A 57,671-nucleotide genomic window follows, 5' to 3' on the forward strand; every position below is an offset into this window, starting at 1 on the left:
ATAGGAAACATACAAGATAACTTTAAAAATATTTAGGTGCCTATATCGGTGGTGTCCACCTCTTCCCATTCCGAACAGAGAAGTTAAGCCCACCAGAGCCGATGGTACTGCGGTAACACGTGGGAGAGTAGGTCGGTGCCAAATCTTAATCAAAACCCTGTAGCTAAACGCTGCAGGGTTTTTGTGTTTATATACATTTCTGGAAACTTTCTGATGAAAATACAATGTTAAAAAATGCTAAATCTTCATCAGAGATACAATAAAACCGTATAATTGTATTTTACGTTAATCTTATAAAAAGCACTTTTGATGAAATTAAGATATATATTGCTTTTTGCATTTAGCTTTATCTTGAGCAACTCTGCATTTTCGCAAAGTAAAGATGTGAAGCTTCCTTCTAATTGGTACAATCTGGATTTAGTTGCTGATGGGTACTTTGGTATAAGTACCGAAAAAGCATATAAGGAATTATTGAGCAATAAAAAGCCTAAACAAAATGTGATTGTTGCCGTAATTGATGGAGGCGTTGATATTAATCATGAGGATTTAAAGGACGTACTGTGGACTAATAAAAAAGAGATTCCAGGTAACGGAATTGATGATGATGGTAATGGATATGTAGATGATATACATGGCTGGAATTTTATAGGATCAAAAAAAGGTAATCTAGCATATGATAATCTGGAGTTGGTGCGGATACTTAGAGTGTATGGCCCTAAGTATGTATCAACCATTCGATCTACAGTATTAGATAGTGTTCAAAAAGAAGAATATGCCCTATATCTTAAAGCTAATGCAGAATTTGGAAAGAAGTATAACGATGCTCACTATACATTTGGGATTGTAAGTATCATTAATAAGGTTCTGGATTCAGTGGCAGCTATTAACAATAAGAAGATTCCATCATTGGAAGATATTGATAAATACGTGGCTGATAATGAAGATGAGGAGCAAGTAAAAAAGATTATAAGAGGCGGATCTAAGGACAGTGGAGGAATTGATAAATTCTACAAGGAAATGAAAGATGCCTATAAGCAATATGATGTAATGCTTAAATATAATCTGAATGTGAAGTATGATCAGCGGCAGGAGCTAGTTGGCGACGATTATACAAACGCAAAAGAACGTTTATATGGGAACAATGATGTTGCCGGACCTAATGCAGAACATGGTTCACATGTTTCGGGCATAATAGGGGCAAACAGATCCAATTCAATTGGAATTAATGGAATAGCCAATAGTGTTAGTATAATGGCAATTAGAGTTGTACCAGAAGGGGATGAGAGAGATAAAGATGTTGCCAATGGAATTAGATATGCAGTAGATAACGGTGCTAAGGTAATTAATATGAGCTTTGGCAAAGGTTATAAATGGAATAAAGAAGTTGTTGACGAAGCGGTAAAATATGCTGAACAGAAAGGCGTATTGTTAGTTCATGCGGCCGGAAATGATAACGAAGATGTAGATGTTAAAGAGAATTATCCAAATAAATACTTTGATGGACCAGAGGCTGCTGCTTATAAGAAATCGATCAAAAAAGATGCACTTTCAGCATTGCCATTTAAGATCGAGCAAAATCAAGCGCAAAATCAGGGTATGAGAAGGGGGCCTAATTCTGTCGTTATTAAAAAAGCAGTTATAGATACGGCTAAATTTAAACTGCCACATGCGAGTAATTGGATAGAAGTTGGAGCAAGTGCATATGCTAATGATGCAAATTTAAAAGCATCTTTTTCAAATTATGGAAAGTATAATGTAGACGTATTTGCGCCTGGTTTTATGATTAATTCAACAGTTCCAGGCTCAAAATATGAAGAATTTGATGGAACTAGTATGGCAGCTCCTGTTGTATCTGGTCTTTCAGCCCTGATTTTGAGCTATTATCCGGACCTTAAGCCTAACCAGGTCAGAGAGATCATAATGAAATCCGTGTCTAAGGTTTTACAGAAAGTTAAATACAAAAATGAAAGAGGTGAGACTGTCCGAGTACCCTTCTCCGATCTTTGTGTTAGCGGAGGAATAGTAAATGCTTATGAGGCCTTAAAGCTTGCAGAGCGTTATCAATCAAAATAAATAGCCGTCTTCTATTTCTGAATTATTMCTTTCAAACTTAAGTAGCCACTTTTTCTTGTCTATTCCGGCAGCATAGCCGGTCATATTTCCATCGCTGCCTATTACGCGGTGGCAAGGTACTATAATTGCTAAGCGGTTTCGCCCATTTGTTGAGGCAATTGCGCGAATCGCTTTCGGATTGTTCATCATTTCTGCCTGTTCTTTGTAAGAACATGTTTTTCCATAAGGAATTTCCTGAAGTGTTTTCCAGACTGCTTGCGAAAAATCATTGCCAGGAGTGTGTAATGGAACTGAAAAGGTTTTTCGTTTTCCTTCGAAGTATTCAGTTAACTCATTTTCCAATTGATCTAGATACGAATTTCTTCCTGCTACCATCACTGCATTAAGTAGCTTTTGTAACTCAGCGAATTCTTTTTCTAATCTGATCCTGTTGGTAAATTCGAGCAGACAGACACCTTTTGATGTAGCGCCTGCCAGCATAGGACCTAAGGGAGTAGAAATCTCCGTCATGTTTATTATGGCATCCTTATCAGAGGATATTGAGGATTTTTCAAATATCCACGGATACCGATCAGCAAAACCTGTAATGTCAGTGAGAGATGTATTATTCATGTTTATTGTCGAATTTAATTTTTAACAGGCCAGCTTTTATTTTAGTAAATACTTCAGCGTTTGCATGATCTAATATTTCCTAAAAATAAGGAATCAATCAATAAGATGGTACCCGATTCTTGCTTTCCTCTGTTGTCCTTAACGCTAATCGCATTTAATCATTACATGTTACGAATAAATCGCAATGATTCAGTAGGTAATCCCAATTGATCTCAGGATTGATTTAGAAGCACTATTGGTGTCAAAATTAAAATAGTAGTAAGAGTAGTAAATAGAAAAGCCTTGTCAAATAATTGACAAGGCTTTTTTCAGTAGCGGGGAGCAGGATCGAACTGCCGACCTCAGGGTTATGAATCCTGCGCTCTAACCATCTGAGCTACCCCGCCGGGCGTCTTTTTTCTAAAGAGTTGCAAATATAGAATAAATTACTTTTCTTTAGAAACAAATATTAAAAAAATAGTCTAATAATTCAGAATATAAGTGTTTAACGATGTCGGAAAAGAAAAAATTTACGTTAGAATATGAATTGAGGTCGTCTCCACGTATTTTATTTAGTTTTATTAGTGAGCCAAATGGACTGTCTCAATGGTTTGCAGATGATGTGATTTTCAGAGATCAGGTATATACTTTCACATGGGACGATGAAATACAGAAAGCAAAGTTGCTTAGCATAAAAGAAAATAAATCTGTAAAATTTAAATGGGTGGAAGATGAACCACACTGTTACTTTGAAATGGAAATTGTACAGGACGAATTAACAAATGACGTAGCCCTTTCAATAACCGATTTTGCTACTGATGACACATTAGCTGAGCGTACACTTATTTGGGATAATCAGATTAACTACCTGCACAGTGTAATTGGTGCCTAGTTTTTCAATAGCTTTGTCTACATTTGTATATTGAAAAAGATTCATTTACTTCTACTCAAAGCATTTATAAGGCCTTTCTTCGTCACATTTTTTATTGTGATGTTTATTTTGCTAATGCTTTTTCTATTTAAATATGTTGATGATTTAATAGGAAAAGGATTTGAATGGTATATTATACTTGAGTTAATGTATTATGCCTCTGCGGCAAATGTGTCTATGGCGCTCCCATTGTCCATTTTATTATCATCGATAATGACTTTTGGGACGCTGGGGGAGAACTACGAATTGGTAGCTATTAAATCAGCAGGGTTGTCGTTGCAAAAGGCAATGAGACCTCTTTTTGTACTCATAATATTTATTGCAATAAGCTCCTTCATATTTTCAGATTATATGCTGCCTAAAGCCAATTTGAAGTATGGATCGCTTTTATGGGATATAACAAACAAAAAATTATCCTTTTTAATTAAGGAGGGGGTTTTTAATAATAGTATTCCAGGTTATTCCATTAGAGTTAATAAAAAAGGGGATGATGGTGTTTCATTGTATGATGTAATGATTTATGATCATACAAATACAAACGGAATGGCAAAGATCATCATTGCTAAAGAAGGTAAAATGTATAGCAATGATAAGTTCCTTTTTCTAAAGCTAAAAAATGGCGTTAGATATGAAGAATCGAGTGGCCGTAATACCTATAACAATCCGAGACAGGAGTTAACTAGGATGAGGTTTACTGAGACTGATCAGAAGTTTGATATTTCCAGTTTTAAAATGAATAGAACTGATGAGCAGGATTTTAGGAATAACACTCAAATGCTGAATTTAAAGGGCTTAACAAGGAAAAGAGATTCCTTAACCAAAGAGTTGGATAGTGTAAATAAGTTCTCCTCAACCACTATAAATAGCTATTACAGGCAAAACAACTACTCTAAGGGATATACCGCTGTTAAAACCCCTGCAAAAGTAATAAAGGGAGACATTTTGAAAATGCTTCCTGAGAAACAGAGACTGGCAATTATTCAGAGTGCATTGGACCTGGCAACTTCAGTAAAACAAACTACATCTGGACGGGTTACGGATTATGAGGATAGAACCAGAAGTATAATAAAAGTACAATTGGAATATCAGAGAAAGTTTACACTTGCAGTGTCCTGTCTCTTATTGTTCTTTATTGGTGCACCGCTAGGCGCTATTATAAGAAAAGGTGGACTTGGTTTGCCTGTGGTAATGGCTATTGTGTTTTTCCTTTTGTACCACATCATTGCTACTGTTTCTGAAAAATCTGCAACAACAGGATCTTTAAGGCCTTTCTTCGGAATGTGGCTTGCAATATTTATTTTATCTCCCCTGGGTGCATTCTTAACTTATAAAGCAACAGTGGATTCTGCTTTATTTGATGTAGGTTATTTTAAACAAATATTTATAAATCTCTTCAAAAAGAAAAAATCAAATATTAACAGTTAATAATATTTGTATCCTTTAATAGGGGTAAACACCTAATATTCATTACTTATTTATGATAGTTTATAACGTAATATTGGTTTTGAAGATTGTAACTTTGCACCGTAAATCTTACTAATTAATCAGGTTACTTATTTGTTACTTGATTATTGATATATTCAGAAAAATGGAAATCAAACTAGATACAATAGAAGAAGCTATTGCAGAAATAAAAGCGGGTAAAGCTATTATTGTTGTAGATGACGAAGATAGGGAGAATGAAGGTGATTTTATTACTGCCGCAGCCAACGCTACTCCTGAAATGATAAATTTTATGGCCACTTATGGCCGAGGCTTAATTTGTGCGCCTTTAACCGAAGAAAGATGTGATGAATTAGGTTTAGATCTAATGGTGGGAAAAAATACCGCCGCTTACGAAACTAACTTTACTGTTTCCGTTGATTTAAGAGGTCATGGCTGTACAACTGGCATTTCTGCGTCCGACAGATCAAAAACCATTAAGGCCTTAATCGATCCTAATATTGATCCTGCTGAGTTGGGTAGGCCAGGTCACATTTTTCCATTAAGATCTAAAGATGGGGGAGTATTAAGACGTTCGGGACACACCGAAGCATCTGTAGATTTAGCTAAACTTGCAGGCATGGAACCTGCCGGTGTATTGGTTGAGATTATGAAGGATGACGGAGAGATGGCCAGATTGCCTGACCTGATTAAGATTGCAGCACAACATCAGCTTAAAATAATTAGTATAAAAGATCTTATTGCATATAGATTAAGCAAAGAAAGTTTAATAGAGCAGGAGGTAACGGTAAATCTACCCACTCAATGGGGTGATTTTAAGATGACTGCCTATACCCAAATAGATACAGGAGCCACACATTTGGCAATTAGTAAAGGCGAATGGACTATTGATGAGCCTGTATTAACAAGAGTACATAGTTCCTGTGTTACCGGTGATATTTTTGGATCGTGCAGATGCGATTGTGGGCCTCAATTGCACAAAGCAATGGAGATGATCGATAAGGAAGGCAAAGGAGTAATCGTTTATATGAATCAGGAGGGAAGAGGTATTGGTCTTGTTAATAAATTGCGTTCATATAATCTACAAGATGCTGGCCTGGATACTGTTGAAGCAAATATAAAATTGGGTTTCAAAGGCGACGAAAGAGATTACGGAGTTGGAGCTCAAATACTAAGAGCACAGGGCATCACTAAAATGAGACTGATGTCTAATAACCCTACTAAACGCGCTGGTTTAATTGGCTATGGTTTAGAGATTGTAGAAAATATTCCAATTGAGATAGAAAGTAATGTTCATAATGAGCAATATCTTAAAACAAAACGTGATAAGATGGGGCATCAAATAATGAAAGGCTAAAAAAAAGTAGGTTATTTATAACCTACTTTTTTTTGTTCTTTTTTTCTGGAGGAACAGCCTCTTTGTTAACTGGCTGTTTACTAACGGGAGGTGTCTTTTTCTCTTCCTCAGCCTTCTTCTTCAAGTTTCTGTTGTATTTACCTGATATTCTTTGAACAAACTCTCTAAAGCTGTCAAATTGCTGTGTATAGATCAGACCTAAGGATGTTACATTGTTATTTTGGCTTACCCCAGTGTTAAAGAAGGTGTTTTGCTGTGTAGGAGGTTTATTGGCAAGCTTACCTACTAAAGTTCCATCTTTTCTAATTAAGGCTAAAACTTCAACTTCACCGCCTACATTATTTCTGGTAAAGCCAATTGGCGACAAATCGTTTGTACTACGTTTATCTACTATCCCGGCATTTAATACTATGCGGTCATTAAAAAATCTAAAAGAGGCATTCGCTTCACTCAAAGAGCGGATATTAATGTCCACAAAATCGAGGTTGAGTGAAGATAAGACATTATTAAACTGATTAAACAAAAGCTCTGTAGCAGTACTCGCTACTCCTGATGTTAATTGCTTGCCAAGGGCTTCTTTTCCTGTTCCTGGAGCAAAACTACGTCTTATAATCAAACTAAGCGCCTGGAGGTTCCTGTTGTTGTCGTCATTAAAATAAGATTGCATCTCTTCTTTAATAGCAGGGTTTGAAGGGAAGAAGATATCAAGTTTAATATCCGGTTTTAATAGTGAACCGGTTAAGCCCATTTCTACTTCAGTAAGAACGCGCTCGTTGGCATTATTGCCGCCATCTCTATTAGCTGCAGTATAGAGGTCGCTCAGACCAGCACGAAGGGAATAAATTGCCTTTAAATTTATCTGCGCAGTTGTGGGGTTTCCTGTCCATCGGATAGTACCACCTTGTCTGATGTTGAATTTCTTATTTATAATTTCCTGAGCAGTAAAATCAAAACTCCCTGATTCAATGATATAATCACCCGACATCTCAAAATCACCAAGACTATTAATGTTAAGCGCTAAATTTTTAGAATAGCCTTTCCCACTTAGATTTCCTAAAGTGGTATAAATATTTGCAGTGCTATTTGCATCAACCTCAAGTTTCAGGTTCATTGTAAGTCCGTCAAAACTGGTTTGTTTTTTTACAACCTTAGTCGTGTCCTTATTTACAAATGTTATAAAATCTTTATTTGATACGGTCTCAGAGCTGTTAAGTGGAAGATTAAATACCGTCCCTTTCTCTGTCTTGGCATTAATGTCTATAAATAATTTGTTTGTTGGACCTTTAAATCTGAAGGTACCTGTTCCATAAGCCTTTCCAAAATATATAGAGTTGTCTTTTTCCGTAGTATTCAAGGCCATGAAATCTTTAGCATTAATATCAATATCTAGCGTTGGTGTATTGATGTTATTGAGGTCAACCGTACCATTTGCGATGGCCTGGTTATCATCAACGTCAAGCAATTTCAAGTCATTAATTTTGATAATGCTGTTTTCAACTTCTACCTGGTCGTTTAGTGTATATCTTGTTTTAAGATAATTAACTGTCACTTCAGCTTTGTCAAAAGATACCTGCCCGTTAATTTCCGGTTTTTCAAATGGACCTGTAACCGTTAATGATGATGAAACATGACCTTTAAGATCTGATACAAGTTCATTAACAAATGGTTCCAGTACAGCTAGTTCACTATTATCAAGCTTTACGCTTATATCCATCTCTTTCTTTTCCAGATCAAGAACGCCCAAAGCCCGAAGTGTTTCTCTGTCGGAAGAAACAATATTAGTGAAAATGTTGGCTACATTATTTGCACGATCATAAGAAGAAGTATCGGTCAAATTACCAATATGAGTATTGTTAAAGGTTAAAGAATCTATTTTTAGATTATCAGATATCCTAGGCGATTTTAAGATATTATAGAGTTTTGTTTCACCATTAACGTTACCTGCTAACTGCACGCCAAATGCCTTAACAAACGGATTTATTGTTTTTAAGCTAAATTCTTTAAATCCGACAAGAAGTAAATCTTTGGGGTCGTCAGACAGAATACCATCAATAGTTAAGAGTTGATTGCCATTGCTTAAATCAAAATTGGTAATCTCGGTTTTTCCTTCATGAAAACTAATTCTCACTTTTTCCTGAATCTTCCAGTCCTCATTATTTACTTTAAGCTGAGATGGGAGTATGCTAACCCTTGCTGTGGTGTCGTTTGCAAACTCGACCAATCCGTTTAAATCCAGTTGGTTAGCGTCATCTGAATTGGCAAGTTTTAAGTTAAGAGAAAGACTGTCATTTCTCAATATGTTGGATATGTTGACATTCTTAATGTACAAACTATCATTTAAGTCAACTCTATCCGATGTTATGATAGCTTGTAATTGATTTACGGAAGTATTCTCATCGATAATAATATTGTTGGCTATAATGCCTTTGTATTTTAGCTTTTTCACAAAGCCATTTAATGTGGCTATGTTGTTTGGAGAATCAAAATTACCAATAAAGACCGCTTGATCATCGATCTCTAAGCCTGGAGCAAGAAGTTCTGCAATGGGCTCAAATCTTTTTATTTTTAAATTGAACTGAAAGATCTGGTCTCCATATGGAAGAATGGTAGTTTTGAGGGATGGTATGTATTTTTTCGCTAATGCTTTATAGTATGAAGGAATGGTGTTTAAGTTGTATTGCCCCTTTAAGCTGGCATCCAGAATATCTGAATGAATGGTAAGGTCTCTGTCTTTTCCTATACCTGCAGCCTTTAGTTCTACAGAATCAATGTTGTAAATGCCTTTAACATTGTCTAACCTAATTTGTTGAATTAGAAGTTTACCCTGTATGTTATTTAGGTTGGTGCCGGAGAAATTGGTGCTAAAAGTAGCATCAATTTTTAAAGAGTCCTTATATAGTTTTAAGGCCTTTAGCTTTGCATTGTTTATTTGGGCTTTAAAATTAAATACCGGCAACTTAGGGTTCAGATTTACCCCGCCATCAAAAACAAGCTGAACATTTTTGTCGTTAATTTGCAGGCGACCGTCGAAATATTTTTTATCAAAGGTTCCATCAATTTTAACATTTCTATACCTATACTGGTTAAAGTCGATGTAATCGATATCTCCATTTAGCTTCTCGGAAAGGTTTTTTATTTCTGTGCCTCTGCCTTCAACATTTAAGGAAGCAGATATTCTACCAAGATCATTCTCATCTAAAAGGTTTCCTAAATTAAAATCGTAGGCTTTAACATTACCTGAATAAGAGGGGACACCCTTCTTATCTATTTTCATATTAACATCAGAAACCAATCTGCCTAGTTTTGTCTTAAACTCCCCATAGGCAATAAAATCGTTTTGGAATCCGGTAAATGAGCCGTTGAAATTAATGTTGCCAAATTTTCCGATAACTACTGGGATCACTTTAGTCTTTTTCCCGGTTGTGCTTGTTAATATCTCATCCAGATCAGCTTTATTTGTTMCGGCCATCTCTATTTTAAGATCCATAAAAGTCTCTTTAAGATTTGGAAGCCCTTTTACAATAAAGTCCCCTTTTATATAAGTCGCTTTTCCGGCTTTAACCGATAGTTTTTTTGCTTTAAGATTATTAACCAAACCGGTAATCCTTCCGTCAACTTCAATCTCAAGATTCATTTGATCCAATTCCGGAGCAAAATAGGCAACATCGCGCGATGCTAAATAGCTATTCTTGAAATTAGCTTTCATTCTTACTTTATTGACATAATCTCTAAAGTCTCGGTATTTATCAAACCGCATTTGAAAGTAATCAGATAGCCTGCTCTTATTGGTAACCAACATCAAATTCTTTAACTCAATGCTATTGGTATCCACAGTAGTAAAGGCTGTCAGGTTTTTTAAATAAAACCCACTCTTTTCCTTAAATGTCAGGTTTTTAATGTCGGCCTGCAGGATATGATCTGTAGTATTTAATTTTTCAAAAATTCCGTTAAAGCTGGTTAGGTATATGTCATCAAAATTTACCCCCTTCATAACGGTGTCAACTCGTTGGTTTTTGTATTTAAAGCTGATGTTGTTCAGGATAACTCTGTCAAATGATATCTTGTACGGTTTCTTTTTAGGTTTAACTGTGGGAGTGCCAGAGTCAAAGTAATCGATAATGAAATCTAAATTCGTCGATCTGTCTTTATATGATTTTAAATAAAAAGAGCCGTTATTAATCTGTACCGTATTAATGTCAACTATTCGTTTTTTAATTGAAATCTGATTGATGTCTACTAAAAATTTGGGTGTATTAAGTATGGTATCTTTCTGCCGATCCAATACAAGCAGGTTTTCTATCACAACATACTTAAAAGGTTTTATATATATGCCGGTTAAAGAAATGGTTGTATTAAGCTCTTTAGATAGGTATGCTGCCGCTTTTTTAGCTACGAAAGTCTGAATAGGCTTAAATTGGATTGCAAATAGAATGACACCAGCAAGTAATAATACTGATGCAACGACCCAAAGAAGTATTTTTAATAGTTTTTTAATAATTTTGTAGCTTAATAATAATAAACGTGTCTGTAATACTTGCTATAGAATCTTCCTGCGATGAAACCTCCGTTGCTATATGTAACAACGGCAAAATTACTGCCAATGTTATTGCAAACCAAACAATTCATCAAAATTATGGAGGTGTAATTCCTGAGCTAGCTTCAAGGGTACATCAACAAAATATCGTGCCAGTAATACAACAGGCATTAAATGATGCTAAAGTTAATAAAAAGGAGCTAAATGCAGTTGCTTTTACACAGGGGCCTGGATTATTAGGCTCATTGTTAGTAGGTGTTTCCTTTGCGAAATCATTTGCGCTTGCGTTAGATTTACCTTTAATTTCGGTAAATCATATGCACGCTCATATTCTGGCTCATTTTATTGATGATCCAATGCCCCAATTCCCTTTCATTTGCTTAACTGTATCTGGCGGACATACTCAAATTGTTGTGATAAGAAGTCATTTCGATATGGAGATAGTGGGCGAAACCTTAGATGATGCAGCAGGTGAGGCATTTGATAAAACTGCCAAAATTCTAAATTTACCTTATCCTGGCGGGCCACTTATAGATAAGTATGCTAAAGAGGGAAACCCTTTGGCATATAAATTTGGGGAGCCTCAGATCAAAGATCTGAATTACAGCTTTAGTGGATTTAAAACCTCAATTTTGTATTTCATCAGAAATCAGGAAAAGGAAAATCCTAACTTTGTTTCTGAGCATTTACACGACATTTGTGCCTCGGTTCAGCATAGTATAGTGCATATATTGCTTAATAAGCTAAAGAAAGCAGCTAAGCAGTATGGAATTAAGGAGATTGCCATAGCAGGAGGAGTATCTGCAAATAGTGGATTAAGAGCAGGCTTAACTGCTCTTGCCGAGGAGTTAAATTGGAATGTATATATACCTGCTTTTGAATATTGTACCGATAATGCGGCTATGATTGCTATTGCAGGTTATTATAAATATTTAAATAAGGATTTCGTGGAGCAAGATGTTGCACCTTTGTCCAGAATGGAATTTTAATATATAAAAAGTAGAGTTATGGGTACAATGAGTTTTGTTTTCTTTGGGCTAATGCTATTGCCATTAATCATTTTTTTAATCTGGTTAATCAAAAAGGATAAAAACAGAAACTATTTAGGGCTTGTGGTTTTGGTGGCGATGGCTATTATTGCGATTATTGCAATTGTTAAGTTCGATTCCACTTTTATGGAGTCTAGATCAGGTATGCCAGATAAGTCTCAGGCACCGAGTTATAAATAAGAAAGAATCGAAAATAAAAAAGGGGTATTTTCAATAAAGAAATACCCCTTTTATTTGAAATAATATTTTAAGCTTTATCCTCTAGCTTATCGCCAGTTACTTCAGCTCTAATTTTAGCTTCAATCTCTTCAGATAGTTCAGGATTGTCAAGTAATAACTGTTTAACTGCATCTCTACCCTGACCAAGTTTTGTATCCCCGTAAGAGAACCAAGAGCCTGCTTTTTTAATGATATTAAAGTCAACACCTAAGTCGATAATTTCGCCGGTTTTAGATATACCTTCTCCAAACATAATGTCAAACTCTGCAACGCGGAAAGGTGGTGCAACTTTATTTTTAACAATTTTTACTTTAACCCTGTTACCTGCAACTTCATCAGAGTCTTTAATTTGAGAAGTTCTTCTGATATCCAAACGAACAGACGCATAGAATTTTAATGCATTTCCACCAGTAGTCGTTTCCGGGTTTCCAAACATTACACCAATTTTTTCACGTAATTGGTTAATGAATATACAGCAACATCCGGTTTTAGAGATCGTTCCTGTTAGTTTACGTAAAGCTTGTGACATCAAACGAGCCTGAAGCCCCATTCTGGAGTCACCCATTTCTCCTTCAATTTCAGCCTTAGGTACCAAAGCCGCAACAGAGTCAATAACGATCACATCAATTGCACCTGATCTGATTAGGTTATCAGCAATTTCCAAAGCTTGTTCACCATTATCTGGTTGTGAGATCAATAAATTATCTACATCTACGCCTAATTTTTTTGCATAGCCTTTATCAAATGCATGTTCAGCATCAATAATAGCTGCTAAGCCGCCTTTTTTTTGTGCTTCGGCAATAATATGAGTCGCTAAAGTTGTTTTACCTGATGATTCCGGGCCGTATATCTCAATAACTCTTCCTTTTGGTACTCCGCCAATTCCTAAGGCAATATCTAAACTAATCGATCCTGTCGAAATAGATTCTATCGGTTCTACAGCATTGTCACCCAATTTCATAACGGTACCTTTACCATATGATTTTTCCAACTTATCCAAGGTAAGTTGTAATGCTTTTAATTTGTCTGCGTTTGTGCTCATATTATTAAATTCTGTAAGAAAGTAACTACTTACATTTCTTAACGTAAAATGATTTTCTTTTTACTAATTATATTAGCAAATATAACTATTATTTAATTTAAAATAACAAATAAAATTATTATTTTTTTATTGTTGGCTCTGAATCACTAAATATTTTAGTTATTTTATTATTGTTTTGATAATATTTGCAAAAACTTGTGATTTCGCAGATACTGCATTTTGGAGATCTCGCTAAGCAAACATATCTGCCGTGTAATATCAACCAATGGTGTGCAACATGTATTGTTTCTTCAGGCAAGTTCTTCACTAAATCCTTTTCGACAGCTAAAGGAGTTTTTCCGGTAGTTAATCCAATTCGGTTCGCAACCCTAAACACATGCGTATCTACAGCCATAGCAGGGGCATTATAAATAACCGATGCAATTACATTAGCCGTTTTTCTTCCAACGCCTGGCATTTTTTGCAAATCATCTATATCAGATGGGACTTCGTTGTTAAAATCGTTAAGCAACATTTTAGCCATGCCAACTAAGTGCTTTGCTTTATTATTTGGGTAGCTAACACTTCTAATGTAATCAAATACAATGTCTGGTGTAACATCAGCCAATGCTTTGGCATCAGGAAAGCGTTGAAATAATGCAGGTGTTACCTGATTTATTCTTTTATCAGTGCATTGGGCAGATAATATTACTGCCACAAGTAATTGGAACGGATTGTTGTAGTGTAATTCTGTTTCGGCGTCTGGCTGCCTGGCAGAAAAATGAGACACAAAAAGTTTATATCTTTCTTTTTTGAGCATTTGCAAACTTATATAATTTTGCCTTTAATTTTCAATTTTGAACAAATTGAATCCCCGTTAAAACACAAAAGCTAAATTTCATTTTAACGATATTCTTGCCTTTTAAAACGGGCAAAATATATTTTTTTATTTTCTTAAATGAAAAGAATTTCAAATAGAGGCATAAAAAAAAGCTGCCAAACCTTTGGCAGCTTTAATTCGTTTGTAAATTACTTGGCTCTTGAGTAAGCTAAAATCTTCGAAATCGTTGTCTCAGAAGGGTTTTTGGCTAAGCTGTCCAACTGTGGTTTAATGTTCTCATAGAACGATAAATCCTGTGGTTCAACATCATCTGCAGGAACTGTTTCCTGTTTTTTCTGTCCGTAATTTAGTTTGTTAACTGAAGTAGAGGTTTCCATCATAAGCAATAAACGTATATTAGTTTTACTAATTAACGCTATTATTATTAATTTATTTTAACCCTAACAACAATTTTTTATATTTTCTTTTTTTGGCTATATCAGGATATTTCTTTAACCTTCATCATCTTCCGAAGATTGCTCAAAGCATACCTCATACGTCCTAAAGCAGTATTAATACTTACGTCAGTTAAATCGGCTATTTCCTTAAAACTTAGATCGGCATAATGACGCATAATCAATACTTCTTTCTGATCATCAGGCAACAAATGAATCATCGCTCTTAGATCAAAATGAGTTTGTTCTCTCAAAATCCTGTCTTCCGCGCTTTCTTCATGAAACTGAAGCATATTAAACACATCAGTGCCATCGGCGCTTGTAATTACAGGTCCTCGTTTTTCACGTCTAAAGTAATCTATCACCAGGTTATGTGCAATACGCATTACCCATGGCAAGAATTTACCTTCTTCGTTATAACGTCCAGATCGTAACGTGTTAATTACCTTAATAAAGGCATCCTGAAATATGTCTTCAGCCAAATACTGGTCTTTAACCAATAAATAGATTGAGGTATAAATTTTTGATTTGTGTCTTCTTAAAAGTTCTTCCAAAACGGCTTCATCACCAGTAAGGTACAACTTCACCAAATCTTGATCACTATATTGTTGTAATTTCATAGGAGTATCCTAACTAAATTCCCTTGCTTTAAATGCTAAAAAATACTTAGTAGATGTTTGTTTCGATATAATTTCTCCTATTGTTTTTTAAGATGGTGGTGTGTTTTGTTCAGTTAATATATTTCAAAAGAAGCATTTTTTTATTAGAATTCAATAGAAAAAGTGTTAAAAAAAAATAAAAGTGGTCTCAGAGCCTTATTTTTGCATTCACCCAAAAAGCCAAATATTCGTTTTTTGGGGTATATTAGCAATATTCTATCACGAAATCAATGAGCAACGAAATCGACAAAGATCCACACAAAAATATTATCATAAAAGGTGCCAGGGTTCACAACCTAAAGAATATAGATGTAGCCATCCCCAAAAATAAGCTGGTTGTAATAACCGGAATGTCGGGGTCGGGCAAGTCGTCTTTGGCATTCGATACACTATATGCTGAAGGTCAGAGGAGATACGTTGAGAGTTTGTCTTCTTATGCTCGTCAGTTTATGGGAAGAATGAATAAACCTGATGTAGATTATATAAAAGGAATTGCCCCGGCTATTGCTATAGAACAGAAAGTAATTACCTCAAACCCCAGGTCAACTGTAGGTACCTCAACAGAAATTTACGATTATCTTAAACTTCTGTTTTCAAGAATAGGTAAAACATATTCTCCCGTTTCTGGTAAAGTAGTAAAAAAGGATACAGTTACTACCGTCGTTGATTTTATATCTAAACTGGAGGAGGACAGTACAGTTACAATATTTTGCCCATTATTTCCGCACAATAACAGATCTGTAAAAGAAGAGCTGGCTGTACTTTTACAAAAGGGGTTTCTTAGAATTTCATATCAGGACAAAGTTCATAAGATTGAAACGATCCTTGAGGATGAGACCTTCAAAGATTTCGAATTAAAAGACGAAAATACCATCAAGATTCTGATTGACCGGATTGTTGTCAACTCTGATGAAGAGACATTAAGCCGTATCGCCGACTCAGTACAAACAGCCTTCTTTGAAGGAAAGGGCGATTGTTATGTGGAGCATGAAGGTAAATTAACTAACTTCTGCGACCGTTTTGAACTCGATGGAATCCGTTTTGATGAGCCTACACCAAATTTCTTTAGTTTCAATAACCCATACGGAGCCTGCAAAAGGTGCGAGGGATACGGAAATGTAATAGGAATAGATGAGGACTTAGTTATTCCCGATAAAAGCAAAAGCGTTTTTGATAATGCAATTGCGCCATGGCGCGGCGAGAAAATGAAGGAGTGGCTAAACAAACTTGTTAAAGCCTCTTCCAAATTTGATTTTCCGATTCACAGGCCATTTAATGAATTAACCGAAAAGGAACAGAGGCTATTATGGACTGGTAATAAGTATTTTGAAGGTTTGGATGCTTTTTTTAAAGAGCTGGAAGAGCAGACTTTTAAAATCCAATATCGCGTAATGCTATCTCGCTACAGGGGAAAAACATCATGTCCTGATTGTAAAGGCTCCAGGTTACGCAAAGATGCTTCTTATGTAAAGATCAATGACAAGTCGATAATCGACATCGTTTTGATGCCTTTATCGACCATACTTGATTTCTTTGATAATTTAAACCTTTCGTCAAATGACGAGAAAATAGCCAAACGTTTATTGGCCGAGGTGAGCAGTCGTGTGCTATACCTTAATAATGTTGGCCTGGGCTATTTAACGCTCAACAGGTTGTCTAATACACTTTCTGGTGGCGAGTCTCAGCGTATTAACCTGGCTACCTCTTTAGGAAGTAGCTTGGTAGGCTCCATTTATGTTCTTGACGAACCAAGTATAGGATTACATCCAAGAGATACGAATAAACTTATCGAGGTATTGGTATCGCTTAGAAATGTAGGGAATACCGTTCTTGTAGTAGAGCACGAAGAAGAAATGATGAAGGCCGCCGACCATATTATTGATATCGGTCCGGAAGCCGGAACGCATGGCGGTAACCTGGTTTTTAGTGGTACATACGAGCAGATCATAAAAGACAAAAAAAGCTTAACCGGCAAATACCTTTCCGGCGAAGAACAAATTGCTGTACCTAAAAAAAGAAGAAGTTGGAAAGATCATATTCTAATTAAAGGAGCCCGAGAAAATAACCTTAAAAATATAGATGTAAAATTTCCTTTGGGCGTATTCACAGTGGTGAGTGGTGTTTCGGGGTCTGGAAAAACAAGTCTGATTAAAAAAATACTATACCCCGCGCTGCAAAAGGCAATAGGTAATTATGCCGGAGAGCAAACCGGGGCCTACGATGGTATTTACGGGAATTACGAGCTGGTTAGCCAGGTTGAAATGGTAGACCAGAATCCAATTGGCCGATCATCAAGGTCAAATCCGGTAACCTATGTAAAAGCCTGGGACGATGTTAGGGCGCTATTTTCGGCATTGCCGGCAGCTAAAGCCTCCGGACTAAAGCCTGCAGCTTTCTCGTTTAATGTTGAAGGTGGCCGTTGCGATGTTTGTCAGGGAGAAGGAGAGGTGAAAAYAGAGATGCAGTTTATGGCAGACATTTACCTGCCATGCGAAACCTGTGGGGGCCGAAGATTTAAACAACAGGTACTTGATATCACCTATCAGGATAAAAACGTTGCCGACATTCTGGACTTAACAATCGAAGAAGCAGTTGACTTCTTTAAAAACGAACCCAAAATTTTAAACAAGCTGCAACCTCTGGTAGATGTAGGTTTAGGCTACGTTCATTTGGGCCAATCTTCTAATACACTTTCTGGTGGAGAAGCGCAGCGTATCAAGCTTGCTTCATTCTTAATTAAAGGAAATAATGCCAATAAAACATTATTTATATTTGATGAACCGACCACAGGATTGCATTTTCATGATATTAAAAAACTTTTAATTGCCCTTAATACTCTAATAGAGCAGGGGAATACAATTTTGGTTATAGAGCATAATATGGACATGATAAAATCTGCTGATTGGGTAATAGACATTGGTCCGGAAGGTGGAGATAAAGGAGGTAACATTGTTTTTGAAGGCACACCTGAAGATCTTTTACCAGTAAAATCATCTTACACTGCCAAGTATTTAAAAGCCCATTTGAAATAATTGTATCTTCGCGCATGCTTTTTTTAACACTCTTTCTCGGGATAATTTTGAATATGGTTGGATACATACCACCGGGGAATATTAATCTTACTGTAGTTCAGATCACGATAACAAGGGGGCTTCGCCAGGCATTGTACTTTATCATGGCGTTTTCAACTGTCGAAATACTCTTCACTTTTGGGGTGATGCGTTTTGTGCAATGGCTATCCAGCGAAATTCAGCTGGATAACATCATTGATGTAATCATGGTTTTCATGTTTGGGATATTAGGTGTAATTACCTGGAGGTCGCGTAAGGAAATGCCTAAAGCCGATTACTCAAAGAAAGACAGCATAAAATATGGTTTACTTTTGGGTGTTGTTAACCCAATGCAAATACCCTACTGGCTATTCGTAGGTACGTACTTAATATCGCACGAGTGGATAGATATCGGTTATCTTTCTTTATCTGTTTTTAGTATTGGGTCGGGTATTGGTGCCGGCCTGGCATTATATGGTTTTGCCCGCTTTGCCCAGTACATTCAAGAGAAATTTGCGCTAAGTAGCTATATTGTAAACAAAGGAATTGCGCTGCTTTTCTTTGCATTGTCAGCCTATCACGTATGTAAAATAGTATATATACACTTTATAAAATAAGTATACTACTTCTTCAAAAATTCAAGATTCCAGATCTTTTCTGCTCTGCGCCCAATGAACCAGAATGAGGCCGCCAGTACGCAAAAGAAGAGGGCTTTGTGCCAGCTATCCCAGAAGTATTCAAAGTACCTGGTGTAAAGGTTTATAAATAGAAAGGTAATTCCAAATTCCCTTGCAATATCGTCTCTGTATTTTAAGCCGATGTAAATACTTATCAGACAAAATGCAGCTGATAGTATGCCCCAATAAAACAAGCTTAGCTGCTTTACTGAATACCATTCTTCCAGTGAGCCGAAGTTACCGAATACCGAAAGCAGCCACAAAGAAACAAAAAGGTACACCATGCCGCAGACATAGTTTACCTGAAAAAAGATACCCATCTTTTTATTGTCCTTAATGATAAAAGAAAAGGCAGTTAGGCATAAACCAAAAAGCACAAAGCGAAGTGGATAATTCATTCCCACAAAATACCAGTTCCAACGCGATAGGTAACCCGTTTCAGTGCCAAACCAGGCACCTAATGATATCAATACAAATGCCCATATCAGCCTTGATTTAAATACATATGCCAATATGCCGTATATAAATACAGATGCTAAAATGAGCAAAGAGAAGTGCGAATTGCCGTTGTCAATAGCTTTACCCAGGTAGGCAATAGCATTGGCTGTTAACATTACCGCTGTAAAAACCAATGCCTCATTACTAAATACAAGGTGCGATTTGAGTCTTTTTCTTTTAAAGCTGAAATAGTATAAGGCAGCTGCACCAGCTGCCGATAAAACACTAATCATTACATCCGAGGCCGTGAAAATCCGCTCCAGATAGTTTAAAATCTTATTGTCAATTAAAAGGGCGCCCAACGAAATTACACCGCAGGCCATTGCTATCCAAAAAGAATACTGGGCCAATCGGCGCCAGTCGAAACTTTTGGTTTCGTAACTTCCTCGCAATCTGCTCACGTCATCCGGCGACAAAAGTTTTTCTTCTTGCCAATGATTTAGCATCTCGTCTAAAAAGTCACTCTTTTCCTGATCAATTTTCATTTTGATACAAGGTACATCCTGTTACCCTAAAATCAAAATCTGTAATTTACTTTAGTAGTTCAGGAACTTTCTTATTGTTTCCTACAATCCACACAATGTCGCCATTCTCAAATGTAAGTGTCGAATCTGGATTTAGTATCCGCTCGCCATTTCTTTCGATCCCCACAACAAGGCCCTGGGTCATTTCCCGTATTCCCGAATTGCGAATGGTCTGCCCATAAACAGGGGAGCTGCTGTTGATCACTATTTTTTGGAGTGCCATATCTTCTTTAGGGAAGCTAGATTGCAAATTGTCATCTATACTTCCTTCAAATAGCTCTTTTATAGCCGCAAGCTGATCATCTGTCCCTATTACCAAAACCTTATCATTAGGATACAACCGTTCATCTCTTCCCGGTGTCGGGATCATAATTTTTCCGCGTTCAATTAATGCAATATTAACTCCGTATTTTTCCCTTACAGATAAGTCGATAAGGGTTTTTCCAACAAGTGTTGATTCAGGTGCAACCGTAAGCTCTACCAGGTGGGTATCCCATGGCAATATTTCAGGCTGTGCATTTTGAGCTTCTCTGGCATTCAGATTAAGTAGAAACCTGCTTTCAAGTTTGTTATAAAAACCTTGTAATCTTCTTGAGAAAACAAACATACATAGCACAATAAGGGCAATTGCAATAACAATAGAAATCCAGGTGCTATAGAACTGATAAATTAAAATGCCAACAAAGAAAATAGCCAAAGAAATACGTAAAATTTCAAGCGCAATTAGCGGCCCCCGGGTATATTTCTTATTCAGCCATAAATGAGAATAAGCCTTTCTTTCAATTCTTCTTATGGCAAGGGCCCATAAGAATGGGGTCATTATAAATAGGGTAACTATTAAGCTGATCACAATGCCGTTATTACCATTAATCAGGTTCTGGGTTATAAATGGTTGAAGGTATTTGGAACCCAAAAATACTATGGCGATAAGAATAACCGAGTGTATAATAAGGTTAAAGGTGTACGATTTGAGCAGCGTTTTCCAATCACTTAATGTAGTTATACCGGCAGTACTTGAGCTATATCGGTTGATGCCTTCCACCCATTTTTTAGGAAGTTTGCGCTCCAGAAATAAATAGAAAGGTTCAGAAGACTTAATCAGATAAGGAGTAGTAAAAGTTGTAATGGCTGATACTGCAACTGCAATAGGGTATAGGAAGTCGCTGGTTACCTTAAGAGTTAATCCTAAGGTMGCGATGATGAAAGAGAACTCTCCAATTTGAGCTAAGCTTAAACCTGTTTGTACCGATGTTTTTAAAGGCTGGCCAGAAACCAATGCGCCCAATCCGGAGCTTAAGAACTTCCCTAAAACAGTGGCCAAAGTAATTACAACAATTGGAACAGCATAATCAATCAGAATACTCGGATTGATCAACATACCGACCGACACAAAGAAAATTGCAGCAAACAAGTCTTTAACCGATTTTGTAAGGTGCTCTATCCTTTCGGCCTGCGTGGTCTCAGCCAATATTGATCCCATGATAAATGCGCCCAAAGCAGGAGAGAAGCCTACCTTAACAGCAAGTAATACCATAAGTAAACACAAAGCGATAGAAACCACAAGCATGGTCTCATCGTTCATTAATTTCTTTGTAGCCTTTAAAAAAGTAGGAACAAGGAATATACCTCCTATAAACCACAAGACCAGGAAGAAACAAAGTTTCAGAATCGATATCAACATCTCTGCTCCTGCAAACTGTTGACTAACGGCCAGCGTTGATAGCAATACCAACAATAAAATAGCCACAAGATCTTCAACAATGAGCACACCAAAAACCAGCCCTGCAAACTTTTTATGCTTTACTTCCAGTTCTTCGAAGGCCCTAATGATAATTGTAGTAGAGGATACGGACAATATACCCCCGAGGAATATGCTATCCATTGTAGACCAGCCCATAGCCAAGCCGGCTACAAACCCAATCAGCAACATAAATACAACCTCAACAATAGCCGTTATAGAGGCGGAGCCGCCCACTTTTACCAGCTTTTTAAAGCTAAACTCAAGTCCTAAACTGAATAATAAGAAGATAACCCCAATCTCTGCCCAGATATGAATACTTTCATTATCAGTAACAGTCGGTATAAATTTAATATGAGGGCCCACAAGCAGTCCGGCCAGAATATAGCCAAGTACTAGTGGTTGTTTAATTCTTTTAAAAAGCAGAGTAGTTATCCCTGCGGCAGCAAGGATTAAACCTAAATCAGTAATTAATACTGGTAAATGTATCATAGAAACGCGTATTTTTTAATGTATAATTTATTGTGTAACAGCAGTATAAATTATAATTACCAAAAAACATGTTTTGGGTACAAAAAATTAAAAATATAGGAGTAACTAGAAAATGAAAAAGAATTATAATAGTTTCCAATCAGTGGGCATAGGGCTAAGTGATTGTCCTGCCGCTTAAAAGGAAGAAAAATTCCAAAAGCGGTTTTCTTTACAACTTGTTGCAGCGCGGGAAGATCTTCGAATGATATTTTCTGAAGTGATGATTTGCCTTTCTTGCTAAAAACCAACGTTTTTTTTGCATTAATACTCAATCCCCTATGTTTAGTTTTTTCCGCGTCAAGACCTTTCCCATTTACTACATGGAAAGAAAGAAGATGGAGAAAAACGATTAGTATAAGAGTAAATAATGGCCTCATTGTCGTAAATATACGAAAAAAAAGCCCTTATTTAGAATAAAAGTGGCTTTAAATGAGGTTATGACGATTTTCTGAAATATTCTAAAGTTGCTTCTTTGTCTTTTTGTAGCTGTACTTTTAATGCTTCCAGACCTGTAAATTTAACGTCGTGTCTGAGGAATTCGAGGAAGGTCATCTTGATATCCTGTCCATAAATTTCCTGGTTAAAATCAAATATATTTACTTCAATGTTTCTGGTCATTCCATTAATTGTCGGGCGCTGACCAATGTATGCCATTCCTTTAAATACCTGATTATTCAGTTCAACGGTTACCGCATAAATCCCATCAGAGGGAATTAGCTTATAAGTTTCTTCAACAAATATATTTGCAGTAGGGAAACCAATAGTACGTCCAATTTTATCGCCCTTAATAACCCTGCCATAAATAGAGAAGTTGTAGCCAAGGTAATTGGCAGCAAGTGCAACGTCGCCATCCAGCAGCGCCGTACGTATTTTTGTAGAGCTTACCGCAACATCATTAATATCCTGTTCCGGTATTTGTTCAATTTTATAGTTGAAATTCTTAGAGAAAGCTTCCAAATCCTGAAGACCACCTTTTCTATCCTTACCAAAACGATGGTCATACCCAACAATCAGGTGTTTGATACCAATTGTATCAACTAAAATGTTCTGGATGTATTCTGCAGGTGTCAGATTAGAGAAATCACGTGTAAAAGGTGTAATAATTAGGTGATCTACACCAAGACTACCTAATATTTTAGCCTTTTCATTAATCGTGTTGATCATTTTTAAATCCTGATTCTCTGGGTCAATAATTAACCTTGGATGGGGGAAAAAGGTTAATATCACACTTTCACCGCCAGTTGATTTTGCAAGTTCACACAGTCGCTTAATAATTTTCTGGTGGCCAAAATGTACGCCATCAAAAGTTCCTATAGTTGCAACTGCGTTGTTTAGCTTCTTAAATTCCGAAAAGTGATTATATATTTTCAAGGTAGTTTTAAATTAATGTAAAGCCTGGCGTTTTACTACGCCACCCTTTATGTCGGCAATTTGTTGCTGAATCACAAACGCATCCGGATCGATCTGTCTTATTGCAGTTTGCAACTTGCTCATTTCAAGTTTGGTAACCACAGTATAAAGTATGTCTATATCCTTTTTTTCTCCGTATCCTCCTTCGCCTTTATAAATTGTTACCCCCCGTTTCATTTGGTTGATAATGAATTTTTTAATGCGGTCGTTTTTTTCTGAGATCACGGTAACACCGGTATACTGCTCAATACCATTTACAATATAGTCAACCGTGTTCGATGCAGATAAATAAGTTAGGATAGCGTACAATGCCTTATCTATACCTAAAAATATTGCAGCGATTGCGAAGATGATGATATTTAAAATCAGAATGATATTACCTACAGTTAGGGTACTCTTTTTACTGATGTATAGGGCCAATACCTCTGTACCATCAATTACACAGCCGCCACGCATGGCCAATCCAATCCCGCCTCCCAAAAACAGACCTCCAAAAAAAGCAATCAGCAGGGGATCATGAGTAATCGGTTTAAACGGGGCTGCAATAAGTAAAATAGCGAGTAATGATATTGCAACAGATGTTTTAATGGCAAATACTTTCCCGATTTGTCTATATCCCAAAATAACAAAGGGAATGTTAATAATGATGATCAGATAGGAAAGGTTGAGTTTAGTAATGTTGCTAACTAGCAGCGATATACCAGTTACTCCGCCATCTATAAATCCGCTAGGCAGCAAAAAGCTTTTCAATCCAAAACAAGCCGAAACAATGCCACATATTATTAAAAATATGTTTTTGGCGATGTTAAGTTTTTTGGATTTCATCTGGCCACGCATAGCTATTCTTTTTTAAGTCTAAGATAGCTAACTAAATCTGCTACCTCAAAAGCATTTTCAAGTAAAAAGTTTCCGCTGCGTGTGCGGGTAAGTTTTGACAGGTATGCGCCATTGTTAAGCTGCTTACCGAAATCAGAAATCAATGACCTGATGTAGGTTCCTTTACTGCAAACAATTCTGAAATCAATTTCGGGAAGTGCTATTCTGGTAATTTCAAACGCAGAAACGGTCACATTACGTAAACGCAATTCTGTTTCTTCGCCTCTTCTTGCTTTCACATAAAGACGTTCTCCATTTACTTTTACAGCAGAGTGTGCAGGTGGGTATTGTTGTATATCGCCAATAAATGGAGCCGTAGCGGCATAAATAGCTTCTTCTGTTATTCCATCTAAAGGAAATTCCTGATCAGCAACAGTTTCCAGATCAAAGGATGGGGTAGTAGCACCTAAAACCATAGTGCCGGTATACTCTTTCTCTTCGGCCTGAAAAGTATCAATTTGTTTAGTCAGTTTCCCTGTGCAAAGTATCAATAAACCTGTAGCCAGCGGATCTAAAGTGCCGGCATGGCCAACTTTTAATTTCAAAGGTTTTAATGAGTTGCGGATTTTCCCAACTACATCAAAACTTGTCCATTTGTATGGTTTATTGATGAGTAATAGCTCACCTTCGGCAAAATTAAAATCAGGAAATGTTTTTGTTACTATCGGTTCTTCTTTATCCTCACTCATTACAATACGTTCATTTCAACTCCCGAAAAATATAGTACAAGAAGCAGAACACCTATAATAATTCTATACCAGCCAAAAATCCGAAACCCATGTTTAGATAAAAATCCGATGAATGATTTTATTGCAATTATCGCTACAATGAATGCAATAACATTTCCGAAAAGCAACAGTTTAACGTTTTCAGCATTCAGTAATTCATATCCTTTCAAAAGCTTGTAGCCGGTAGCAGCGCACATAGTAGGTACAGCAAGGAAAAAAGAAAACTCTGCTGCAGCATGTCTTGTTAATTTTTGCTGCATACCTCCAATTATTGTTGCCGCACTTCTGCTTAGACCCGGAAATGCAACAGCAAGCACCTGAAAACATCCAATTTTAAAAGCAGTCAGGTTACTGATCTCGCTTTCGTGATTGACAGTCTGATTTTTGAATAGCTTATCAATAAACAACAATACAATACCACCAAGCAGCAATACCACTGCAATAAATATAGGATTGCCTAAAGTGTTGTCTATAAAGTCGTTTAATAAGAACCCAAAAAATAAAGCGGGGATAACCGCAATGATTAGTTTAATATAGAACTGCCATTTACTGAAATCAAAAAACTTTTTCCAGTAAAGTACCACTACGGCTAAGATTGCGCCTAGTTGTATGGCTACTTCAAAAAGCTTTACAAATTCATCTTTCCCAATTCCCATAAAGGAACTGGCAATAACCATGTGGCCGGTTGATGAAACCGGCAAAAACTCCGTTAGCCCTTCTATTATAGCTAGGATAAGGGCCTGTAAATAATTCATGTGCTAACCTATTTTTTTAATATGGCATAAACTCCAAAACCGAAACCGGCTAATACCACCATAGGGGCAAGCAATGTTTTTCTGAAGTCGTATATATCTGTTGTGCCTATCATTAAAATGAAGCCGAATACAACAATAGCTATGCTAATAAGCAATAACTGATAGTTCTTTTTTGTGAAAACTAATTCTGATTTTGAATCCTGATGTACAGGAGTAGATTTTTTTTCTATCATTATCTGTAAAGGTCGTAAATTTTTAAACGTAAATATTTGCTAACGGCAAATGAGGTACTTATAGCAGTAATAAAAATACCTACCCCCACAAGGCCAAGTAAAACAATACCAAATTCAGTATAATTTCTAAGAATTACAATTTCCGGGATCTCTCTCTGCGCATAATATAATATGCCTAGTAAGATCAGGATGGCAATAAATGCCGCAATTAATCCGTGTAAAGCAGCTAATAAAATAAAAGGTCTGCGGATAAAGCTTCTTGTAGCCCCAACCAGTTGCATACTTTTAATCAAAAAACGCTGAGAATAAATGGCAAGTCTTATTGTATTGTTGATCAATGCAACAGATATAATTAACAAAATAGCAGCAAAGCCCAGAATAATTAATCCTATGGTATTGATGTTTTTATTTACCATATCAATTAATGAGCTCTGGTAAATGACTTCTTTAACCACATGGTTTTTAGCTATACTTGCCTTTAATGTGTCGATACTTTTGTTGTTTGCGTAATTTGCTTTTAAGTATACATCAACTGTTGACAGTAAAGGGTTGTAACCAAGAAAATTAACAAAATCTTCGCCAAGGTCGTTAGTTAAGTTTCTGGCTGCCATTTCCTTATTTACATATTGAGTGGTCTTAATAGCCGGATTGGCATTAAGTTCCTTTTGAAACTGCAACACATCTGTTTCTTTGGCGCCTTCATCTACAATTATGTTTAGCACAATATTTTCCTTCACGTAATTGGAAAGGTTTTTTGCGTGTACCAATATCAAGCCCAACATGCCCAGCATTAATAAAACCAATGCAATACTGAAGATTGTAGAAATATAAATGGTTTTTGTCTTCTTAGAAGCATCGCTCACTTCAAATTCTTCCATGTATTTGTCTTTATGTTTTGCGAAAATAAAAAATATAAGCAACTAATTTAAATTATATGCCTTTTATACTTCAAAACTTCAAAAACTTATAACGGAATTTGTGTTTAAATAGTGTTGAGTTTACGTTGGTTCTACACTTGTTCGAGGATGAGTCCACCTTTCCTTAAGAAAAACGTGGACTCACTGTGGACTCAACGTGGACCTACCCCTAAGAATTTTAAATGTATTATATTTGACTTGCATTATGATTGATAAGAAATTCATCTATAAATTAGGCAAGTGGTTGCTAATAATCATTTTACTTAGTTTCGTGGCAGGCACAATGTCAGCAATATTTTTAACATCATTAGATCTGGCAACAAATTTTAGAACCAAACATCCGTATATTCTTTACTTACTGCCTTTAGGAGGGTTGGCAATTGGTTTGATTTACCATTATGCGGGTAAAAGTGTTGAACGGGGTAATAACCTTGTTTTTGATACTATCCATAACCCTAAGGATATTATTCCATTCAGGATGGCTCCTCTGGTGCTCATCGGTACTGTTGCCACACATTTTTTTGGCGGTTCTGCAGGTAGGGAGGGCACAGCTTTGCAGATGTCGGCTGCTGCGGCAGATCAGTTTCATAAAATTTTTCATTTGAGCAAGCAAGAGCGGATAGTGCTTCTTATTGCAGGTCTAAGTGCTGGTTTTGCCTCAGTTTTTGGAACCCCAATTGCCGGGGCCATTTTTGGTATTGAGGTGTTGTTACTAGGCAAAATTCCGTGCAAATCAGTTATACCTGCATTTGCAACAGCTTTTTTAGCGGCTTATGTTACCAGTTTATGGGGAGTGGGGCATACCCATTATCATATCGATTCAATTCCCCGGCTTTCTTTAACAGGAATTGCCTACAGCGCTATTGCAGGGGTGTTTTTCAGCATCGCTGCGGTAATATTTGTAAAATTGACCCATCAATTATCTCTGATATTTAAAAATATTAAATACGCACCTATGCGCCCTTTTGCAGGGGGCTTATTGGTTATTGCTATTGTTTCGTTGTTAGGTACTTATAAATACCTTGGTTTAGGTATACCCACCATAGTTGAGTCTTTTTTGCAAAGTTCAAAACCTCAGGACTTTGCTTTAAAAATACTCTTAACAGCAGTTACGCTTGGTGCAGGCTTTAAAGGTGGCGAGGTTACTCCGCTCTTTTTTATTGGCGCAACGCTAGGCAGTGCACTTTCATTCTGGCTGCCTTTGCCTGTTGGGCTCCTGGCAGGTATGGGTTTTGCAGCTGTTTTTGCCGGTGCTGCAAAAACTCCGCTGGCTTGCTGCGCAATGGCGATGGAACTTTTTGGAATTTCCTGTGGTATTTATGTTGTTGTGGCCTGTGTGGTTGCATACCTTATTTCAGGAGCGCACAGCATCTATAATGCCTCCGAAAACAAAGCGCCAAAGCACTTTTTGTTCGGTAAATTTTCACTTACAGATGTACATCGCCGAAGGCAAATAAAAACTTCTTAGCCAAACTTTTCTGTAACCACCTTAATTTCTTTATTTTCGCGGGATATAAAGGAATTAGCAGTAATGGATTACCAATTTAAAGAAATAGAACAGAAGTGGCAAAAGTTCTGGGCTCAAAATCAAACGTTTAAAGCAGAAAAAGATACAACAAAACCTAAGTTTTACGTTCTCGATATGTTTCCTTACCCATCAGGGGCAGGCTTACACGTGGGTCATCCACTCGGTTACATCGCTTCCGATATATTTGCCAGGTATAAAAGATTAAAAGGATTTAACGTATTGCATCCAATGGGATATGATTCTTTTGGGTTGCCGGCAGAGCAATATGCTATACAAACCGGTCAGCACCCGGCTTTAACTACCGAAACGAATATCAATACCTACAGAGCGCAATTGGATAAAATTGGTTTTTCTTTTGATTGGAGCAGAGAAGTACGTACCAGCGATCCGGGATATTATAAGTGGACTCAATGGATCTTTATGCAATTGTTTAATTCCTGGTATAACCTGGAAACAGACAGAGCTGAAGATATCACTACGTTAATTGAGAAATTTAATGCTTCGGGCAGTGCCGATGTAAAAGCGGTTTGCGATGAAGAGGTTAAATCTTTCCTGCCTAGCGACTGGGCAACTATGACCAGCGAAGAGAAGCAGGAAGAATTATTAAAATATCGCCTTACTTATTTAAGAGAAAGTACTGTAAACTGGTGCCCTGCATTGGGAACTGTGCTTGCTAATGATGAGGTGAAAGACGGATATTCTGAACGAGGCGGATACCCGGTAGAGCAAAAGAAAATGATGCAGTGGAGTATGCGTATTTCTGCATATGCGGAGCGTTTGCTGCAAGGCTTAAATACAATTGACTGGCCAGAGCCGGTTAAAGAGATGCAACGTAACTGGATTGGAAAAAGCGTTGGGGCAAGTGTTAAATTTGCTATAGAAAATGCTCCTGAAGGTATTGCAGACTATATAGAAGTTTTTACCACACGTGTGGATACAATATTTGGTGTGTCTTATTTGGTTTTAGCGCCAGAACATGAACTTGTTACTGCATTAACTACAGCAGCACAACTGGATGATATTAATGCTTACATCGCTAAAACAAAAAAGAAATCAGAGCTGGATCGAATGGCCGATACAAAAACCGTATCAGGCGCTTTTACAGGTAGCTATGTGATTAATCCGGTAAGTGGAGAACGAATCCAACTTTGGATTGCAGATTATGTACTTGCTGGTTATGGAACCGGTGCCGTAATGGGCGTGCCTAGTGGCGATCAGCGCGACTGGCTTTTTGCTACTCATTTTAATTTGCCTATTGTACAGATTCTTGATGCACAAAAAGATATCGAGCATCAGGCAGATGCCACCAAAGAGGGTAAATACATCAATTCTGGTTTTATAAACGGAATGAATTATACTGAGGCTACCCAAACTTTAAATGCCTGGTTAGAGGAAAAAGAAGTAGGGAAAGCCAAGATAAATTACCGAATGCGCGATGCTATTTTTGGCAGACAACGCTATTGGGGCGAACCAATTCCTGTTTACTTCAAAAATGGTCTGCCATATTTGATTAAAGAAGAGGAACTGCCGTTAATGCTTCCTGAAATTGATAAATACCTTCCAACTGAAACAGGCGAGCCACCATTGGGCCGTGCAGAAGATTGGAGCTATGATGATCAGTACGAATATGAGTTGAGTACTATGCCGGGATGGGCTGGGTCTAGCTGGTATTGGTATCGTTATATGGATGCTAAAAATGATTCAGACTTTGCATCTAAAGAAGCAATTGCTTACTGGAAAGATGTTGATTTATATATTGGTGGTGCTGAGCACGCAACCGGCCATTTATTATACAGCCGTTTCTGGAATAAATTCTTAAAGGATTTAGGATATGTGCAGGAAGAGGAGCCTTTTAAGAAACTGATTAACCAGGGGATGATACAAGGTAGAAGTAACTTTGTATACCGCGTGGTTGATGATGAAGGCCGTGGTACCAATACTTTGGTTTCTCATGGTTTAAAGAAGGATTACAAAACCTCTGCTTTGCATGTTGATGTAAATATTGTAGAGAATGAGATTCTGAATATTGAGAAATTTAAGTTGTTTAGACCTGAGTTTGCTGATGCAGAGTTTATCCTTGAGAATGGAAAATACATCTGCGGAGTGGAAGTAGAGAAAATGTCTAAATCCAAATTTAATGTGGTAAACCCCGATGTGCTGATCGAAAGCTACGGGGCAGATACCTTAAGGATGTACGAGATGTTCCTTGGACCATTGGAGCAAAGCAAGCCATGGAATACTAATGGTATAGAAGGTGTGTTTAAGTTCTTACGTAAATTCTGGCGTCTATTCCATAACGAGGCATGGCAGTTTAATGTTAGTGATTCTGTGCCAACAAAAGCAGAATTGAAAGCTTTGCACAAGATCATTAAAAAGGTTCAGGATGATATTGACCGTTTCTCGTTCAATACTTCTGTGTCGAGCTTTATGATTGCCGTTAATGAGCTTACAGATTTAAAATGCAAGAACCGCCAGATACTTGAAGATTTGGTTGTTGTACTTGCTTCTTATGCACCGCACATTTGTGAAGAACTATGGGCTTTATTAGGTCACGATGCAGGAAGTTTGTCTTATGCTAAGTATCCTGAGTTTAACCCTGCGTATATGGTAGAGGACGAGTTCAGTTATCCAATCTCGGTTAATGGTAAAACCCGTTTAAACATGAACTTGAGCCTTGCATTAGAGCCTAAAGAGATTGAAGAAACTGTTTTAGCTGATGAACACGTGCAGAAATACCTTGAGGGTAAAGCACCTAAAAAGGTAATTGTAGTAAAAGGGCGGATTGTAAATATTGTGATTTAGAGTAATACGACGCCCTTCTTAGTTCTAATGTGGCTATCATCATTCTGCTGCCTTCGTCATCTCGACGAAGGCTTTATATTCTGTCTTTTAACGGATAGGCCAATTCTCTTTTCGCTTCATTAACCACAAAACAGCTCTGTAACGAACCTACATTTTTAAGCTTTGCCAGTTTCTCTACAATTAGCTTATTGTAACCTGCCATATCACTTACCACAATTTTTAACAGGAAATCAAAAGCCCCTGTTGTATGGTAGCATTCTAATACTTCGGGAAAACGGATTACTTCGTTTTGAAACGCAATAAGTGCTTCGCCGCTATGGTCGTTTAACTGAACCTGAGTAAAGGATATCCAAAGTTCATCAAATTTGTTGCGGTCTATTAGTGTGACACTTCCGGTAATATATCCAAGATCTTTAAGCCGACTCACACGCTCAAACATAGTGCTGCTCCCCTTATGTAATTTAAGGGCTAATTCTTTATTAGTAAGCCTTGCGTCCTTTTGCAGCAGGCGAAGAATATCCAGATCGGTCTGATCTAAGATGGTTGTATTCATATAACCACGACAGCTTTATATACGTTTAGATGTGATACAAATAAAGAACATTCAGCTCATATTAACAAATGGAAGACAACAAAATTTGGGGATTACTTACAGTTTTTTTTAAGGGCAAAATTTAATTCTGATGATAAGGGCGCGTTATGAATAATTTGCGGATAAATCCAATATCCAAGGTTATAACAAATCAACTTTAGAACTTTAGCCCATGCAACCGCAGGCTGCAATGTGCTAAGCATGAGAGAAATCAAGATAGAGAAATCCTTTACTAAACGAGACCATGATTCCCTTCGCAGGTATCTGAATGATATTGCGGGGTATCCATTGTTGAGTGCAGAAGAGGAAGTAATGCTGGCACGTAAGATTCAGGCAGGAGATCTTTCAGCATTGCAAAGGCTTGTAAATTCGAATCTTCGATTTGTTGTTTCGGTAGCAAAAAAATACGAGGGACAGGGCTTGCCTCTTGCTGATCTTATTTCGGAAGGTAATGCTGGTTTGGTTAAAGCTGCCGAACGGTTTGATGAGAGCCGGGGGTTTAAGTTTATCTCTTTTGCGGTATGGTGGATCCGCCAGTCTATGATGATGGCCATTGGTACTTACAAGCGTATGATCAGACTTCCGATKAACCAGGTTAATGATATACAGGAATTGTGGCGATCGGAAATGGAGATGGAGCAGAAACTAGAACGGTTGCCTACCGATGAGGAACTTTCTGAATATACCGGAATAGCACTTGATAAATTAAAAGCCTATCAATACAGTCCGGGCCATGCAGTTTCTTTGGATACCGCAGGTGATGACGAAGAGAAACCTGGTTTGCTGGTGTTTCTTGAGGATACTTCTATAGATGCGCCAGATACAGTACTGCAATCTCAGGATCTAAAGTACAGCCTCAGGAAATTGTTAAATCAACTGCCAGACAGACAGCGCAGAATAATCCAGCTCAGTTTTGGACTGCAAGGTAACGAAGCAATGCACCTTGAAGACATTGCTGATCTTTTTGACCTTAGTAAAGAAAGTGTTAGAAAGATCAAATATCAAGCGTTACATAACCTTGGTAAGGAGGAGGGAGCAAAACGCCTCAGACAATATTTATAAATGAACATGAAACAGAAAGAATATATACTAATCATTGGTGCCCTTGGACAAATTGGAAGGGAGCTAACCGATGAACTACGAGAGAGATACGGAAAGGAAAATGTATTAGCTGCGGACATCAGACCCAAAGAAGATGTTTCTTTTGAGAAACAGCCTTATATACAATTAAATGTGATGGATAAGGAGGCACTTGAAAGCCTTATCGCTGAAAATAAGTTTACGCAGATCTATCATTTGGCAGCAATGCTTTCGGCAAGCGGAGAGCGTAATCCTCAGGCGGCCTGGACCCTGAATATGGAAAGCTTATTAAGTATTCTGGACTTATCTGTTAAATATAAAGTAGGAAAAGTTTTCTGGCCGAGCAGCATAGCTGTATTTGGCCCTGATTCTGCAAAACAAAATTGCCCTCAGCAGGGCGTTACTGAGCCAAGTACAATTTATGGTATCAGTAAGGCTGCCGGAGAGTATTGGTGCAAGTATTATTTTGAAAAACATGGACTTGATGTGCGCAGTGTGCGCTATCCGGGGCTTATTAGTTATACAGGTGCGCCGGGAGGTGGAACAACTGATTACGCTGTAGATATTTTTCACAGCGCAGTTAAGGGCGAAAAGTATACCTGCTTTTTGAAAGAAGATACGGCTTTGCCAATGATGTATATGCATGATGCAATACGTGCAACATTGGAGCTTATGGATGCTCCTTCGGAGTCTTTGTCTGTACGTACGGCTTATAACCTGAGTGCTCTGAGCTTTACTCCAAAAGAAATTTATGAACAAATAGCTAAAGAGGTGCCTGGATTTGAGATCTCGTACGTTCCTGATTTCCGTCAACAGATTGCCGACAGCTGGCCTCAAAGCATTGACGATAGTGTAGCGAGTAAAGATTGGGGTTGGAAACCTGCATTTGATTTGCAAAAAATGGTGAAAGATATGCTTAGTAATATTGAAGTATATCCATAAAGAAAATACAATTAGAAGTAATTGGTAAATTTAGGTTCAAAAGCAGGCAGTATCCGGATGGAGCGCCTGCTTTTTTTATGACTTTAAAAATGTTAATTTGTTTATAACATTTGCTAGAACCTGGGATAAGATTCGTTAAATTAGATTATAAAATAATTCAAGTCTGTTTTGACAAAAAAGTCCTGTGAGTGGGTGATCCGCGAAGGGCAGGCACAGCATACACAGAAGGTACAAAAGCCAGCTTCTTAAAGCCGGCTTTTGTGTTTATAAAACTTTGGCGGGCAAATTGCAATATGGTTCAATAAAAAACTGTTATTTGCTGGCCGCTAACAATGCAAGAATCAATAGAAGAAAAGATTTATCTTTTTCAAATGTTACTCGACAACGTTCCTGTTGTCATCTTCAGAATAAATAAAGAAGGCATATTTACGCGCTCGGTAGGCCTGGGTTTAAAGCTGTTTGGAGTTAAAGACAATGAGTCTGTAGGAAAAAATATCTTTGAATTGTACCCGGCTGTTGGCACCCGGATGCGTCGTGCACTGGCAGGCGAATCGCTTAAATTTATCACTGACATGGAAATTAAAGGGAGAGTTATACTCCTTGATGTTACACTTCGCCCGGATCCATTTGATTTGGGAGGTGTCATCGGTTCCATTTTAGACATCACTCAGCAAAACGATGTGGAGCAGGAACTAAGAAAGGCTAAGATAAAATTGGGGCAGACAGTTGAGTTGCTAAATACCGGAGAAGAAATAAGTAAGACGGGGGGATGGGAGTACGATATAGAAGCAGACCTGGTTTACAGAACAAAAAACATGAAGCTATTACTGGGGATTAATGAGGAAACAACTTCCCTAAATGATGCTGCAATTTTGTATGAAGACAATGGTGCAGAGTTAATTAGGGAGGGAATGAAAAATGCCATTGAAAATCAGTTGCCATATAATATTGAACTTATACCTAAGGGTACTCAGAAGTGTTTTAGGAGCATTGGTATTCCAATAGTTGAGAATGGTAAAACAATAAGAGTTGTTGGAGCTGTAACAGATATCACCGAAATAAAACAGGCAGAACGAGAGCTTCTGATGGCAAAACAAGTAGCCGAAAATGCGGCTCTGGCTAAACAACAGTTCCTCTCTAACATGAGCCATGAGATAAGAACCCCAATGAACGCGGTAATAGGTATGACCAATTTGCTATTGCAGGAAAACCCTAAGCCCGATCAGATAGATAGTTTAAAGATTTTAAAGTTCTCTAGTGAGAATCTTTTGGACCTGATAAATGATGTTTTGGATTATAGTAAAATAGAATCCGGAAAAATTTCATTTGAGCAGATTGACTTTAACCTAATAGAGCTGGTAAATAATGTTAAAGAAACGCATTGTTTGGCAGCAAAAGAAAAGGGGCTAAAGTTTAAAGTAAAGGTAGACTCAGATTTGCCAACTATGATAATTGGCGATCCAACAAGACTAACCCAGATATTGAATAACCTGGTAAGCAATGCCATTAAATTTACAAGTTCGGGTTCTGTTATTATTGATTTATCATTGAACAGGGCAGTGGGTAATTTGGTGGATATAGATTTTGCGGTAACAGATACCGGAATTGGTATTGATGCAGATAAGAAAGATTATATTTTTGAGAGTTTTACCCAGGCAAGTTCCGATACAAACAGAGTTTTTGGCGGAACAGGCTTAGGCCTTGCAATAACAAAAAAGATAATAGAGTTACTTGGTGGAAGTATTTCTGTTAAGAGTACTGTTGGCATGGGAGCTAGTTTTTTATTTAATCTGCAATTTAAGAAAAGCAAAAAGAAGGCAGGCGATATTTCTGTGCCTGGGGTAGTCTCTGATTTTTCGAGCCTTGCGGGTTATAAGATACTTTTGGTTGAGGATAACGAGATAAATGTAATTGTTGCCCGTAAGTTTATGCAAAAATGGGGGCTCCACATAGACTGCGCAGTAAATGGTACTGAAGCAGTTGAGAAGGTAATAGACAACCATTATGACCTTGTATTGATGGATTTGGAAATGCCAAAAATGGATGGATATGAGGCAACAAAAGTAATAAGGTCTATCGGCGATGATAAATTTAAGCAGCTTCCAATAATCGCTTTAACTGCATCTCTGCTCACAKAAATTAATAAACAGATTTTAGAAGCTGGCATTGATGATTATGTAGCAAAACCATTTAGTCCCACAGAGCTGCATTCTAAGATCAGACAATACCTGCATTGATTTTATGATCTCATAGGAACTCAAACCTACTCAATTTTTGTAATTTGCAATATAAATTGGTTCAGCAAATGAGAAGTATCATGTTAAAGGATTTTGGMAGTGTAGATAATTTGGTTTATACCGAGTTGCCAGTGCCATCAATAAACGATGGAGAAGTGCTTATACAAATAAAGGCCATTAGCATAAATCCGGTTGATGTTAAAACGCGCATAGGTAAAGGACGCGCCGCAAAGCTAAAAGACGAGAATCCTATTGTTCTGGGCTGGGATGTATCGGGGGTTGTTAGTTTATCTAAATCTTCATTGTTTAAAGAAGGCGATGAGGTATTTGGAATGATAAATTTCCCGGGACATGGGAAGGCCTATGCTGAGTATGCAGCTGCTCCTGCAAGTCATCTTGCTTTAAAGCCTGCTAATGTTACCCACGAAGAAGCTGCTGCGGCTACCTTAGCTGCCTTAACGGCATGGCAAGCGCTTGTTGATCATGCAAAAATAAAAAAGGGCGACCGTGTACTAATTCATGCGGCTGCGGGTGGGGTAGGAAACTATGCTGTGCAGATTGCAAAACATATTGGAGCTTATGTGATAGGAACTTCATCTGCTGCTAAAAGAGATTTTGTTTTAAGCCTGGGGGCTGATGAACATATTGATTATACAAGCCAGGCTTTTGAAGATGCTACAGGTAATATTGATTTTGTACTTGATGCAATTGGGGGCGAGAATATCGACAACTCTTTAAAAGTAATGAAAAAGGGAGGGACAATTATTAGCATTCCATCTGGACAAAATGATGCAGTAGCCGAAAAAGCTAAGGCACAGGGGATGATTGGTTATCCGATTATGGTACAATCCGATGGCGAGGAGATGAAAAAAATTGCCGCTTTATTGGAAAGTGGTGCCGTCAAATCTCATGTGTCGCAAGTATTTGATTTTGACCAGATGAAGGCAGCGCACCTCTCACTCGAAACCGGAAAAACTCAGGGAAAGATTGTTATTAAGGTTTAATACTCTAGTCTTTTTGTAGATTTTTTCTATCATATGGCTGTTTTTTACTTTCGTATGAAATATTTTTACCCTCGTCAGTACCGATTCAGCTACCTTTGCATGGACTAAGAGTACTAGAAATATGGTAAGATATGCATTATTGGCTGTTCTAACGGCCTTTTCTCTATTCTGCAATGCGCAGATTAATTTGCAACAAGGAAAATGGAAAGCAGTATTGCATCGGGCAGATGGAAACGAAATACCTTTTGAACTAGGAATTCAAAAGCAAGGTAATACTACAATTTGCTATGTGGTAAATGATACTGAACGACTTAAAACAGAAATGACATGGATCTCTAAAGATTCGCTTTTAATAAAAATGCCCGTATTCGAGTCGTCGTTTAGGGTTAAAATTATCAATAAGGACAGTTTAAATGGTGTATGGATAAAGGGCGGATCTGTTAAAGATCTGGTTATGCCGTTCTCTGCCACCTCAAAAGCCAGCCGTTTTCCAAAAGGAAGTGCCGGTAAGGTATCTGTTAAAGGGAAATGGAAGATTGAGTTTACCAGGGCTGATCAGTCTGAGCGACTGGCAATTGGAGAGTTCACGCAAAATGGTCAGAAAGTAGGTGGTTCAGTGCTAACTCCTTCTGGCGATTACCGTTATCTTGATGGCACCATAATCGGTGATTCCCTAATGATCTCAACTTTTGATGGTATACACGCGCTTGTTTTCTCTGCTAAAATTAAGGGAGATAGCATTAAGGGTACACTGTATAGCGGTGCTACGTCATTAGAAAAATGGACTGCCGTAAAAGACTCCAATGTTAAATTGGAAGCTCCGGTAACTGCGCTTAAGGAAGGAGAAAGTGGCCGACTGGATTTTAGTTTTAAAGACCTTGAAGGTAATGTGGTATCTATAAATGATAAAAGATTTAAAGATAAAGTGGTTGTTTTACAGCTAATGGGCTCCTGGTGCCCTAACTGTATGGACGAAATGGCTTTTTTAAGCGACTATTACCGCAAGAATAAAAACCGCGGTGTAGAGGTGATTGCACTAGCTTATGAATTAAGTACAGATGAGGCAAGGTCGAGAAAAAGCCTGCAAAAGTTTCAGCAACAGTTTAAGGTTGAATATCCAATGCTAATTACTGGCGTTACTGCCGGAGATCCTGAAAAAACAGAAAAGACTTTACCTCAGTTAACCGCCATTAAAGTTTTCCCTACAAGTATCATATTAGATAAAAAAGGCTTGGTGAATCATATTAACACTTCATTTTATGGCCCTGGTACCGGCGAGTATTTTGTGCAGTATAAAAAGGAATTTGAAGAGGTTATGAATACTTTGCTAAGTAAATAGACTAAGCTGTTTTTTGACAAAATCACTTAATGTTTTGACAAAAAATTACACTATTGATAATGAAAATCAAGCTTTCTTTGAAGTTGATCATTATTCAATTTAATCAGATTATGAAGAAGAGGTATTATTTTAACAGGCTAAACTGGATCCTATTAATAGGGCTTCAGTTGGTTGTTTGCGCGGGCTTACCAAACAGTAGTTCTGCTCAGATCTTTACCAATAAAAACTATGTTGAAATTAATCCTGGAGATACTGAAAAGGATATTGTAAAAAAAGCTGCTAATGTAGTCCCTGCCGCCCGGCAATTAAGGTGGCAGCAGTTAGAATTAACCGCTTTTATACACTTCGGGATAAATACCTTTACCAATAAAGAATGGGGGGATGGATCTGAAGACCCTAAAATATTTAATCCGAAAGATCTGGACGCGAGGCAGTGGGTTAAGGTTTGTAAGGAAGCCGGTTTTAAGCAAATTATTTTAACAGCAAAACACCACGATGGTTTTTGTTTGTGGCCAAGTAAATACACAGAACATTCTGTAAAAAATAGTCCCTGGAAAGAAGGGAAAGGAGATGTTGTAAAGGAAACCGCTGATGCATGTAAGGAATTCGGTATCGGATTTGGAATTTATCTGTCCCCATGGGATCGCAATTCGAAATATTTTGGTAGCATGGAATACAATAACTATTTCATTAACCAGCTTACGGAATTGTTAACTCAATATGGACAGATAGATGAAGTTTGGTTTGATGGTGCAAACGGCGAGGGCCCTTCCGGTAAAAAACAGGTTTATGAGTATAACAGATGGTATGAGTTGATTCGTAAACTGCAACCTAAGGCTACTATTGCGGTTTCAGGACCAGATGTAAGATGGGTAGGAACGGAAAGCGGCTATGGCAGGGAGACTGAATGGAGTGTTGTGCCTGGTGATGAACTAAAGACCGAAAAAATAGCTGAAAACTCGCAGCAGAAAGTTGAATTCGCACCGAGAGATATGATGGCAAATGACTTGGGCAGCAGATCAAAAATTGCAAAAGCAAAAAGTCTGGTATGGTACCCTGCAGAGATCGATGTTTCAATCCGTCCAGGATGGTTCTATCATACTACCGAAGACAAGGATGTTAAATCTCCGGAGAAATTAATGGATATCTATTACAGCTCGGTTGGAAGGAATGGCGTTTTGCTATTGAACATACCTCCAGATACCAGAGGCTTGATTAGTGATAGCGATATTAAGTCGTTGCAGGGTTTTAAGAAACAAAAGGACAATACATTTGCAGTAAACTTGCTGGCAGGTGCAGTAGTTAAAGGCAGCAATGCAAAAAAATCAAGTGTATTGTTTGATGGCAAAGATAATACAGTTTGGGCTACCAAACCTGGTGACAGTACGGTTGTTATTGATCTTAAATTATCAAAATCAAAGAAGTTTGATTTGTTGCTATTGCAGGAGAATTTGAGGATAGGACAGCGAGTAGAAAACTTTGTTTTAGAATATAAAGCAGGGGATGAGTGGAAGGAAGCTGCAAAAGGCACTACCATAGGTTATAAGCGCCTGTTGCGTTTTGCTCCTGTTACAGCTTCTGAAATAAGATTAAGGATTGTTTCATCGAGGTTAAATCCTGCTATTGCGGAAATAGGCCTTTATAAGCAGGCACCTAAAGAAGCAAGTAATTAAGATAATCTTAGAAAATGGTTTTCAAGATGATTGCGCATCGCATTTCTGAATAATTCAGGAGAACCGTTTTCCAGGATATCAACCAGCCCTTTGTGCGAAACAAACTTTCCATAAGTAGTTGGTTTCTTGAGCATGCCACTGTTGTTTACGTAGTCAAATATTGGGAGTAGCATTTTCTGAAATTTCTTCATGGTTTTGTTCCCCGTTATTTCATAAAGTTTGGAATGAAAGGCTATTTCATGATCAATTTCAAAAAGATAATCTTTGGCCATTGCCGGCTCATTTTCGACAATGGCTTTTAATTCTTTGATGTCCTTAGGTGTGATGTTTCGAAATAAGAAGTCGGCCATTCCAATTTCAAGTGTTAATCTTATCTCAAAGATTTCTTTTAAAGTTTCCTCGTCCAGAATATATGGGTTCATACTTTTGCTGAGTATGCCAAAAATATCAGGGCTTGTAATTACGGTGCCTTTTTTCTTTTTAGTGTCGATTAGGCCCATCATTCTTAATCGTAATAGCGCTTCTCTTACAACAGTTCTGCTTACACCCAAAGAAGAGCAAAGCTCGAGCTCGGTAGGAATACTATCTCCAATTTTAAGTTGTTTCGCCTGAAGAAGCTCAACAAGTTTTGTCTCCACGCGATCTACCAGGGAGCTTGTATCAATTTTCCGGATGGAGTTAAGTAAGTCCATTATTTTTCTAAATAGTTAAGTTCAAAGGACGAGAATTGGGCATTTGCTGTAGAGGCTCCTTTGAAATTTAGGCCAGGTCGCGGACTTCTATCCCATTGGGGAAGAAAATCTATTGAATATGCTTTATCATCTACGGATAATTCTTTCCAGTCTTTCGATTTTTGTCTCCAGTATACACGACAGGTGAAGTCAGGTTTTACCAGCATTTTTAATTGAATAGGGGTTTCAGGATTGTCAATTGTAGCTATATTTAAAACAGTTTCTTTATTATCCTTTACCATCCAGAACTGAACTTTATTGCCTACTACTCCAATGCCTGTTGCGGCATTTGCATCTCCATAAACTACCAGGCCTTTTAAAGCGTTGTTGCGATTCACAACGGTCGTGGTCATTTCGTAGTTCAAATGAGCGGGACGGATAGTTAGCGCAATACCAGCATTGTTTTCTTTTTTAATATTGCCTGATAAATAAAGGTTCCCTTTTTGTTGTGCTAATTTAGGTGTGGAGTTTCTGAAATCCCATTGCCACTCTACAGATGGATTTTGTGTAGAGAAATTAGCCTTGAAATTATTGGCTGACGGGTTACCTGGCGCAGGTGATAATTCTTTGAACTCTGGCCACTCATTTTTGCCTGACCAAGTTAGCTCTGCAAGCATACCTTGGCGTCCGGTGAAAACACTGCTGGCTTTATTATAAGCATGGTAAATGTAGTAGTATTTCCCATCAGGACTGTTTACAAAAGTGCCATGTCCGGAGCATTTCCACCATTCATTTTCATATAATAGTGGGTTTTTTGGATGGTTTTCATATGGTCCCCGAAAGGTTTTAGATCTGGCGACTCTAACATTATAATCGCATTTACTGCCACAGCAATTTCCAACAGAGTAGAACATGTAATAATAATCGTCTTTTTTAAGGAAGCTTTGTCCTTCAAGACCGATGCCCTTCTCGTCTTTCATCATTGTAAATGCATCGCCAATTAAGGATAGTCCATCGTTAGCCAGCTTACTGCCAAGTATTTCTATTGGCCTACCGTCTAAACCATAGGCTTTCCAGGTTATGTATAGCTGGCCTTTGTCGTTAAATACGAACGCATCTATAGCTTCTTTACCATACTCAATAATGATTCCGTGATCTTTGAAATCTTTATCAGGATATTTGGAAGTGGCCACTCCGATGCAAGAAACACCGTCTTTTTTACGTCGTGCCGTGTAATATATAAAATAGGTTTTATTGTGGTAATAATATTCTGGAGCCCAGAAAGAAGCATTTGCCCAATCAGGAGCTTGTTTGAAAACATAGCCTGTTTGTTTCCAGGTTTTTAAATTGGTGGATTTAAATATTGGAAAGTGTGGGCCCCACTCTGAGGAAGTACCGATGGAATAGTATTCATTGCCTTTTCGGATAATTGAGGGGTCGGCAAAATCTCCTGGGATAACTGCTGTTATTTCCTGGGCAAATAAAGGCTGTACAACTGCTGTAAATTGGATTACAGCTAAAAAAAGCAGGTATTTAAAAAGTAATCTCATAATGCAAGATAGAATTTTACCTTAATTTTTTAACGGTTTATTATGCGTACATTGTGAGTTAATTGAAAAATCATGGAAATTAAGGAGTTAACCGAGTCATTAGGGGCGGCAAAGACGAGTTTGGCAGATCAACAACGTAACTTGAAACAAGTTCAAAATCTCGTTAATGACCTGGGAAAGGAAACTCAGACATTTGAAATAAAACTCGAAATATCTGATCTGAAGAAAGATGTTAATAACCAAACAACTTTAATTGAAGAGAGAGAAAAAGAAATATCTGAACTTGAAGCAAGCATTGCGCTTCTAAAGTAAAACGATGGAGAAATTCATATTATCAGCCTATATCCATATCTGATATATAAATTTTTTGTCCTAAATTGTATAAAATATGTCCTTTGAGACAAATATATTACCCTGTATATTTGTTATATGAATGACGATGAATCTGCTCTCATTAGGAATCAGTTAAAGAAAAAAGTGGTAATCGTACCGATGTCTGGTCGTACCTTACTCCATTTTTCGGGTCCTGTAGATGTTTTTACCAATGCAGACAAGTGTTTATACTTATCTGGTTCTAAACATGGTTATGATGTTGTAATCGCATCTCCAACCTTAAAGAAGCACATACCGACTTTAGCTGGGGCGGAACTGGTTTGCCAGCAGAGTGCCCTGGAAATTACAACACCTATCGACATTGTTATCGTAGCTGGAAATGACTTTCAAACTTTAGGAAAATCAGAATACGCTACTTTTTGTAATTGGCTATCGACCATCAATGAAAAAAGTAACAGCAGGATTGGGTCAGTTTGCGGTGGTGCTTTTGTTTTAGCTGAAGCAGGATTGTTAAATGGAAAAAAAGCAACCACACATTGGCAGTTGAGTGATCGGTTAAAGAAAGAGTACCCACTTGTTGAGGTCAATACTAATCCATTTTATATGGGGGATGGGAGGATATATACTTCAGGAGGGGTCTCTTCAGGCATAGATCTCGCTCTTGCTTTAGTAGAGGAAGATCACGGCAAGGATATCGCTATTCAAGTAGCACGCAAATTGGTGTTTTACTTGTCGAGACCTGGTTTTCAGGCCCAGTTTGGCAACCTATTGCCAGCTTACGAAAGCACCAATATTGCACAGAAATTATACGGATGGCTTAATGAGAACCTGGCTCAGCCTTTGGATGTAACGCGGATGGCCGAACATTTAAATATGAGCCCAAGGAACTTTACGAGGGTTTTTCATAAGCAAACAGGTTTGCCACCTGCCAAGTTCATAGAAAAGCTAAGGGTGGAAATGGCCAGGAAATATTTGGAAGATACCGATGTTTCTATTGAAAGTATAGCTGAAAAATGCGGGCTTAATAATCTTGTCTCCATGAGGCGTACATTTCTGAGGCATTTAATGACTACACCATCCGATTATCGCCGCGCATTCAGGACATCACTTCAATCGCCTGGCATTAATGATAGTTCTCAATCGAATTTATATAGAACAAATTAATCACAACAACATGAAAATAGCAATTAACGGATTCGGCCGCATCGGCAGAATGACCCTTAGGGCATTACAAAATAGACCAGAAATAGAAGTTGTCGCAGTAAATGACCTTACAGACATCAAAACACTTACCCACTTACTTAAATATGATACGGCACATGGTCGGTTCCCCGGAGAGGTAACCAGTGATGGGGATATGATCATTGCAAATGGAAAACGCATACAGTTATTGAGTGAAAAAGATCCTGAAAAGCTTCCATGGAAAGACCTGGCGATAGATGTGGTAATAGAATCAACAGGCAGGTTTACCGATAAGGGTTCTGCACAATCACATATCCATGCAGGTGCAAAAAAAGTATTGATTACAGCACCTGCCACAGGAGGGGTGAAAACGATTGTACACGGGGTGAATAATGAGCTGATAGGGGACGACCTGATCTATTCTACAGCATCGTGTACCACAGGCAGCATTGCCCCAATATTAGCAATTCTTGATAAGGAATTTGGTGTCGAATCTGGGTATATGGTAACTGTTCATGCATTTACTGCTGATCAAAACTTGCAAGATGCACCTCATAAAGACCTAAGAAGAGCACGCGCAGCATCATATTCTATTATCCCTACCACTACGGGTGCCGCCAAAGCTATTGGTGATGTGCTTCCTAACTTAAAAGGTAAAATGGATGGATATTCTTATCGTGTTCCGGTAATTGATGCATCTATCGTGGATTTATCGGTAAATTTAAATAAGGAGGTGTCTGCCGATGAATTGAATAACTTATTTAAATCCTATGCAGGAAGCACTTTTAAAGGTATACTGGAATATACAGAAGAACCGATGGTATCTTCAGATATTTTAGGAAACACACATTCTTCGATTGTAGATGGTAGTTTGACCAAAACTAACGGTAAATTGGTTAAAGTGGTCGCCTGGTATGATAATGAAGTTGGAATTTCCAACAGGATTGCAGAGCTGGTTAGTTTGCTGTAAAAACACCAGAAAAAGGAAAGGCCAGCAAATGAGCGTACACTTGCTGGCTTTTTCTCTATTTTACTACAGTAGCTTCTAGTTCGACTGTTAGGGTTGCAAAAAGACCTTTGACTTCCAGTAAGGTTGTAGCTTGCCTTATGCCATACTTCTGCAAAAAATCCTTGTATACGTCTGTGCATGTACTAAAAAATTCTTGTACAGAAGTGGTGTAAAGATTCAAACGGACGATGCCGGCACAATCATATCCGGCGCTGTGAATAAGTTCTTCCAGGTTTTTAACAGTAAGGGCAGGTATGACAAGAATGGAGTTATGCTAGACTTCGAAGCAATTTATTAATTTACAATTGTCATCTCCTTTGGTTACCAAAGGAGATGACAATTGTAAATTGCCCAAAAAAGGGCCAATGAGTCTAAAAGTAACTTAAAATTTGAAAGAGAAGTTAGCTACAAAGTTTCTGGTAAATTGGGGGTTTCCTACCAAATCCCAGTATTCTACATTAGAGATGTTGTTTAATTTAAAACCAAATTTCCATTTCTCCTTTTGGTAAGAAACAGCGGCATTAATAATATGATACGCCGGAATGGTATAAGTATTGCTTGAATTAAGATACGAATCGCCAATATAATTTCCTCCAAAACCCACTCCAATACCTTTAATACTTTCAAAAGGCAGACGATAGTTCAGCCAATAGTTAACGATATGTTTGGGTGCTTGAGTCGCAAGCTTACCTTCGTATGCATCAGCCTTAGTATATTTATTTTCATTATATCCGTATCCGGCTACAATACTCAGGCCGGTTAGAGGGTTAGCAGTAAGCTCTACTTCTACTCCCTTGCTCACTTGCTTGCCATCCTGAAAACTATATAGTGCATCATCTGTACGCAAAGCATTGTCGATACCAATATGATAGTAGCTAATACTCCCACCAAGCACGCCGCCCGGTAATTCGGCTTTTACACCGCCTTCCATTTGGTTGGCAAAAACGGGTTTAGGTTTAAACAGACTGCCATCAGGCTGTTCAAGTGGACCCTGGTTTTGAAAACCATTCATAAAGTTCCCAAATAAAGATACTTTGTCTTTCACCAGCTGATACACAACTCCTAGCTTGGGAGAAAGTGATGGCTGAACAAAGCCCCCTTCGTAGGTTTGTTTAAAACGATCAAAACGCAAGCTTAACATGGTAGACAAACGGCCGGTCCAGTTGATCACGTCAGAAACGTATGCACCAAAAGAGTTTCCTCCGTATGCATCAGTAGATGAGGCTATTGAATTATCTGCCAAAAGACCGGTTACCCTGCTCAGGCCCGATTTTTCGAAAGGCTGGGTAATGTCTATTTCGTCGAGTTCAAGGGCTTTGTAAGTAAGTGTTTCATCGTTGAATTCATAACTGGCACCAATCAATATGTTATGATGAATTTTACCGGTATTAAAGCTTCCGTTAAAATTCTGTTGGATATTTGCGTAAGTTCTTTCTCTTGGACCAAAATGCCTGATACTGGTTTTGGCCGTGGTTGCATTAGTCCATTCTACATAAGGTTGATAGCTGTGGTTTAAAAATTCATTTACATGAGATACGCCTGTAGTTGATGTCCAGTTTTTACTAATCTGATACTTGGCCTGTCCAAAATATTTTGTGGCCTCTGCGTCGCTAAGCAGATCATTCTGGAAAAAAGATTTTTTAAAGCCAAGCGGAATATCTTTTGCAGATTTAAAAGGCACTTGATCTCCAAAAAGTAATGTATATGCCAGGCGGTTTGCATCACTGTTAAAATATTCAAAATCGAACAGGAATGAAAGGCGGTCGCTGGCCTGGTAAGATAGACTGGGGCTAATAACGTATCTTTTATTTTTGCCATATTCGTTTGAACTGTTTTGCTGATGCTTTACGGCATTGAATCTCAGTAATACTGTTTTTTCATTATTTAGTGGTGTATTCAGATCAATAGTAGCCCTGCTTAGATCAAAGCTTCCCATGCTATAATCTATCTCGCCTCCAAAGGCTGCATAAGGTTTTTTGGTGACCAGATTTATTGCACCACCAAATGTGGATATTTGCGAGCCAAACAGCGTACCTGATGGACCTTTAATTAATTCTACGCGTTCCAGATTTGCTATTTCTGTTCCAGATCTGTAAACTGATGTTGCCATTCCATTCCTTGCGTAATCGAAGTTGGTGAAGCCTCTGAATAAGACAGCAAAGCTTCCGGTAACATATTCAGTTGGCGCAACGCCGGGGGCAGCCCTGAAAACCTCCTTAACGTCGGTCATCAGCTGTTCTTTCATTAACTCCTTGCCGACAACGTTATATACTTGCGGATTCTCGAGATTTTTTAATGGCATCCGGGCAACATAATCGGTTTCCTTATTTGTTTGCCGGCTGTTGCTGTTTACAACAACCTCCTGTAATTGCCGGTTGTCTTCTGTCAAAGTAAAATTGACTACGCTGGTTTCTCCGGCTGTTACTGTTACTGTGCTTTTTTGTGTGAGAAGCCCGGTAAAACTTGCAGTTAACGTATAAGTTCCTGCAGGAACTTTGTTTATGGTATAATTGCCAGCTTCGTTTACTACGCTGGCCTTATTTGTTCCGGCCAGAACAACATTTACAAATTCAGCAGGTTTACCATCAGAAGTGGTTACTGTGCCTTTAATGGTACCAGTTTGGGCAAATGCCTGCACTGTAAGGATAGATAAAAATAGAGTTAGAGATTTAAGCATACATATTAAATTTTATTTAGACTTATTATAAATAGTTGCAAATATATAAACATTTGGATTTCTAACATTGTAATTCTAATTTTTAAATTTCTTTATCCTAAAGGATCCCTTCACTCGTTTAGTTATTGATGAACACTAAAATTGAATGGATAGGCAACAAGCAAAAGAATTAGTTGAAAGATATTTTGTGAATAAGAGCAAATTCAGGTTAGTACAAGCGCTTATTGAGTTAGGCATGGTTTAACCTACTTTGCAGATAAAGAAAAGCAGAAAAAAGATCCCGGTTATGGCTATAAAAATGCAAACACGACTTGTTAGATAAGTTTTCATGATGTTTGTAATTTAGGTTTTACTTAAGCTTTATATTCACAGATACGTTAGCGGCTTTTAAATAGTTGCCTGCTTTTGGAAGTTCCGTGGATTTAAAGTCATATAGTGATTAGAAAATGAAGTTTCGCTTAAATAGGGTGTAGTTTTGCAGCCTACTTTTAAGCAATATGAAAAAATTACTGAACACCATTCCTTTTTCTGTATTAGATCTTGCAACTGTTGTTGAGGGCAAGACCCCAGCCGATACCTTTAAGAAAAGTTTAGACCTTGCCCGCCATGCTGAAGATTGGGGGTATAACCGGTATTGGTTGGCCGAACATCATAATATGATTAGTGTTGCCAGTTCAGCAACATCGGTAGTAATAGGCCACATAGCCGGTGGAACAAAAAAAATAAGAGTAGGTGCTGGTGGTATAATGTTGCCGAATCACTCGCCTTTAATTATAGCTGAACAATTTGGTACTCTTGCTTCACTATATCCTGATAGAATAGATTTAGGATTGGGAAGAGCACCAGGCACAGATCAGGCAACGGCCGCGGCAATTAGAGGTGAGCGTATGCATGCTGCTCAGGATTTCCCGGGAGATGTACTGAGGTTACAAGCCTATTTATCGCCAGATAATCACAGAAGTAATGTAAGGGCAATTCCTGGTGAAGGACTTGATATTCCGATATGGATATTGGGATCGAGTACTGATAGTGCACATTTGGCTGCCGCATTGGGTTTGCCGTATGCCTTTGCAAGTCATTTTGCCCCGGCTCAGTTCCTTACGGCAATAAATATATACAGAAAGAACTTTAAACCTTCTGAGCATTTGGCTGCACCATATGTATTGGCTTGTGTAAACGTTGTTGCTGCAGATACTGATGCGGAGGCTAATAAACTTGCCACTTCGTTGTATCAATTGTTTAGAGGAATTGTAACCGGAAAGCGCAGACTTTTGCAACCTCCTGTTGATAGCATGGAGGGAATATGGACAGATTATGAGGAAGAGCAGGCAGGACAAATGCTGGCTTGTACTTTTACAGGAAGCAAGGAAACGATAAAAGCGGATTTGCAGCAATTTCTGGATCAGACAGAAGTTGATGAGATTATGGCTACGTCACATATTTTTGATCATAATGCCAGATTACGCTCTTATGAATTGTTGGCTGAAGCTTTTAGCCGATAAAAAGGAGCATTTCACCGCTTCCCGTTTGCAGATAATCTAATTTCTATTGATAAAAAGTGTAACAAAACCGATTTTGCGCAGACTAATTGAAGAAATAAAATTTTTATGAAACGAATTATACTACTATTTGCGGGATTGGGGTTAATGCTGAATGCTAATGCGCAGTTTTCTTTGGGTGGGGCACCACAAAAACCTAAAGTGACTGGACGTATTACAGCATTGATTTTAGACTCGCTTACCAAAAAACCTATTGACTATGCAACAGTATCATTAATAAAAACAGCTGATAATAAATCTGTAAATGGAGGAGTAACTGATGAGAAAGGTAAAATAGTTTTGCAAAATGTTGCGCCCGACCAATATAAGCTTTCTATTGGGTTTATGGGCTATAAAACAAAATCTATATCGGTTAAGACGAGCCCGGAAAAACCTGATTTAAACGCAGGAACTATTTATGTAAGCCCTACAGAAAGTAACCTGAAAGAGGTTGCAATTGTGGGAGAAAAATCTTTGATTGAGAATAAGGTTGATAAATTGGTTTACAATGCTGAGGCCGACATTACCAATGCCGGTGGAGATGCAACTGATGTAATGCGTAAAGTACCTATGCTTTCTGTTGACATAAACGGAAATGTGCAGTTGCGCGGAAGTGCAGTTCGTGTTTTGATAAATGGAAAACCCTCAGGAACAATGGCAAACAGTGTGGCTGATGCTTTGAAAATGATTCCTGCTGAGCAGATCAAAAGTGTGGAAGTAATTACAAGCCCTTCTGCAAAATACGATGCTGAAGGCTCGGGTGGTATCATCAATATCATCACAAAAAAGAAAACTGCTGAAGGTGTCAGTGGAAGTATAAATACATCGGCCGGTACACGTTCAAATAATGGCGCGTTTAATTTAAATGCTAAAACAGGCCGTTTATCGTTAACAGGTAATCTAGGTGTAAATCATGCTTATCCACAGAATTCGAAGGTTGTTGTGTTTAATAGTTCTGTTGTAGATGGGGTTACAAATACCGTTTCGCAGAATGGTTTTTCTAAATGGTCCAGAGTTGGATACAACGGGAGTGCTGGTTTGGATTATGATTTTAACAGTTACCACAACATTAGTTCTACGGTTAAATTTAACAGATTCTCTAATGGAGGGCCAGGCAGCTCTGATATATTGACCAATAATGTTTTTTCTCAGAATATTAGAGATATGGATATGGGGTTCAATAACATGGACTGGAACGTAGATTACAGGAAAACAAGTAAAAAGGAAGGTGAAGAATTGAGTGTTTCTGCACAGCTTTCGCGAGGAAGAAATACCAGTGATTTTACCAATAGATTTGTAAGCGAGGGTGTGCCAGATTTTACTTTAATTGGAGGCAATACGGGTAAAAATAATGAGTACACTTTGCAAACTGATTATACTTATCCTTTTAGTAAAACAACCACACTTGAAACCGGGTTGAAAGGTATTTTTAGGAACATTATAAGTGACTATGATCAGAATGCCCAGGATTTTGACTACGATCAGAATGTAGGTTCTGCTTATGGTGTGCTTGGTTTTAAACTAACTAAAAAAATTACTGCCAAAGCCGGTTTAAGAGCTGAGTATACTAAAATTGATGGATTGGCTGGTAACATTTTGCCCTTTAAAAATGACTATTTTAACCTGTTCCCGAGCTTAGTTTTATCGCAGACTTTAAAGGGGATGACCACTGTTAAGGTGAGTTATAACCGCAGGATACAGAGACCTAGTTTGTTTTATTTGAATCCTTTTAGAAATGAAAGTGATATTTATAATCCGATGCAGGGTAACCCTGAATTGTCGCCAGAGTTGAGTGATAACATTGAAGTGGGATACTCAACCTTTATTAAAGGTTCTGTAATTAATGCCTCAGTATTTTACCGCAATACAAAGAATGTGATTGAAAGTTTTATCAGTCCGATTGTAGAAGATGGGGTAAACAAAAACTTAACATCTTATACCAACGTAGGTACCAGTCAATCGTATGGTTTTAACGTTTTCGGTTCATACAACCCTAAACCGAAATGGACCTTAATGGCCAATTTTGGAATGAATACCTACGATGTAAGCAATGCAAATAATAATATAAATACCGGAACTTTTGTTAATTATACTGCTTTTGCCAGATCAGCATATGCTTTGACTGGAGGGTGGAGTACTGAACTTTGGGGGGTAATTAACTCGCCAAGAAGGACTTTTCAGGGAAAAACTGATGCAATGTATTTTTATGGTGGTGCCGTGAAAAAAGAGATTCTTAATAAAAAAGCAACTATTGGCTTAAATGTATTGAATCCGTTTAGCAGAGATTTGAATATTAAGACTGTAAATAATACTGCAACATCAACACAGAATACTGATATCCATTATCCGTTGCGCTCTTTTGGTTTAAACTTTAGCTATAACTTTGGTAAGCTTAAGTTTACTCAAAAGAAATCTATTAAAAATGACGACTTGAAGAAAGAAGAGCAAGGCGGAATGGGAGGTGGTGTGCAATAATTGATATTGCGAATTGCAAATTGTGTAAAGTTGCCGTCATCTCGACGATAGGAGAGATGACGGACTAACGAGGTAGCGAGATGATGGGGATCTTAATTCTTTTTTACCGTTTTAAGAATCATTAGGTTTTGCGGATTCATATTGTACCCACTAATGTTATTTTGCGTCATAATTACTGATTGATCATAATAAATGGGAACTATGTTTGCATAATCAATTACCATTTGATCCATTTTTTGATAAAGAAGATAGCGTTTTGCATTATCGCTAACATAGTAACTTTGTTCAAATAACCTGTCAAAATCGTTATTGTAGTAGGCTGTGTAATTTGGACCATTAGGGACTTTGTTTTTAGAATAAAACATGGCAAGATAATTCTCGCCATCCGGATAGTCTGCTATCCAGGAACCTCTGAAAAAATTCACTTCGTTTTTTGACATGAGGTCCCTTAAGCTTGCATTGGGGCTTACATCTACTTTTACCTTAATACCGATTGCGGCCAATTCACCTTGTATGAATTCTATAAGATCTTTATAAGTAGTAGAAGTGCTGAGGGTAACCTGTGGCATCCCTTTGCCATTTGGAAAGCCGGCTTCTGCTAACAGCACTGCAGCTTTTTCTGGTTCATAGTGATACCCCTTTACTGCTGTGCTGTCAAACCCGGGCATGCCTTGAGGAATGAAGCCAGAAGTTGCCGGTATGCCTATGCTGTTACGTAAATATTTGATTAGTTTAGGCTTATCAATGGCGTAATTTATGGCCTGCCTTACTTTTTTGTATTTTAATGGAGAGCGTTTGGCAATGGCTATATTGGTGTCGACAAGTATTCCTACATACTCTGTGCAAAGGTAAGGGCTCTTTCTGAGGTTGAATTTGCCTTTATATTTTGCAGTCATCTTTCCGCTTTTTGTTAAGATGTCATCGCGATAGCTGCCGTCTACCTTGTCAAAGAAGTCGAGATCCTTTTTAAGGAAGTTCATGAATGCGCTTTGCTTATCTGTGATAAAGGAGACCTTTACTGCGTCGAGATAAGGTAGTTTGGTATTGCMTGCTTTTTCCCAGTAATTTTCATTTTTGAGCAATACCAGTATTTCATCTTCTTTCCAATATTTAAACTTAAAAGGCCCTGTTCCAATTGGATGGCTTCGAAAATCTTTGCCATAATGATCTACAACTTCTTTTGGCACTACCGAACAATATTGAGTGGTAAGTAATTTCATAAAAGCAGGGAATGGCTTTATGAGTTTAACCTGAAAAGTGCTGTCATTTATTGCTACAAAATTATTGATGTCTTTTACTTTGTCGCTAAATATCCAGCCACCTGAAGACGCAACTTTAGGATCGATGAGACGGTAAAAGCTATAAACAAAATCAGCAGCTATGGCTTTTCTGCCTTTTCCGTTGGGGAAAATGGGGTCGTTGTGAAAATACACATCGTTGCGGAGGTTAAAAGTATATGTTAGTCCATCTGTAGATATTTGCCATGTTTTTGCGATACAAGGCATTATGTTAAGGTTACTGTCAACCTGTACCAATCCATTAAATACCTGATTAATCATCCATAAAGCATTTTGGTTGCGTGCAAAAGCGGGATCCAGAGAGGTTAAATTCTGGTCCAGGTTCATGCTGAATACCTTTTTTCCTTTATTGGAGGAAGAACTATTGCACGAAAAGACAATAGGTAGAAGCAGTATGCAAAAAATATTTATTATAATACGATGCATCAGTTTAGGAATACTAATTTTGCACAAAGTAATAAATAAATCGATATGTCTTTTTTAAATGCGGTTATAAATAGGGTTGGGGACGAACAATTACGTGAAAATTTTCAGGAACGAGTAGACATAATTCAGCATAAAATTAAGTTTATGGACAAAGTTGCCGTAGCTTGTCTTGATACCAGGAATAATCTTAAAAAAGATTTGGAAGCACTTATTGCCGAAGCTGGTGGGGTCTTACAAGATGATGTTCATACAGCCAGAGTAGTTATTTATTATGAAAAAAGCACCAGTATGTTGCAGTTGATGGGAGTTGTGCCCTCGTTGTTGGATAAGGGTTGGCCTGCTGTTGAGTACGACAGAATATATCTTTGGGATGATGAAGCTGCAATGGCAGATGAGGCAGACGTGGCTGTAAACGCATTAGAAGATTTAGCGGAAATGCTATATCCGGGATACTTTGTTTTTGGAAATGAAGGTAAAACCTGGATGAGTTTTAAAACGCAATAAACTTATTTATCTGCTGGTCGGTAAATTTAAGGGTATCCTCTTTAAAGAAATCGCCCTGTTCATTTAACTCGGCTTTAATGGTTGCAATGTGGAGCCTCAGGGGTAGCACATTTAAATGCAGGTAACTGCATACACCACCAAAATGATCAACACCACGTATGTTTCCGTATTTACCGGATGATATACCTACAAGGGCCGCTTTTTTATCGTAAAAGCTTTCTGGAAAGTTGCAGGCATCAATAAAGACTTTTAATACTCCGGGGAAACTTCCATTGTATTCTGGTATGATAAAAAGAAACTTGGTAGTTTGGGTTACCATTTCCTGAATAATCTGGAAATCAGGGCTTCGTTTTCCATACAAATCAGACGCGATAAGGTTATCGGGTAAATCTTCCAGATTGAAAATGGTAGATTCTAAGCCTTTTAATGCCAGAGTTTTCTGATAATATTTAGCGACTTTTAGCGTATTACTTTCAGGTCTGTTGGTTCCGGATATGATGGTTACCATGTATAAATTGTTAATAAGATGTTTAAAACACTTAAGGCTTTAATACTAATTTTGCCATTTAGTTTGTATCTTAGCTATTCGTTAAAATATGCCTAAATAAACACAAAAATAGCATTTTTTATAGATTTACGTCGAGTAAATACAAGCCGTTAGAGAATAATTGTAATTATTAATTAGATAGATGAGTAAAATTATTGCATTGGCAAATCAGAAGGGTGGCGTAGGGAAAACTACTTCATCAATTAACTTAGCCGCAAGTTTAGCCGTACTAGAATATAGAACATTATTAGTTGATGCTGATCCTCAGGCCAATTCTACCTCTGGTATTGGTTTTGACCCAAGAAGCATCAAAAATAGCATTTACGAGTGTATCATTAATGATATCGATGCGGTAGACGCCATTCAGAAAACTGAAACTCCTAATCTTGATCTGCTTCCGGCACATATCGATTTGGTAGGTGCAGAGATCGAAATGATAAACCTGAACAACAGGGAATATAAGATGAAGGCTGTTCTTGAAAAAGTTAAAGATCAGTATGATTTTATTATTGTTGACTGCTCACCATCTTTAGGTTTAATTACCATTAATGCACTTACAGCTGCTGATTCAGTAATTATCCCTGTACAATGTGAATATTTTGCACTTGAAGGACTAGGGAAACTTTTGAACACAATTAAAATTGTTCAAAACCGTTTAAATCCTGAATTGGAAATTGAGGGAATTCTACTTACGATGTATGATGTGCGTTTAAGACTGTCAAATCAGGTTGTAGAAGAGGTTAAGACCCATTTCCAGGAGTTGGTTTTTGACACAATTATTCAGCGTAATACGCGCTTAAGTGAGGCCCCAAGTTACGGTATTTCAGTAATTATGCATGATGCCACTTGTAAAGGCGCAATTAACTACCTGAACCTTGCCCGTGAAATTGTTCATAAAAACGGAATGGTTAAGGAAGTACAGAATACAACTACAGCAATTATTTAAAAATATTTTTAATGACATCTTTTCAGCGAAAAACAGGTTTAGGTAAAGGGTTAAGTGCGCTTTTGGATGACTCAGATGCTGTAAACCCGCCAAAGAACGGGGTGAACCCGGTAAGCGAAACAAAGCAAGAGGGCGGTAACAACAATAATATTGGGCATATTAATATTAATGATGTTGAAACTAACCCGTATCAACCTCGTACTGAATTTGATCAGGTTGCTTTAAATGAGCTTTCTGAATCTATCAGGGTTCAAGGTTTAATACAGCCAATTACGGTAAGAAAACAGCCTGGAGGTAAATATCAGTTGATCTCTGGAGAGAGAAGATTGCGCGCTTCTAAGTTAGCAGGCCTAACCGAAATTCCTGCATATATCCGCAGTGCCAATGATCAGCAAATGCTGGAGATGGCTCTTATTGAGAATATTCAGCGTGAAAATCTTAATGCAATTGAGATTGCACTGAGCTTTCAGCAGATGATAGATGAATGTAATTTGAAACAAGAGCAATTAGGTGAAAGAGTTGGTAAAAATCGTACTACGGTAACCAATTATCTTCGCCTACTGAAATTGCCACCAGCAATACAGGTTTCTATAAGAGATCAAAAGATTTCTATGGGACATGCACGTGCACTGATAAATGTAGAACAGGCAGAAAAACAGCTCTTTATTCATGATGAGATCATTGATAAGGGACTGTCGGTGCGCAAGGTTGAAGAGTTAGTAAGAAGCATAAATAGTGTTCAGGTAAAAGCAAAACCAAGCAGACAGCCTGTTAGTGTTTCATTTGAATATCAAAAACTACAGAGAGATCTAGCATCTAAATTTGCCACTAAAGTTAAGCTGAAAGTCGGTGAAAATGGGAAAGGGGCTATAGAGATCCCATTTATGTCTGAGGATGACCTAAGCCGTATTCTGGAATTATTAGATTGGTAATGTACAAAAGTCTGCTGCTATCGGTTTTGTTTCTTTTTGTGACAGCGTTAGCTCGTGCCCAGGAAACTCCTGTTGTTAAAAAGGATACCCTGGTGATTAAAGCAAAACCAGTAGTAGAACCTGTAAGGGCTCAAAAAGTAGATACAATTAAAAAACCAGCCTACGTAAATCTTGGTAAAATTGCAGGCAGAAGAGCTGCGCTAAGTTCACTTATGCTTCCCGGACTCGGACAAATCAGAAATGGGGTTACCGTTTATAGGCTGGCAAAAGTTGCCGGTCTTTATACAGGGATAACGCTTCTTACTATTTCGTTTATAGACAATAGTAAGAATTACAAGCTTTTTTATGATGAAATCATTTATCGTAGAGCGAATAATAATGAGAAAAGTGCCGATTTCCCATATAACAACATGGATGAGGCTGGATTAATTACTGCAAAGGATCTTTTCAGAAGAAATAAAGAGGTAATTATTTTCTCATACGTTGGGTTGTATCTACTTAATGTAGTCGAGGCCTATATAGATGCCMGCCTGAAATATTTTAATGTAGACGATATAGGGATGAAAATTTCTCCTGGTCTAATCAACACTGATACCATGTATGGTTTTAATAATGTAACGCCTGGGATAAAACTTACTATCAGATTATAGTATATTTTTACGCAAGTTTGAACTCGTATATGAGGGCTTTTAATACCTTTAGCAAAAAAATAAAAAATTAGATGATTCAGTCTTATGTTTAAGTCTGGTTTGTAACAATAAAAGAATAAAACCAATGAAAATAGCATTACTAGGCTATGGTAAAATGGGTCAGATTATTGAACGTTTTGCCTTAGAAAGAGGACATGAGGTAGTTTTGAAAATCAGCATTGATAATCTTGATGACTTAACGGTTGCTAATCTGCGAAAGGCCGATGTAGCTATCGATTTTAGTGCTCCTGATGCGGCAATAAATAATATTTATACCTGTTTTGATGCAAATGTTCCTGTTGTTGTAGGTACTACGGGATGGTATGGCCAATTGCAGGAAGTAAAAAATGAGTGCCTTACACGTAACAATGCACTTCTTTATGGGTCAAACTTTAGCATTGGGGTTAATATCTTCTTTCACATGAACAAGGTATTGGCGAAGTTAATGAACGACTTCCCTGCATACGAGGTCCAGGTAGAGGAAATACATCATACGCAGAAACTAGATTCACCAAGTGGTACAGCTATGACTATTGCCGAAGGCATTATCGAGAATGTTGACAGAAAACGTGAATGGGTAAATGAACTTGTAGGTACAGAGTTCGATG

Annotated in this window: 47 protein-coding genes, 1 tRNA gene and 1 rRNA gene (1 of these 49 running past the window's edge); 27 read left to right on the forward strand and 22 right to left on the reverse strand. The window is 37.8% G+C overall.

The window, feature by feature from the left end; translation table 11 throughout:
• Nucleotides 1–32: 32 nt before the first annotated feature.
• A 5S ribosomal RNA gene (gene rrf, locus AC1DDK_RS22100) occupies nucleotides 33–144 on the forward strand.
• A gap of 165 nt (nucleotides 145–309) precedes the next feature.
• Entirely contained in the window at nucleotides 310–2,073 is a 1,764-nt protein-coding gene (locus AC1DDK_RS22105; RefSeq protein WP_337717444.1) for a S8 family peptidase, read from the forward strand.
• On the opposite strand, the gene AC1DDK_RS22110 is transcribed toward AC1DDK_RS22105, so the two are convergent.
• Complete coding sequence (locus tag AC1DDK_RS22110) at nucleotides 2,065–2,685, reverse strand: methylated-DNA--[protein]-cysteine S-methyltransferase (protein WP_477634060.1); 621 nt, start codon at nucleotides 2,683–2,685, stop codon at nucleotides 2,065–2,067. The two genes, AC1DDK_RS22105 and AC1DDK_RS22110, sit on opposite strands and share 9 nt — an antisense overlap.
• A 312-nt stretch (nucleotides 2,686–2,997) precedes the next feature.
• Nucleotides 2,998–3,071, reverse strand: a tRNA-Met gene (locus AC1DDK_RS22115).
• Between the two features lie 104 nt (nucleotides 3,072–3,175).
• On the opposite strand from AC1DDK_RS22115, the gene AC1DDK_RS22120 reads away from it, so the two are divergent.
• From AC1DDK_RS22120 to AC1DDK_RS22130, 3 genes are all read left to right on the forward strand, one after another.
• Nucleotides 3,176–3,556 carry an START-like domain-containing protein gene (locus AC1DDK_RS22120; protein WP_172659015.1) on the forward strand — a complete coding sequence of 127 codons (381 nt, stop codon included), beginning with the start codon at nucleotides 3,176–3,178 and terminating at the stop codon, nucleotides 3,554–3,556.
• Between the two features lie 30 nt (nucleotides 3,557–3,586).
• Nucleotides 3,587–5,020, forward strand: coding sequence for an LptF/LptG family permease (locus AC1DDK_RS22125; RefSeq protein WP_172659016.1), 1,434 nt, complete (start codon nucleotides 3,587–3,589; stop codon nucleotides 5,018–5,020).
• Nucleotides 5,021–5,183: 163 nt separating this feature from the next.
• A complete protein-coding gene (locus AC1DDK_RS22130; RefSeq protein WP_172659017.1) occupies nucleotides 5,184–6,395 on the forward strand; it encodes a bifunctional 3,4-dihydroxy-2-butanone-4-phosphate synthase/GTP cyclohydrolase II in 1,212 nt (403 codons plus the stop codon).
• Between the two features lie 22 nt (nucleotides 6,396–6,417).
• On the opposite strand, the gene AC1DDK_RS22135 is transcribed toward AC1DDK_RS22130, so the two are convergent.
• Nucleotides 6,418–10,698 (reverse strand): translocation/assembly module TamB domain-containing protein, encoded by a 4,281-nt coding sequence (locus AC1DDK_RS22135; RefSeq protein WP_477634061.1) that lies wholly within the window; start codon nucleotides 10,696–10,698, stop codon nucleotides 6,418–6,420.
• 218 nt (nucleotides 10,699–10,916) lie between these two features.
• Between AC1DDK_RS22135 and tsaD the strand changes: the two genes are divergently transcribed.
• The gene (gene tsaD, locus AC1DDK_RS22140) at nucleotides 10,917–11,918 is read left to right on the forward strand and encodes a tRNA (adenosine(37)-N6)-threonylcarbamoyltransferase complex transferase subunit TsaD (RefSeq protein ID WP_172659018.1); all 1,002 of its coding nucleotides are present in this window, start codon (nucleotides 10,917–10,919) and stop codon (nucleotides 11,916–11,918) included.
• Between the two features lie 18 nt (nucleotides 11,919–11,936).
• Nucleotides 11,937–12,158 (forward strand): hypothetical protein, encoded by a 222-nt coding sequence (locus AC1DDK_RS22145; protein ID WP_172659019.1) that lies wholly within the window; start codon nucleotides 11,937–11,939, stop codon nucleotides 12,156–12,158.
• Between the two features lie 67 nt (nucleotides 12,159–12,225).
• On the opposite strand, the gene recA is transcribed toward AC1DDK_RS22145, so the two are convergent.
• The 4 genes from recA to AC1DDK_RS22165 all read right to left on the reverse strand — a co-directional run bounded on the left by recA (nucleotide 12,226) and on the right by AC1DDK_RS22165 (nucleotide 15,113).
• Nucleotides 12,226–13,239, reverse strand: a complete 1,014-nt coding sequence (gene recA, locus AC1DDK_RS22150; protein ID WP_048906407.1) for a recombinase RecA — start codon at nucleotides 13,237–13,239, stop codon at nucleotides 12,226–12,228.
• 118 nt (nucleotides 13,240–13,357) lie between these two features.
• The gene (gene nth / locus AC1DDK_RS22155; protein ID WP_172659020.1) at nucleotides 13,358–14,038 is read right to left on the reverse strand and encodes an endonuclease III; all 681 of its coding nucleotides are present in this window, start codon (nucleotides 14,036–14,038) and stop codon (nucleotides 13,358–13,360) included.
• A gap of 209 nt (nucleotides 14,039–14,247) precedes the next feature.
• Entirely contained in the window at nucleotides 14,248–14,439 is a 192-nt protein-coding gene (locus AC1DDK_RS22160) for a hypothetical protein (RefSeq protein ID WP_152542359.1), read from the reverse strand.
• 98 nt (nucleotides 14,440–14,537) lie between these two features.
• A complete protein-coding gene (locus tag AC1DDK_RS22165) occupies nucleotides 14,538–15,113 on the reverse strand; it encodes an RNA polymerase sigma factor (RefSeq protein ID WP_048906404.1) in 576 nt (191 codons plus the stop codon).
• Between the two features lie 269 nt (nucleotides 15,114–15,382).
• Between AC1DDK_RS22165 and uvrA the strand changes: the two genes are divergently transcribed.
• Nucleotides 15,383–18,184: an excinuclease ABC subunit UvrA gene (gene uvrA, locus AC1DDK_RS22170; RefSeq protein ID WP_477634062.1), complete on the forward strand. Its 2,802-nt coding sequence runs from the start codon at nucleotides 15,383–15,385 to the stop codon at nucleotides 18,182–18,184.
• Nucleotides 18,185–18,237: 53 nt separating this feature from the next.
• Nucleotides 18,238–18,819: a LysE family transporter gene (locus AC1DDK_RS22175; RefSeq protein ID WP_246269344.1), complete on the forward strand. Its 582-nt coding sequence runs from the start codon at nucleotides 18,238–18,240 to the stop codon at nucleotides 18,817–18,819.
• A gap of 5 nt (nucleotides 18,820–18,824) precedes the next feature.
• Here AC1DDK_RS22175 and AC1DDK_RS22180 read toward each other — a convergent pair whose 3' ends face one another.
• The 8 genes from AC1DDK_RS22180 to AC1DDK_RS22215 all read right to left on the reverse strand — a co-directional run bounded on the left by AC1DDK_RS22180 (nucleotide 18,825) and on the right by AC1DDK_RS22215 (nucleotide 27,050).
• On the reverse strand, nucleotides 18,825–19,862 hold the full coding sequence (locus AC1DDK_RS22180; protein ID WP_172659023.1) for a DUF2157 domain-containing protein: 1,038 nt from the start codon (nucleotides 19,860–19,862) through the stop codon (nucleotides 18,825–18,827).
• 46 nt (nucleotides 19,863–19,908) lie between these two features.
• Nucleotides 19,909–22,131 (reverse strand): cation:proton antiporter domain-containing protein, encoded by a 2,223-nt coding sequence (locus tag AC1DDK_RS22185; RefSeq protein WP_337717447.1) that lies wholly within the window; start codon nucleotides 22,129–22,131, stop codon nucleotides 19,909–19,911.
• 474 nt (nucleotides 22,132–22,605) lie between these two features.
• Nucleotides 22,606–23,541 carry a bifunctional riboflavin kinase/FAD synthetase gene (locus AC1DDK_RS22190; RefSeq protein WP_337717449.1) on the reverse strand — a complete coding sequence of 312 codons (936 nt, stop codon included), beginning with the start codon at nucleotides 23,539–23,541 and terminating at the stop codon, nucleotides 22,606–22,608.
• A 12-nt stretch (nucleotides 23,542–23,553) separates the two neighbouring features.
• Entirely contained in the window at nucleotides 23,554–24,405 is an 852-nt protein-coding gene (locus AC1DDK_RS22195) for a YitT family protein (RefSeq protein ID WP_246269346.1), read from the reverse strand.
• Between the two features lie 14 nt (nucleotides 24,406–24,419).
• Nucleotides 24,420–25,145: a tRNA pseudouridine(55) synthase TruB gene (gene truB, locus AC1DDK_RS22200; protein WP_172659027.1), complete on the reverse strand. Its 726-nt coding sequence runs from the start codon at nucleotides 25,143–25,145 to the stop codon at nucleotides 24,420–24,422.
• Nucleotides 25,145–25,939 (reverse strand): undecaprenyl-diphosphate phosphatase, encoded by a 795-nt coding sequence (locus AC1DDK_RS22205; RefSeq protein WP_172659028.1) that lies wholly within the window; start codon nucleotides 25,937–25,939, stop codon nucleotides 25,145–25,147. Before AC1DDK_RS22205 ends, truB begins: the two co-directional genes overlap by 1 nt.
• 8 nt (nucleotides 25,940–25,947) lie before the next feature.
• The gene (locus AC1DDK_RS22210) at nucleotides 25,948–26,172 is read right to left on the reverse strand and encodes a DUF3098 domain-containing protein (protein WP_048906395.1); all 225 of its coding nucleotides are present in this window, start codon (nucleotides 26,170–26,172) and stop codon (nucleotides 25,948–25,950) included.
• Nucleotides 26,172–27,050: a cell division protein FtsX gene (locus AC1DDK_RS22215; protein ID WP_337717452.1), complete on the reverse strand. Its 879-nt coding sequence runs from the start codon at nucleotides 27,048–27,050 to the stop codon at nucleotides 26,172–26,174. Before AC1DDK_RS22215 ends, AC1DDK_RS22210 begins: the two co-directional genes overlap by 1 nt.
• 322 nt (nucleotides 27,051–27,372) lie before the next feature.
• Here AC1DDK_RS22215 and AC1DDK_RS22220 point away from each other — a divergent pair, with 322 nt between their 5' ends.
• Nucleotides 27,373–28,557 carry a chloride channel protein gene (locus tag AC1DDK_RS22220; protein ID WP_288883210.1) on the forward strand — a complete coding sequence of 395 codons (1,185 nt, stop codon included), beginning with the start codon at nucleotides 27,373–27,375 and terminating at the stop codon, nucleotides 28,555–28,557.
• A gap of 63 nt (nucleotides 28,558–28,620) precedes the next feature.
• On the forward strand, nucleotides 28,621–31,419 hold the full coding sequence (gene leuS / locus AC1DDK_RS22225; protein ID WP_288883209.1) for a leucine--tRNA ligase: 2,799 nt from the start codon (nucleotides 28,621–28,623) through the stop codon (nucleotides 31,417–31,419).
• A 73-nt stretch (nucleotides 31,420–31,492) separates the two neighbouring features.
• Here leuS and AC1DDK_RS22230 read toward each other — a convergent pair whose 3' ends face one another.
• Nucleotides 31,493–31,972, reverse strand: a complete 480-nt coding sequence (locus tag AC1DDK_RS22230; protein WP_172659032.1) for an Lrp/AsnC family transcriptional regulator — start codon at nucleotides 31,970–31,972, stop codon at nucleotides 31,493–31,495.
• Between the two features lie 240 nt (nucleotides 31,973–32,212).
• On the opposite strand from AC1DDK_RS22230, the gene AC1DDK_RS22235 reads away from it, so the two are divergent.
• From AC1DDK_RS22235 to AC1DDK_RS22260, 6 genes are all read left to right on the forward strand, one after another.
• The gene (locus AC1DDK_RS22235) at nucleotides 32,213–33,073 is read left to right on the forward strand and encodes a sigma-70 family RNA polymerase sigma factor (protein WP_477634063.1); all 861 of its coding nucleotides are present in this window, start codon (nucleotides 32,213–32,215) and stop codon (nucleotides 33,071–33,073) included.
• 6 nt (nucleotides 33,074–33,079) lie between these two features.
• Nucleotides 33,080–34,033, forward strand: coding sequence for an NAD-dependent epimerase/dehydratase family protein (locus AC1DDK_RS22240; RefSeq protein ID WP_246269348.1), 954 nt, complete (start codon nucleotides 33,080–33,082; stop codon nucleotides 34,031–34,033).
• A gap of 332 nt (nucleotides 34,034–34,365) precedes the next feature.
• Nucleotides 34,366–36,270 carry a hybrid sensor histidine kinase/response regulator gene (locus tag AC1DDK_RS22245; RefSeq protein ID WP_477634064.1) on the forward strand — a complete coding sequence of 635 codons (1,905 nt, stop codon included), beginning with the start codon at nucleotides 34,366–34,368 and terminating at the stop codon, nucleotides 36,268–36,270.
• A 68-nt stretch (nucleotides 36,271–36,338) separates the two neighbouring features.
• Nucleotides 36,339–37,274 carry an NADP-dependent oxidoreductase gene (locus AC1DDK_RS22250; RefSeq protein ID WP_172659036.1) on the forward strand — a complete coding sequence of 312 codons (936 nt, stop codon included), beginning with the start codon at nucleotides 36,339–36,341 and terminating at the stop codon, nucleotides 37,272–37,274.
• A gap of 121 nt (nucleotides 37,275–37,395) precedes the next feature.
• A complete protein-coding gene (locus AC1DDK_RS22255) occupies nucleotides 37,396–38,613 on the forward strand; it encodes a redoxin domain-containing protein (protein ID WP_288883206.1) in 1,218 nt (405 codons plus the stop codon).
• 110 nt (nucleotides 38,614–38,723) lie between these two features.
• On the forward strand, nucleotides 38,724–40,286 hold the full coding sequence (locus tag AC1DDK_RS22260) for an alpha-L-fucosidase (protein WP_337717456.1): 1,563 nt from the start codon (nucleotides 38,724–38,726) through the stop codon (nucleotides 40,284–40,286).
• Here the strand turns inward: AC1DDK_RS22260 and AC1DDK_RS22265 are convergent.
• Nucleotides 40,283–40,978, reverse strand: coding sequence for a FadR/GntR family transcriptional regulator (locus AC1DDK_RS22265; RefSeq protein ID WP_172659039.1), 696 nt, complete (start codon nucleotides 40,976–40,978; stop codon nucleotides 40,283–40,285). The two genes, AC1DDK_RS22260 and AC1DDK_RS22265, sit on opposite strands and share 4 nt — an antisense overlap.
• Nucleotides 40,978–42,507, reverse strand: a complete 1,530-nt coding sequence (locus AC1DDK_RS22270) for a glycoside hydrolase family 43 protein (protein WP_337717458.1) — start codon at nucleotides 42,505–42,507, stop codon at nucleotides 40,978–40,980. Before AC1DDK_RS22270 ends, AC1DDK_RS22265 begins: the two co-directional genes overlap by 1 nt.
• 72 nt (nucleotides 42,508–42,579) lie before the next feature.
• Here AC1DDK_RS22270 and AC1DDK_RS22275 point away from each other — a divergent pair, with 72 nt between their 5' ends.
• The 3 genes from AC1DDK_RS22275 to gap all read left to right on the forward strand — a co-directional run bounded on the left by AC1DDK_RS22275 (nucleotide 42,580) and on the right by gap (nucleotide 44,992).
• Nucleotides 42,580–42,819, forward strand: a complete 240-nt coding sequence (locus AC1DDK_RS22275) for a hypothetical protein (RefSeq protein WP_172659041.1) — start codon at nucleotides 42,580–42,582, stop codon at nucleotides 42,817–42,819.
• A gap of 117 nt (nucleotides 42,820–42,936) precedes the next feature.
• On the forward strand, nucleotides 42,937–44,004 hold the full coding sequence (locus AC1DDK_RS22280) for a GlxA family transcriptional regulator (RefSeq protein ID WP_337717461.1): 1,068 nt from the start codon (nucleotides 42,937–42,939) through the stop codon (nucleotides 44,002–44,004).
• Nucleotides 44,005–44,014: 10 nt separating this feature from the next.
• The gene (gene gap / locus AC1DDK_RS22285) at nucleotides 44,015–44,992 is read left to right on the forward strand and encodes a type I glyceraldehyde-3-phosphate dehydrogenase (RefSeq protein ID WP_337717463.1); all 978 of its coding nucleotides are present in this window, start codon (nucleotides 44,015–44,017) and stop codon (nucleotides 44,990–44,992) included.
• 55 nt (nucleotides 44,993–45,047) lie between these two features.
• On the opposite strand, the gene AC1DDK_RS22290 is transcribed toward gap, so the two are convergent.
• The gene (locus tag AC1DDK_RS22290; protein WP_172659109.1) at nucleotides 45,048–45,296 is read right to left on the reverse strand and encodes a RidA family protein; all 249 of its coding nucleotides are present in this window, start codon (nucleotides 45,294–45,296) and stop codon (nucleotides 45,048–45,050) included.
• A 117-nt stretch (nucleotides 45,297–45,413) separates the two neighbouring features.
• Nucleotides 45,414–47,708 carry a TonB-dependent receptor gene (locus tag AC1DDK_RS22295; protein WP_337717465.1) on the reverse strand — a complete coding sequence of 765 codons (2,295 nt, stop codon included), beginning with the start codon at nucleotides 47,706–47,708 and terminating at the stop codon, nucleotides 45,414–45,416.
• A 497-nt stretch (nucleotides 47,709–48,205) separates the two neighbouring features.
• Between AC1DDK_RS22295 and AC1DDK_RS22300 the strand changes: the two genes are divergently transcribed.
• Nucleotides 48,206–49,210, forward strand: a complete 1,005-nt coding sequence (locus AC1DDK_RS22300; protein WP_337717467.1) for an LLM class flavin-dependent oxidoreductase — start codon at nucleotides 48,206–48,208, stop codon at nucleotides 49,208–49,210.
• A gap of 105 nt (nucleotides 49,211–49,315) precedes the next feature.
• The gene (locus tag AC1DDK_RS22305; protein ID WP_172659046.1) at nucleotides 49,316–51,721 is read left to right on the forward strand and encodes a TonB-dependent receptor; all 2,406 of its coding nucleotides are present in this window, start codon (nucleotides 49,316–49,318) and stop codon (nucleotides 51,719–51,721) included.
• A gap of 92 nt (nucleotides 51,722–51,813) precedes the next feature.
• Here AC1DDK_RS22305 and AC1DDK_RS22310 read toward each other — a convergent pair whose 3' ends face one another.
• Nucleotides 51,814–53,346, reverse strand: coding sequence for an ABC transporter substrate-binding protein (locus tag AC1DDK_RS22310; protein ID WP_477634065.1), 1,533 nt, complete (start codon nucleotides 53,344–53,346; stop codon nucleotides 51,814–51,816).
• 144 nt (nucleotides 53,347–53,490) lie between these two features.
• Here AC1DDK_RS22310 and AC1DDK_RS22315 point away from each other — a divergent pair, with 144 nt between their 5' ends.
• On the forward strand, nucleotides 53,491–53,949 hold the full coding sequence (locus AC1DDK_RS22315) for a hypothetical protein (protein WP_172659048.1): 459 nt from the start codon (nucleotides 53,491–53,493) through the stop codon (nucleotides 53,947–53,949).
• On the opposite strand, the gene AC1DDK_RS22320 is transcribed toward AC1DDK_RS22315, so the two are convergent.
• Nucleotides 53,936–54,457 (reverse strand): NADPH-dependent FMN reductase, encoded by a 522-nt coding sequence (locus AC1DDK_RS22320; RefSeq protein ID WP_288883198.1) that lies wholly within the window; start codon nucleotides 54,455–54,457, stop codon nucleotides 53,936–53,938. The genes AC1DDK_RS22315 and AC1DDK_RS22320 overlap by 14 nt on opposite strands.
• A gap of 181 nt (nucleotides 54,458–54,638) precedes the next feature.
• Here AC1DDK_RS22320 and AC1DDK_RS22325 point away from each other — a divergent pair, with 181 nt between their 5' ends.
• The 4 genes from AC1DDK_RS22325 to dapB form a co-directional block, all read left to right on the forward strand.
• Nucleotides 54,639–55,442 carry a ParA family protein gene (locus AC1DDK_RS22325; RefSeq protein ID WP_048906375.1) on the forward strand — a complete coding sequence of 268 codons (804 nt, stop codon included), beginning with the start codon at nucleotides 54,639–54,641 and terminating at the stop codon, nucleotides 55,440–55,442.
• Between the two features lie 11 nt (nucleotides 55,443–55,453).
• A complete protein-coding gene (locus AC1DDK_RS22330) occupies nucleotides 55,454–56,374 on the forward strand; it encodes a ParB/RepB/Spo0J family partition protein (protein WP_172659050.1) in 921 nt (306 codons plus the stop codon).
• Nucleotides 56,374–57,024, forward strand: coding sequence for a DUF5683 domain-containing protein (locus AC1DDK_RS22335; protein ID WP_477634066.1), 651 nt, complete (start codon nucleotides 56,374–56,376; stop codon nucleotides 57,022–57,024). The genes AC1DDK_RS22330 and AC1DDK_RS22335 overlap by 1 nt, the downstream gene beginning before the upstream one ends.
• A 124-nt stretch (nucleotides 57,025–57,148) precedes the next feature.
• Nucleotides 57,149–57,671: the 5' portion of a 4-hydroxy-tetrahydrodipicolinate reductase gene (dapB, locus tag AC1DDK_RS22340; protein ID WP_048906372.1), read on the forward strand. It continues 218 nt past the right edge of the window; only the first 523 of its 741 coding nucleotides appear in the window; it begins with the start codon at nucleotides 57,149–57,151; its stop codon lies off the right edge, out of view.

This window comes from Pedobacter sp. 05T44 (genome assembly GCF_056395985.1).

What these genes read in the sequence shown, in the direction of transcription:
- AC1DDK_RS22105 (WP_337717444.1), top strand. Translation starts at nt 310, where the DNA reads ATGAAATTAAGATATATATTGCTTTTTGCATTTAGCTTTATCTTGAGC.
- AC1DDK_RS22120 (WP_172659015.1), top strand. Translation starts at nt 3,176, where the DNA reads ATGTCGGAAAAGAAAAAATTTACGTTAGAATATGAATTGAGGTCGTCT.
- AC1DDK_RS22130 (WP_172659017.1), top strand. Translation starts at nt 5,184, where the DNA reads ATGGAAATCAAACTAGATACAATAGAAGAAGCTATTGCAGAAATAAAA.
- AC1DDK_RS22145 (WP_172659019.1), top strand. Translation starts at nt 11,937, where the DNA reads ATGGGTACAATGAGTTTTGTTTTCTTTGGGCTAATGCTATTGCCATTA.
- recA (WP_048906407.1), bottom strand. Translation starts at nt 13,239, where the DNA reads ATGAGCACAAACGCAGACAAATTAAAAGCATTACAACTTACCTTGGAT.
- nth (WP_172659020.1), bottom strand. Translation starts at nt 14,038, where the DNA reads ATGCTCAAAAAAGAAAGATATAAACTTTTTGTGTCTCATTTTTCTGCC.
- AC1DDK_RS22160 (WP_152542359.1), bottom strand. Translation starts at nt 14,439, where the DNA reads ATGATGGAAACCTCTACTTCAGTTAACAAACTAAATTACGGACAGAAA.
- AC1DDK_RS22165 (WP_048906404.1), bottom strand. Translation starts at nt 15,113, where the DNA reads ATGAAATTACAACAATATAGTGATCAAGATTTGGTGAAGTTGTACCTT.
- AC1DDK_RS22175 (WP_246269344.1), top strand. Translation starts at nt 18,238, where the DNA reads ATGGTTGGATACATACCACCGGGGAATATTAATCTTACTGTAGTTCAG.
- AC1DDK_RS22180 (WP_172659023.1), bottom strand. Translation starts at nt 19,862, where the DNA reads ATGAAAATTGATCAGGAAAAGAGTGACTTTTTAGACGAGATGCTAAAT.
- AC1DDK_RS22195 (WP_246269346.1), bottom strand. Translation starts at nt 24,405, where the DNA reads ATGAAATCCAAAAAACTTAACATCGCCAAAAACATATTTTTAATAATA.
- truB (WP_172659027.1), bottom strand. Translation starts at nt 25,145, where the DNA reads ATGAGTGAGGATAAAGAAGAACCGATAGTAACAAAAACATTTCCTGAT.
- AC1DDK_RS22205 (WP_172659028.1), bottom strand. Translation starts at nt 25,939, where the DNA reads ATGAATTATTTACAGGCCCTTATCCTAGCTATAATAGAAGGGCTAACG.
- AC1DDK_RS22210 (WP_048906395.1), bottom strand. Translation starts at nt 26,172, where the DNA reads ATGATAGAAAAAAAATCTACTCCTGTACATCAGGATTCAAAATCAGAA.
- AC1DDK_RS22215 (WP_337717452.1), bottom strand. Translation starts at nt 27,050, where the DNA reads ATGGAAGAATTTGAAGTGAGCGATGCTTCTAAGAAGACAAAAACCATT.
- AC1DDK_RS22220 (WP_288883210.1), top strand. Translation starts at nt 27,373, where the DNA reads ATGTCAGCAATATTTTTAACATCATTAGATCTGGCAACAAATTTTAGA.
- leuS (WP_288883209.1), top strand. Translation starts at nt 28,621, where the DNA reads ATGGATTACCAATTTAAAGAAATAGAACAGAAGTGGCAAAAGTTCTGG.
- AC1DDK_RS22230 (WP_172659032.1), bottom strand. Translation starts at nt 31,972, where the DNA reads ATGAATACAACCATCTTAGATCAGACCGATCTGGATATTCTTCGCCTG.
- AC1DDK_RS22240 (WP_246269348.1), top strand. Translation starts at nt 33,080, where the DNA reads ATGAAACAGAAAGAATATATACTAATCATTGGTGCCCTTGGACAAATT.
- AC1DDK_RS22255 (WP_288883206.1), top strand. Translation starts at nt 37,396, where the DNA reads ATGGTAAGATATGCATTATTGGCTGTTCTAACGGCCTTTTCTCTATTC.
- AC1DDK_RS22260 (WP_337717456.1), top strand. Translation starts at nt 38,724, where the DNA reads ATGAAGAAGAGGTATTATTTTAACAGGCTAAACTGGATCCTATTAATA.
- AC1DDK_RS22265 (WP_172659039.1), bottom strand. Translation starts at nt 40,978, where the DNA reads ATGGACTTACTTAACTCCATCCGGAAAATTGATACAAGCTCCCTGGTA.
- AC1DDK_RS22270 (WP_337717458.1), bottom strand. Translation starts at nt 42,507, where the DNA reads ATGAGATTACTTTTTAAATACCTGCTTTTTTTAGCTGTAATCCAATTT.
- AC1DDK_RS22275 (WP_172659041.1), top strand. Translation starts at nt 42,580, where the DNA reads ATGGAAATTAAGGAGTTAACCGAGTCATTAGGGGCGGCAAAGACGAGT.
- AC1DDK_RS22280 (WP_337717461.1), top strand. Translation starts at nt 42,937, where the DNA reads ATGAATGACGATGAATCTGCTCTCATTAGGAATCAGTTAAAGAAAAAA.
- gap (WP_337717463.1), top strand. Translation starts at nt 44,015, where the DNA reads ATGAAAATAGCAATTAACGGATTCGGCCGCATCGGCAGAATGACCCTT.
- AC1DDK_RS22295 (WP_337717465.1), bottom strand. Translation starts at nt 47,708, where the DNA reads ATGCTTAAATCTCTAACTCTATTTTTATCTATCCTTACAGTGCAGGCA.
- AC1DDK_RS22300 (WP_337717467.1), top strand. Translation starts at nt 48,206, where the DNA reads ATGAAAAAATTACTGAACACCATTCCTTTTTCTGTATTAGATCTTGCA.
- AC1DDK_RS22305 (WP_172659046.1), top strand. Translation starts at nt 49,316, where the DNA reads ATGAAACGAATTATACTACTATTTGCGGGATTGGGGTTAATGCTGAAT.
- AC1DDK_RS22315 (WP_172659048.1), top strand. Translation starts at nt 53,491, where the DNA reads ATGTCTTTTTTAAATGCGGTTATAAATAGGGTTGGGGACGAACAATTA.
- AC1DDK_RS22320 (WP_288883198.1), bottom strand. Translation starts at nt 54,457, where the DNA reads ATGGTAACCATCATATCCGGAACCAACAGACCTGAAAGTAATACGCTA.
- AC1DDK_RS22325 (WP_048906375.1), top strand. Translation starts at nt 54,639, where the DNA reads ATGAGTAAAATTATTGCATTGGCAAATCAGAAGGGTGGCGTAGGGAAA.
- AC1DDK_RS22330 (WP_172659050.1), top strand. Translation starts at nt 55,454, where the DNA reads ATGACATCTTTTCAGCGAAAAACAGGTTTAGGTAAAGGGTTAAGTGCG.